This is a genomic window from Flavobacterium sp. UBA4197, from assembly GCF_002379575.1.
Classification (GTDB): domain Bacteria; phylum Bacteroidota; class Bacteroidia; order Flavobacteriales; family Flavobacteriaceae; genus Flavobacterium; species Flavobacterium inviolabile.
The window spans coordinates 115344-172042 of the sequence record NZ_DFUB01000022.1; the positions used below are offsets into that span (position 1 = coordinate 115344).

At 40.0% G+C, this 56699-nt stretch carries 51 protein-coding genes, 1 CRISPR repeat array and 1 riboswitch (1 of these 53 only partly in view); of the genes, 30 read left to right on the forward strand and 21 right to left on the reverse strand.

All coding sequences use genetic code 11. The features are described 5' to 3' along the window. Both bshC and B3394_RS13045 read right to left on the reverse strand, forming a co-directional pair. Nucleotides 1-991: the 5' portion of a bacillithiol biosynthesis cysteine-adding enzyme BshC gene (gene bshC / locus B3394_RS13040; protein WP_286925170.1), read on the reverse strand. The gene continues 599 nt to the left of window position 1, outside the view; only the first 991 of its 1590 coding nucleotides appear in the window; its start codon is at nt 989-991; its stop codon lies beyond the left edge, outside the window. A 156-nt stretch (nt 992-1147) separates the two neighbouring features. Next, nucleotides 1148-2242 (reverse strand): serine hydrolase domain-containing protein, encoded by a 1095-nt coding sequence (locus B3394_RS13045; RefSeq protein WP_286925188.1) that lies wholly within the window; start codon nt 2240-2242, stop codon nt 1148-1150. A 613-nt stretch (nt 2243-2855) separates the two neighbouring features. On the opposite strand from B3394_RS13045, the gene B3394_RS13050 reads away from it, so the two are divergent. From B3394_RS13050 to B3394_RS13065, 4 genes are read left to right on the forward strand one after another with little or no spacing between them, the layout of a single operon-like run. After that, the gene (locus tag B3394_RS13050) at nt 2856-4247 is read left to right on the forward strand and encodes an RtcB family protein (RefSeq protein WP_286925192.1); all 1392 of its coding nucleotides are present in this window, start codon (nt 2856-2858) and stop codon (nt 4245-4247) included. 48 nt (nt 4248-4295) lie between these two features. Next, nucleotides 4296-4910 carry a hypothetical protein gene (locus B3394_RS13055; RefSeq protein ID WP_286925199.1) on the forward strand — a complete coding sequence of 205 codons (615 nt, stop codon included), beginning with the start codon at nt 4296-4298 and terminating at the stop codon, nt 4908-4910. Next, entirely contained in the window at nt 4889-5578 is a 690-nt protein-coding gene (prfH, locus tag B3394_RS13060) for a peptide chain release factor H (protein WP_286925243.1), read from the forward strand. The genes B3394_RS13055 and prfH overlap by 22 nt, the downstream gene beginning before the upstream one ends. Then, on the forward strand, nt 5575-6129 hold the full coding sequence (locus B3394_RS13065) for a hypothetical protein (protein ID WP_286925244.1): 555 nt from the start codon (nt 5575-5577) through the stop codon (nt 6127-6129). Before prfH ends, B3394_RS13065 begins: the two co-directional genes overlap by 4 nt. Nucleotides 6130-6196: 67 nt before the next feature. Here B3394_RS13065 and B3394_RS13070 read toward each other — a convergent pair whose 3' ends face one another. Both B3394_RS13070 and B3394_RS13075 read right to left on the reverse strand, forming a co-directional pair. After that, on the reverse strand, nt 6197-6739 hold the full coding sequence (locus B3394_RS13070) for a YceI family protein (RefSeq protein WP_286925268.1): 543 nt from the start codon (nt 6737-6739) through the stop codon (nt 6197-6199). 13 nt (nt 6740-6752) lie between these two features. Further along, nucleotides 6753-7121 (reverse strand): c-type cytochrome, encoded by a 369-nt coding sequence (locus tag B3394_RS13075; protein ID WP_177733075.1) that lies wholly within the window; start codon nt 7119-7121, stop codon nt 6753-6755. A 90-nt stretch (nt 7122-7211) separates the two neighbouring features. On the opposite strand from B3394_RS13075, the gene B3394_RS13080 reads away from it, so the two are divergent. After that, nucleotides 7212-7607 carry an OB-fold protein gene (locus tag B3394_RS13080; RefSeq protein WP_177733077.1) on the forward strand — a complete coding sequence of 132 codons (396 nt, stop codon included), beginning with the start codon at nt 7212-7214 and terminating at the stop codon, nt 7605-7607. Nucleotides 7608-7685: 78 nt separating this feature from the next. Beyond that, nucleotides 7686-8564, forward strand: coding sequence for a DUF5777 family beta-barrel protein (locus B3394_RS13085; protein WP_286925327.1), 879 nt, complete (start codon nt 7686-7688; stop codon nt 8562-8564). A 36-nt stretch (nt 8565-8600) separates the two neighbouring features. Here B3394_RS13085 and B3394_RS13090 read toward each other — a convergent pair whose 3' ends face one another. The 4 genes from B3394_RS13090 to rmuC form a co-directional block, all read right to left on the reverse strand. Next, a complete protein-coding gene (locus B3394_RS13090; protein ID WP_286925332.1) occupies nt 8601-10613 on the reverse strand; it encodes an FG-GAP-like repeat-containing protein in 2013 nt (670 codons plus the stop codon). Nucleotides 10614-10645: 32 nt separating this feature from the next. Further along, nucleotides 10646-11764: a hypothetical protein gene (locus B3394_RS13095; RefSeq protein ID WP_177733084.1), complete on the reverse strand. Its 1119-nt coding sequence runs from the start codon at nt 11762-11764 to the stop codon at nt 10646-10648. 112 nt (nt 11765-11876) lie between these two features. Beyond that, nucleotides 11877-12422, reverse strand: a complete 546-nt coding sequence (locus B3394_RS13100) for an acyl-CoA thioesterase (RefSeq protein ID WP_177733085.1) — start codon at nt 12420-12422, stop codon at nt 11877-11879. A gap of 4 nt (nt 12423-12426) precedes the next feature. Beyond that, a complete protein-coding gene (gene rmuC, locus B3394_RS13105) occupies nt 12427-13794 on the reverse strand; it encodes a DNA recombination protein RmuC (RefSeq protein WP_286925344.1) in 1368 nt (455 codons plus the stop codon). 258 nt (nt 13795-14052) lie between these two features. Between rmuC and cas9 the strand changes: the two genes are divergently transcribed. Beyond that, a complete protein-coding gene (gene cas9, locus B3394_RS18185) occupies nt 14053-17454 on the forward strand; it encodes a type II CRISPR RNA-guided endonuclease Cas9 (protein ID WP_414654272.1) in 3402 nt (1133 codons plus the stop codon). A gap of 54 nt (nt 17455-17508) precedes the next feature. Next, nucleotides 17509-20122: a CRISPR direct-repeat array (repeat unit 36 nt; unit sequence GTTGTGGTTTGATTAAAGATTAGAAAGCACGATATT). A 112-nt stretch (nt 20123-20234) separates the two neighbouring features. Here the strand turns inward: cas9 and cas2 are convergent. The 3 genes from cas2 to B3394_RS13120 form a co-directional block, all read right to left on the reverse strand. After that, on the reverse strand, nt 20235-20564 hold the full coding sequence (gene cas2 / locus B3394_RS13110) for a CRISPR-associated endonuclease Cas2 (protein ID WP_177733092.1): 330 nt from the start codon (nt 20562-20564) through the stop codon (nt 20235-20237). Beyond that, complete coding sequence (cas1, locus tag B3394_RS13115) at nt 20540-21439, reverse strand: type II CRISPR-associated endonuclease Cas1 (RefSeq protein WP_177733095.1); 900 nt, start codon at nt 21437-21439, stop codon at nt 20540-20542. The genes cas2 and cas1 overlap by 25 nt, the downstream gene beginning before the upstream one ends. Before the next feature lie 106 nt (nt 21440-21545). After that, nucleotides 21546-21869: a helix-turn-helix domain-containing protein gene (locus tag B3394_RS13120; RefSeq protein ID WP_246297053.1), complete on the reverse strand. Its 324-nt coding sequence runs from the start codon at nt 21867-21869 to the stop codon at nt 21546-21548. Between the two features lie 218 nt (nt 21870-22087). Here B3394_RS13120 and B3394_RS13125 point away from each other — a divergent pair, with 218 nt between their 5' ends. The 8 genes from B3394_RS13125 (at nt 22088) to B3394_RS13160 (ending at nt 28803) form a co-directional block, all read left to right on the forward strand. Then, complete coding sequence (locus B3394_RS13125) at nt 22088-22303, forward strand: hypothetical protein (RefSeq protein WP_177733099.1); 216 nt, start codon at nt 22088-22090, stop codon at nt 22301-22303. A 30-nt stretch (nt 22304-22333) separates the two neighbouring features. Next, on the forward strand, nt 22334-22561 hold the full coding sequence (locus B3394_RS13130) for a hypothetical protein (RefSeq protein ID WP_177733101.1): 228 nt from the start codon (nt 22334-22336) through the stop codon (nt 22559-22561). Between the two features lie 210 nt (nt 22562-22771). Beyond that, nucleotides 22772-23989, forward strand: coding sequence for a lanthionine synthetase LanC family protein (locus B3394_RS13135; RefSeq protein ID WP_286925449.1), 1218 nt, complete (start codon nt 22772-22774; stop codon nt 23987-23989). 14 nt (nt 23990-24003) lie between these two features. Beyond that, nucleotides 24004-26229, forward strand: coding sequence for a lantibiotic dehydratase family protein (locus B3394_RS13140; protein ID WP_286925451.1), 2226 nt, complete (start codon nt 24004-24006; stop codon nt 26227-26229). A gap of 11 nt (nt 26230-26240) precedes the next feature. Next, complete coding sequence (locus tag B3394_RS13145; protein ID WP_177733107.1) at nt 26241-27137, forward strand: thiopeptide-type bacteriocin biosynthesis protein; 897 nt, start codon at nt 26241-26243, stop codon at nt 27135-27137. Nucleotides 27138-27203: 66 nt separating this feature from the next. Continuing rightward, nucleotides 27204-27785 carry a pseudouridine synthase gene (locus B3394_RS13150; RefSeq protein WP_286925459.1) on the forward strand — a complete coding sequence of 194 codons (582 nt, stop codon included), beginning with the start codon at nt 27204-27206 and terminating at the stop codon, nt 27783-27785. A 9-nt stretch (nt 27786-27794) separates the two neighbouring features. After that, entirely contained in the window at nt 27795-28244 is a 450-nt protein-coding gene (locus tag B3394_RS13155) for a tRNA (cytidine(34)-2'-O)-methyltransferase (RefSeq protein WP_177733111.1), read from the forward strand. A 124-nt stretch (nt 28245-28368) separates the two neighbouring features. After that, nucleotides 28369-28803: a VOC family protein gene (locus tag B3394_RS13160; RefSeq protein ID WP_286925462.1), complete on the forward strand. Its 435-nt coding sequence runs from the start codon at nt 28369-28371 to the stop codon at nt 28801-28803. Between the two features lie 45 nt (nt 28804-28848). Here B3394_RS13160 and B3394_RS13165 read toward each other — a convergent pair whose 3' ends face one another. The 4 genes from B3394_RS13165 to B3394_RS13180 are packed head-to-tail and all read right to left on the reverse strand — an operon-like array spanning nt 28849 to nt 32648. Further along, nucleotides 28849-29622: a dienelactone hydrolase family protein gene (locus B3394_RS13165; protein WP_286925469.1), complete on the reverse strand. Its 774-nt coding sequence runs from the start codon at nt 29620-29622 to the stop codon at nt 28849-28851. A gap of 44 nt (nt 29623-29666) precedes the next feature. Next, nucleotides 29667-30452 carry an ABC transporter ATP-binding protein gene (locus tag B3394_RS13170; protein ID WP_286925495.1) on the reverse strand — a complete coding sequence of 262 codons (786 nt, stop codon included), beginning with the start codon at nt 30450-30452 and terminating at the stop codon, nt 29667-29669. A gap of 17 nt (nt 30453-30469) precedes the next feature. Beyond that, complete coding sequence (locus tag B3394_RS13175; protein ID WP_177733119.1) at nt 30470-31501, reverse strand: iron ABC transporter permease; 1032 nt, start codon at nt 31499-31501, stop codon at nt 30470-30472. Between the two features lies 1 nt (nt 31502). Further along, a complete protein-coding gene (locus B3394_RS13180; protein ID WP_349677596.1) occupies nt 31503-32648 on the reverse strand; it encodes an ABC transporter substrate-binding protein in 1146 nt (381 codons plus the stop codon). Nucleotides 32649-32751: 103 nt separating this feature from the next. Then, nucleotides 32752-32991, forward strand: a riboswitch (cobalamin riboswitch). 32 nt (nt 32992-33023) lie between these two features. On the opposite strand from B3394_RS13180, the gene B3394_RS13185 reads away from it, so the two are divergent. The 9 genes from B3394_RS13185 to B3394_RS13225 all read left to right on the forward strand — a co-directional run bounded on the left by B3394_RS13185 (nt 33024) and on the right by B3394_RS13225 (nt 41724). Next, complete coding sequence (locus B3394_RS13185; protein WP_286925523.1) at nt 33024-34850, forward strand: TonB-dependent receptor plug domain-containing protein; 1827 nt, start codon at nt 33024-33026, stop codon at nt 34848-34850. 5 nt (nt 34851-34855) lie between these two features. Beyond that, on the forward strand, nt 34856-35938 hold the full coding sequence (locus B3394_RS13190; protein ID WP_177733123.1) for a YncE family protein: 1083 nt from the start codon (nt 34856-34858) through the stop codon (nt 35936-35938). Between the two features lie 12 nt (nt 35939-35950). Continuing rightward, nucleotides 35951-37003 (forward strand): YncE family protein, encoded by a 1053-nt coding sequence (locus tag B3394_RS13195; protein ID WP_286925529.1) that lies wholly within the window; start codon nt 35951-35953, stop codon nt 37001-37003. 67 nt (nt 37004-37070) lie between these two features. Continuing rightward, nucleotides 37071-38471: a T9SS type A sorting domain-containing protein gene (locus B3394_RS13200; RefSeq protein WP_286925540.1), complete on the forward strand. Its 1401-nt coding sequence runs from the start codon at nt 37071-37073 to the stop codon at nt 38469-38471. 11 nt (nt 38472-38482) lie between these two features. Then, nucleotides 38483-39448, forward strand: coding sequence for a T9SS type A sorting domain-containing protein (locus B3394_RS13205; protein ID WP_286925547.1), 966 nt, complete (start codon nt 38483-38485; stop codon nt 39446-39448). 150 nt (nt 39449-39598) lie between these two features. Then, entirely contained in the window at nt 39599-40114 is a 516-nt protein-coding gene (locus tag B3394_RS13210; RefSeq protein ID WP_177733131.1) for an RNA polymerase sigma factor, read from the forward strand. Next, nucleotides 40095-40538, forward strand: a complete 444-nt coding sequence (locus B3394_RS13215) for a hypothetical protein (RefSeq protein ID WP_273247019.1) — start codon at nt 40095-40097, stop codon at nt 40536-40538. Before B3394_RS13210 ends, B3394_RS13215 begins: the two co-directional genes overlap by 20 nt. A gap of 31 nt (nt 40539-40569) precedes the next feature. Beyond that, a complete protein-coding gene (locus B3394_RS13220) occupies nt 40570-41109 on the forward strand; it encodes a DUF4252 domain-containing protein (RefSeq protein WP_177733135.1) in 540 nt (179 codons plus the stop codon). A 69-nt stretch (nt 41110-41178) separates the two neighbouring features. Next, nucleotides 41179-41724: a DUF4252 domain-containing protein gene (locus B3394_RS13225; RefSeq protein ID WP_177733137.1), complete on the forward strand. Its 546-nt coding sequence runs from the start codon at nt 41179-41181 to the stop codon at nt 41722-41724. A gap of 25 nt (nt 41725-41749) precedes the next feature. Here B3394_RS13225 and B3394_RS13230 read toward each other — a convergent pair whose 3' ends face one another. From B3394_RS13230 to B3394_RS13250, 5 genes are all read right to left on the reverse strand, one after another. Then, nucleotides 41750-42910 carry a PepSY-associated TM helix domain-containing protein gene (locus tag B3394_RS13230; protein WP_286925557.1) on the reverse strand — a complete coding sequence of 387 codons (1161 nt, stop codon included), beginning with the start codon at nt 42908-42910 and terminating at the stop codon, nt 41750-41752. Nucleotides 42911-42966: 56 nt separating this feature from the next. Next, on the reverse strand, nt 42967-43698 hold the full coding sequence (locus B3394_RS13235; RefSeq protein ID WP_177733139.1) for a DUF4198 domain-containing protein: 732 nt from the start codon (nt 43696-43698) through the stop codon (nt 42967-42969). A gap of 72 nt (nt 43699-43770) precedes the next feature. Next, the gene (locus B3394_RS13240; protein ID WP_273247022.1) at nt 43771-46146 is read right to left on the reverse strand and encodes a TonB-dependent receptor; all 2376 of its coding nucleotides are present in this window, start codon (nt 46144-46146) and stop codon (nt 43771-43773) included. A 362-nt stretch (nt 46147-46508) separates the two neighbouring features. Next, a complete protein-coding gene (locus B3394_RS13245; RefSeq protein ID WP_177733143.1) occupies nt 46509-47408 on the reverse strand; it encodes a MerR family transcriptional regulator in 900 nt (299 codons plus the stop codon). A 156-nt stretch (nt 47409-47564) separates the two neighbouring features. Then, on the reverse strand, nt 47565-48638 hold the full coding sequence (locus B3394_RS13250) for a serine hydrolase domain-containing protein (RefSeq protein ID WP_286925570.1): 1074 nt from the start codon (nt 48636-48638) through the stop codon (nt 47565-47567). Nucleotides 48639-49089: 451 nt separating this feature from the next. Here B3394_RS13250 and B3394_RS13255 point away from each other — a divergent pair, with 451 nt between their 5' ends. From B3394_RS13255 to B3394_RS13270, 4 genes are all read left to right on the forward strand, one after another. Beyond that, entirely contained in the window at nt 49090-49905 is an 816-nt protein-coding gene (locus tag B3394_RS13255; RefSeq protein WP_286925573.1) for an oxidoreductase, read from the forward strand. Between the two features lie 40 nt (nt 49906-49945). Then, entirely contained in the window at nt 49946-50383 is a 438-nt protein-coding gene (locus B3394_RS13260) for a DUF2147 domain-containing protein (protein ID WP_177733150.1), read from the forward strand. Nucleotides 50384-50517: 134 nt separating this feature from the next. Continuing rightward, a complete protein-coding gene (locus tag B3394_RS13265) occupies nt 50518-51180 on the forward strand; it encodes an NAD(P)H-binding protein (RefSeq protein ID WP_286925575.1) in 663 nt (220 codons plus the stop codon). A 129-nt stretch (nt 51181-51309) separates the two neighbouring features. Next, complete coding sequence (locus B3394_RS13270) at nt 51310-52221, forward strand: helix-turn-helix domain-containing protein (protein ID WP_286925576.1); 912 nt, start codon at nt 51310-51312, stop codon at nt 52219-52221. 41 nt (nt 52222-52262) lie between these two features. Here B3394_RS13270 and B3394_RS13275 read toward each other — a convergent pair whose 3' ends face one another. Further along, nucleotides 52263-53552: a PAS domain-containing protein gene (locus tag B3394_RS13275; RefSeq protein ID WP_286925577.1), complete on the reverse strand. Its 1290-nt coding sequence runs from the start codon at nt 53550-53552 to the stop codon at nt 52263-52265. Nucleotides 53553-54223: 671 nt separating this feature from the next. Between B3394_RS13275 and B3394_RS13280 the strand changes: the two genes are divergently transcribed. Both B3394_RS13280 and B3394_RS13285 read left to right on the forward strand, forming a co-directional pair. Beyond that, entirely contained in the window at nt 54224-56104 is a 1881-nt protein-coding gene (locus B3394_RS13280) for a PAS domain S-box protein (protein ID WP_286925578.1), read from the forward strand. Nucleotides 56105-56127: 23 nt separating this feature from the next. Continuing rightward, entirely contained in the window at nt 56128-56559 is a 432-nt protein-coding gene (locus B3394_RS13285) for a response regulator (protein ID WP_177733160.1), read from the forward strand. The last annotated feature ends 140 nt before the right edge of the window (nt 56560-56699 follow it).

Genomic DNA, 56699 nt, shown 5'->3' on the forward strand with positions numbered 1-56699 from the left:
GATACAACGGTCGCATGATAACATTGGGACTGAATTTTTCGGGATGACTTTCCAGCTCGGTTAGCAGCTCGCTTTCCGTAAAAGTGCGGGAAGTGGTGTTCACGATATATTTCCCGTTTTCAAAAACAATACGTTCCCTTAAATTGTCCTCTATATAGAATAAGTTGATTTCGCGCGGATTTACCTGAACCGTATAGGATTTGAGTAACCCGGCAGTTTCGGTTACTTTCCCGAAAGCATATTGTTCCAGTAATTCCTTTTTGAGATACGGGACAAACAGTTTTTTTAAGGATGCGTTATCGGCATCAATAATCACCAATCCCTGTTCCCGGAACAATTCGTTGGCTAAAAAACGGGTGGCATCTGCCAGGTTATCCTGTTTCAGATAAGCGTTTTTAAATAGCTGGCGTAAATATTCTGCATGATCCCCGATACCCAGTTCTTTCGAAAAAACATCAAAAACATTTTCCAGTCCTTCCGTCGAAAGACGGCCTACAGGACCGTGGCTTTCTTTATTCCATTTGATCTTTTTGTTTTTGAAATTGAAATAATTGATTTCTTCAAAATCATGATCTTCGGTAGCCATCCAATATACCGGTACAAAATTATAATCGGGATAGGCTGCTTTTAATTCTTTGGCTAAATTGATGGTCGAAACAATCTTATAAAGAAAATACAGCGGACCGGTAAATAAATTTAACTGATGTCCTGTTGTTATGGTAAAAGTATTGACTTCTTTTAAAAGAGCAATATGCTGCCGGGTTGCTTCCGAAGTATTCACGGAACGATATTGTTCTTCAAGAACGGCCGCTAAAGTATTTCTGTGAGCCGGATTGAAATTATTTCCTTTTTCTTCGAGTTGTAATTTGAAATTTTCCAGAGAAGGAAAACGATGGTATAAGGACTGTGTTTCTGTTTTTTTATCTAAATAATCAACAATTAACTTCGAAAAATAATTGGATTCTTGATAGCTGATACAGTCAGTAGGCATAATAAATATGGTTATGTATATATGTGTTTTACAAAAAATAAAGGTAAATATTATGCCTCTTTAAAATCCCAAGTTATTGTTAATTTTTTTGAAGGAGCATCAGGGTATCAAAAGAACAGGATCTTCTTTTGCTAATAAATTCCGGTTATTTCCGGGTTACTTTTTTTCATTTTCCAGAACCACTTTGGCAATATTCCGGGTAATCTCCGTTGGAGAATGGCAGTCGCAATTGCTAAATCCTATCACATAAATATCCTCACCCGGGATATAAACGCCCATGCTTTTAAATCCGAAAAGACTTCCGCCATGTTCTCTTGTAGGCGTTCCGTCAATGTCTTTAAGGTGCCATCCGTATCCATAAGAGAAGGTTTCACCATTGTTTAACGGGTATTTCTGAAAAGCTTTTTTGGTCTCCGTCGAATTCAGTAAAACATTTTGGTTTAACGCATTTTGCCATTTCAGCATATCATCAACAGTAGACATTAATGCGCCTGATGCAAACGGAATGCTAAAGCTGATTACGGTTCTGTTCACATATCCGTGTTCTTTTTTATGGTATCCGTATGCCCTTTTAGGGATGATCTGACGATCGGTAGCATAATACGTATGCGTCATTCCGATTTTGTCAAAAATATTCTTTTTGAGGAAATTTTCATAGGTTTCCCCGGAAGCCTGCTCAATAATATAACCTAACAGGACATAGCCGGAATTGTTGTACTCAAACTTTTCACCCGGTGCAAAATCAACCGCTTCGTTTTTAAAAAAATCGACCACCATTTCCGGTTTCATCTCTTTTTGCGCAATTGATAAAAGGGATTTCATTTTAGTAAATTCCTTAATACCCGAAGTATGCGTGAGCAGGTGATGAATCGTTATTTTATCTCCCGATGGATAGTCTTTGCTATATTTTGAAACAGCATCGTTAACATTTAGTTTTCCCTGTTCTTCCAGCATCAAAATGGCTACAGCTGTAAATTGTTTGGTCATCGAACCTATCTGGAAAACATTTTCCGGTGTCATGTTCACATCCAGTTCAAGATTGGCTTTTCCAAAGGCTTTACGGTATAAACTTTTGCCTTTCTGGGTAACCACAAATACGCCTCCCGGACCATTTTGATCGTTAAATTCAGTACGGATAAGGCTGTCTATTTTGGTTTCGAGTTTTTTGGACAGACCCGGTTTTTTTTGAGAAAAGGCGAATTGAAAAGAGAGCAGTATTGCTAAAAATAAAGGAGCTGTAATTTGTTTCACGGGTACAGTATTGGGTTGCTGTTTTAAGGTACTAAAATAACTGTTTTAGAATTACATTTTTCTTTTTGACTACAAAAAAGACCGGATTCTTTCCGGATTATACGAATGGCATATCGGGCGGTGATGCTCCGGACAACATGAAATTTTCCGGCAGTATAAGCGATAATTTTTGTAATTAAGCTAAAATTGTGGTAATTATTTAATGGCACAACTATTTTTAAATCAGGTATTTGTATTTTTGTTTTAATGATTTTTTTTAAAAAATTAGGAAATGTCAAAAACATTTTACAAAATTTGCACAGTGAAATATTAATAACCTTTAAAAAACGAAGAAAAATGTTTGTAATCAAATCATTATCTATCAGTCAGGCATCAAAGCAAAATGATGTGGCTGTTCTTCGTGGCTCACAATCGTAGAAATTTTCTTTCCAGGATATGTAAAGCCCGAAGACAATTAGTTTCGGGCTTTTTTGTATACTTTTTATACTTCAAAGCTTCCGGTTTTTGAACCTTATTTATCCGTTTGGATAATAGTCCGCAAAATCATTTTTGCCATTCCCGATGAATGGCAGTATCGGATGATTTCGCACCAAAAAAATCAAAGTTTATAAAAATGGGAAATAAATTATCCGGGAAAGACCTTATAAAATTGGGTTTTCCTAAAAACAATAGTATCAATATAGCCTTAGGGCAAATCAACAGATATCGGAAAAGAGAAAAAAAAGAGAGCATTTTAACGGAAGCAAAAGCGGTATTGCTTGCTCCTGAAAAGTTCAAAAACCACGGCACCTGGGGAAAGGTTGCAGAAGGATTGGTAAATCCGGTAGCCGTCAGAATGCAGCAGCTGCGTACAACACGGGCACCGTTCACGATTTTTGGAGAAAATGAAATTGACGAACAGGCAAAGTTTCAGCTTTATGATGCTTTAAAATTGCCAATAGCCGTTGCAGGTGCTTTAATGCCGGATGCACATTCCGGTTACGGCCTGCCAATCGGCGGGGTGCTGGCAACAGAAAACGCCGTGATTCCTTATGGAGTGGGGGTCGATATTGGCTGCCGGATGAGTCTGTCCATCTTCGATCTGCCGGCTGCGTTTCTGAAAGGAAAAGAGTTGCAGCTACAGGCAATCCTGAAAGAACATACCAAATTCGGGATGTATGAAACCCATGCGATCAAAGCCGATCATGAGGTGTTTTCCAGACCGGAGTTTAAAGAAATTCCTTTTGTGAAAGCTCTGTTGGATAAGGCTTACAAACAGCTGGGAACTTCCGGCGGCGGGAATCACTTTGTAGAATTCGGGATTGTAAACATTGCCCATCCGCTACAGGAATGGAAAATAGAAGCCGGTGAGTATTTTGCCGTTTTATCCCACAGCGGTTCCCGCGGACTGGGCGCCAATATCGCCAAACAGTATACCTATCTGGCAGGCAAACAATGTCCGTTGCCTAAAAATGTACAGCATCTGGCATGGCTGGATCTGAATACCCATGACGGGCAGGAATACTGGAGTGCTATGAATTTAGCCGGTGATTATGCGAAAGCCTGCCATGACGATATCCATAGAAGAATCGCGAAAATATTAGGCAAAAGAGTAGTGGCGACAATAGAGAACCATCACAATTTTGCCTGGAAAGAAATGCATCAGGGAAAAGAGTGTATCGTTCACCGGAAAGGAGCGACACCGGCTGCCGAAGGACAATTGGGGATTATTCCCGGTTCGATGACAGCCCCCGGTTATATCGTGATGGGAAAAGGCAATGCAGCCAGTCTGAATTCGGCTTCACACGGCGCCGGAAGATTGTTTTCGAGAGCAAAGTGCAAAACCACTTTTACGCAGAGCGATATTAAAAAGGAGCTCCGGAAACATGATGTAGCGCTCATTGGCGGCGGAATAGACGAAGCGCCAATGGCTTATAAAGACATCATGAAAGTAATGGACAACCAGCAGGAACTGGTAACGGTTTTGGGCACATTTACGCCTAAAATTGTTAGAATGGACCGATAACAGAACTGGTCTGATTTCCGAATCAGACCGGTTTTAAAACCGAAAAACATGAAACGATTTCAAGACGAAAATAAGAGAAGCTATAATTTCACAGAAGCTATAGCTGTTAAATGTCCCAAATGCCATAAACAGGCAAGCGTTACAAAAAAACCTGACGGGAAAAAAGGTTACGGCTACACTAAAATTTTAGCATGCAGGCACTGCCACTTTTCACAGCAGGGCGGCATGATTAAATATAAGGCCGTTGTGGATCAGTATTGCTGTAACAATAGCAAAAAGGTTAACTATGAATCGCAGCTTTTAAATGAAAAACCGGAAACGGTACGCTTAAAATGCGGCAGCTGCAATGAGATAAAAGCCTTTAAACCCAAAATAGTGGAAGTGTATATGCAATTTGTGACCGATGAAAATAATTACAGGGAATGCTGCTTTAATACGGAATTATGGTTTCAGACCGCTGTGAAGGGAAATATATTCTGGGCGTATAACGAAGCGCATATCGGATATATGGAACGTTATATTGCTGCTGATTTAAGAGAAAGAAACAGCCAGTATAACGGTGGTAAAACAATGGTGGCCAGTCTGCCGGGATTTATTAAAGACGCAAAAAACAGAGAGAAGCTTTTAAAAGCGATACAACAATGGAAAGGATCATACAGATAACTTCCGGAAGAGGTCCGGAAGAATGTTCCTGGGTGGCCGCCCAGGTACTTAAAAAAGTACTGGAAGAGGCAAAAGAAAAGGGGATGGAAGCCAGAGTGCTGCAACGGGAATCCGGACAGGAAAACGGGACGGTCAATACGGCCACAGTGCTTGTAGAGGGATCCGGAAGTGCTGAATTTGCAGACTCATGGATTGGAACGATTCAATGGATCGGACAGAGCCAGTTCCGGAAAATGCACAAAAGAAAGAATTGGTTTATCGGAATTTTTGAAGTACGGCAATCCGCGAAAGCGCAGATTTCGTATACAGATATTAAGTACCAGGCCATGCGAAGCTCCGGAGCCGGAGGGCAGCATGTGAACAAAGTGAGCTCTGCCGTTCGTGCCGTTCATGTTCCTACGGGCATTGCGGCAGTGGCAATGGAAAGCCGTTCGCAGCATCAGAATAAAAAAACAGCGACCGAACGCTTGATCCAAAAACTGGAAGCGGCAACTCTGGAACAGCTAAAAGAAGAAGTGAACCAACAATGGGAAAACCAGCTCCAAATTGAAAGAGGAAATCCCAAACGGGTGTTTAGCGGAACCGATTTTAAAAAACAAAAAACGGATAAAAGCTATAAAACCACCCGGCAACAATTAAAAAATAATTTGCAAAACTATATCGAATGAAAACAGATAAATTAGATAAGTTTTTGTTTCAGGCTATGGATGCCTATCCTTCTTATCTGGAAGAAACAGTAGAATCATTAGGCTATGCCTTGTCATACGACGAAAAGAATACAATGGCATTGTGCCTTTTCGGCCGACTGCATGCAGAGCAGTTATATGATTATGAAAGCGCAAAAATGTACTTTGAACAGGCGCTGTCAGAAAACATTAACGCACTGGAGGTTTATCCGTATTTTATTGATACGCTTCTGATCAATGAAGATTACGAGCAGGCCGGGAAACTAATTGATTTCGCCTTAACAATTAAAGGCTGTAATAAAGCGGAAATTCTGTTAAAGAAAGTAATGTTTCTGGAAAGAAAAAGAGACTTCAAGCAAGCCAAAGCGGTTTTGAAAGAAGTAAAGCTGCATTCGTATAATTCCGATTTACATTATTTTATTTCCGATACGGAAAAGCGTATCAAAGAGAAAATGGAATTAACCGGTTTAAAAAAGGATAAAGAGAAAGCCAAAGGCAAGAAAAAAACGAAATCGAAAAAGAAGAATAAGTAATCGTTAAAAAGTGAAAGGCATCCCATAAACCGGGATGCCTTTTTTATTGGGAGCTATAACAAAGCTTTTATTTTAGCGTACTGTTGATCGTGATATTCACATTTTTAGAAACTTTTTTGCTCACAATGCTGGGAATGTCAATTCCGAAATCGTCTACATTCACATTAAATGCGGCATTGATAACGATGTCTTCACCGCTCTTCTGTATCTTGGCGGGTATGATCACATCCTTCGTTTTTCCGTGTAATTCCAGTTTTCCTCTGATGGCAAAGTCTTTCGCAGATTCCGATAGGGCGCTCAGCTTGAAATTATCGATTTTCCCTTTAAAAGTCGCTTTGGGATAACGGTCGCTTTCAATGTAATTTTCATTAAAATGTTCTTCCATAAGTGCAATCTTGAAACGAAAGCTTTTTACCAGAATAAGGCTGGCAATTTCGCCGGTGTCCGTATTCAATACAAAAGTGGCGTTGCGGCTGTTCGCTTTTACTTCTTCAAAGGCAGGAACAGAGGCTTCAAAAGTTATTTCCCCGGTTTTGGTCACTTTTTTAGATTGTGCGGATAAAGAACCAAAAGAGAGGAGTAGTGCGAAAACAAATAGTGCTCTTTTCATGATTTAGGGTGTTTTACTGTTCTACAAGACCGGTATTATTCCATTCTATAATTTTATTAATCGAAGTTTGCGGCAGCCGGGTTCCGCCATTCGGCATCATTCCCGGTGCTCCCTGCGCCCGTGTGATCCTGTCGATCAACCCTCTGTTCAGTACGGCATTTTTAACATCGGCATAGGTGGTTAACGACATTGGAGCGCCATTTGACGGCACGGTTCCATGGCAGGAAATACAATTATTGTCAATAATACTTTTAACGCTATTGGCGTAGGTTACAGGACCGGTATTGGTATCGGTTCCCACAAGATTGGAGTCGGTTTCATTGGTACAGCCGGCTAACAATACAAATAGAAATGAGATAAAAAGTATTTTTGTGAATTTCATTGTTATTGCAATTATTTAGTTAAAGTTATGATTAAAAATTTAAATTATAGAAAATAATATTGTTAATTTTGTGATATTAAAATAATTATTATGAGAAAAGGTAAAATAATAATAATCCTCGTTATTCTGGCTCTTTTGGGCTTTGGTGCTTATTCGTATTTGTATCAGGGACATCGTGATATTGCCTCTGAAAAACAAAGCTATCTGGTTACGGCAAATTCTATTTTTGAAGAATTTAAAACCAACGAAACCAAAGCCAACGAAAAATACCTGGACAAGGCTATAGAAGTATACGGGAAAGTAACGGGTATGGATTTGGAAACCAATTCTGTTATTATTGATGAAAAGCTTTTTATTGTTTTTAAGGATAAAATTAAAGAAGGTGAAATGATGCTGTTATCCAATGTAAATGTGAAAGGGAGATTTATCGGCTATGATGACCTGCTGGGTGAATTGAAAATGGATGAAGGTTCTGTTGTAAAATAAAATACAGACCATTGCCGTCCGAAACACCAAAATCATCGTATAGATAAGTATAACCATTATACCCAAAAAAGTAATTATATGAAAAAAACCTTACTCACCTTATGCTTATTGCCTTTCTGCTCCTTTGCGCAAGATGATTTACTTTCTCAGATTGATACCGTAAAAACGGATAATAAAGTTGAAGCTGTTTTTAAGTCTTTGAAAATTGTCAATCTGGAATCTACAAAATTAGCCTCGAAAGGCGACTTTTATTTTATAGTGGCGCACCGTTTTTCGTATGTTAAAAACGGGTTTTCCGACTTTTTTGGAATGGACGATGCAAACACCCAGATTAAGTTTGTATATGGAATCAATAACTGGCTAACGGCACATGTGTCCAGAAGCGGTTTTGAAAAAACCTATGAAATGGCGCTGAAATACAGACTGATGTCACAGGAAAAAAATGGCTTCCCGGTAACTCTGGTTGGGTTTAACAGCCTGGCGATCAATTCGGAATTAAAGAAAGACGATTTTCCGAATCTGAAATTTGAGAACCGACTCAGTTATGTGACCCAGTTATTAGTGTCCCGAAAGTTTACGGAAAGATTATCGCTGGAACTGGCACCCTCCTATTTTCATCAAAATACCCTGCGGGATTTTCTGGATGCCGATAATAATGTGGTATTGCCCAATCCGCAGTCCAACGATCAGTTTGCATTGGGAATGGGAGGACGATACAAGCTTACCAAACGCTGGTCCATTAATATGGATTATGCGGCACACCTGAACCGTGCCAAACATTCTATCTACACCAATCCGTTGTCAATAGGGGTCGATCTTGAAACCGGAGGGCATGTTTTTCAGATGCACTTTACCAATTCGAGAGCCATGCATGAGGCAGGATTCCTGGGAGCAACCACCGGGGATTGGTCCAAAGGAGAAATCGCATTCGGCTTTAATTTAGTCCGCGTGTTTTAATAAAAAAAGTCCCGAAGATTCGGGACTTTTTTATGATTAATTCTTGATGAATTTTGTTGAGTATTTCTGACCGTTGGTGCTTTCTATATTCAGGATATAGGTTCCTTTGGAAAGTGTACGGATGTCAATCTGTTCCGACTGGATCGCTGCTTTCAGTACTAAACGACCGGTTGTGTCATAGAAAAGTGCTTTTTTCGCACTGCTGTCAAGGTTGTTAAAATGTACTTTAACAAAGTCCTGTGCCGGGTTCGGATAAATCATAAATGTATCCAGGGCAACTTCAGGATTGTTAAGTGCTGTACCTTCAACCACCATAAGGCTTTGATTTACGGCTGGATTGTTAATAACATCTACCGTTCCGGAAGGCCATTTAACGATTACCTGGTAAATTTCGGTAGCTGTTCCCAGACCAAAATGAACATTTAAAGAGCTCATGTTTCTAAAACCGTCGCCACTTCTTACATCTCTGATTTGTTTGCCCCACGGACCGAATATTTCAATTCTTGCCCCGATACCGTTAATGTTGCTCTGCACGCCTTTCAGTAATATTTTTAACCATTTGTTGCTGTTGCCGTTATTCATATAAACGTTGTCGTTGTTCTGGATATCCAGGAAGCCATCGTTGTTTAAATCGCCGATAGGACCGTTTGTAACACCAATAGGCTGTGGTGTAAAGGTCATGTTGCCGTTGTTGATCATGATGATGTTTCCTGCTCCGAATACATCCACAAAACCGTCGTTGTTAAAATCATGGGCAACATTTTCCTGTCCTAAGTTGGTTAGCTGCGGGTATCCGGAACCGGCTGTAACATCGGTAAAAGTTCCGTCGCCGTTGTTGCGCATTAATTTGTGCATCCCGTTTGCATTCGAGCTTGCTCCGACTAAAACATCCATATCACCGTCATTGTCAAAATCGGCCCATGCTGACGACCAGGTCTGGATAGGGTCGGCAAGACCGGCCTGAACGCTCACATTGGTAAAAACACCATTACCATCGTTACGGTGCAGTTCATTGATATTGGCGGTAGTGTTCCCGCCTCGGCATTTGGCTATAAACAAATCCGGATCTCCGTCGTTGTCATAATCCACCCAGATAGAGCCGTAATTTCCGCCTTCGGGATGATCTCCCATACCGCCCTGATGGAACGTAAAGTTATTATTACCGTCGTTCAGGAAATAAACATTGGGATCCACATCATGGCATACAAAGGCATCCAGGTTACCATCGTTATTAATGTCCACAAAGTTGGTTCGCTGGCAGAAGATATAATTAGGATACGAAGTAGCGGTATAAGCTGTTCCGTTGCTGTTGGCTTTCATAAAGGTTGCCCCGCTGCCGCCTCCGTAGATCAAATCGTTATATCCGTTTTTGTCGTAATCTGCTGCGGCAATACTCCAGGAAGGTACGTTGTTAACCATCGTTGTCGGATAGGTAGCGGTGGTAAACCCACCAGTAGCATTCTGGTATAAAATTTTAATCTGGGAACCGCTCACGCCAACAATGTCGTCCAGGTAATCCCCATTCATATCCACCACACAGTTCTTATAGGAAGAACCGGCAAGCGAAGCGGAAACCGGAGAGAAACTAACAAGCGTTGGCGGTGGAACTACCGGTGCCTGTTCGGTGATTTTAAAGTCAAATCCCACAGGACTCCAGCGGTTATCAAAAGCAATATAATAGGTAGTGCCCGGAGTACCGTTAATCGTAGCGATGGATAAATATCCGGTACCGCTATCGTCATCACCGCCCACGCATTCCAGGGAACCGCAAAGTCCTTTGTAAATGTGTACACGGGTATCTTTACCGGTATTTACGGCAAGATCGGTAGATACGGTAATGCTGTTGTTTGTGGTCGCGTTGTATTTGTACCATTTGCCGGCAGTAGCAGTATTGCTGTTTGGGGGGCAAATAGGGGATGGTGCTTCCGATCCGTCAATAGCATTAACGGTGTAGGTGCCGATGCTTACCAGTTGCGCCGTCTGACAGTTGCTTTGGGAAAAGGCACTGACGGCACACGTTAAAAATAGTAAAAGTGTAATTTTTTTCATGTTGTTTTGTTTTTTGGTAGGTGGTTACTAAATCATGGACAGTTGGGATTTAAAGAGTTTATCCATTGCTCTATCATTTGTACACCTTCTTCGTGTACAATTGTTCTTCCGAGAAGCGGCATTCTGTTTGCTTCGTCTGTAGAATTCATTCTGAAATGTAACATGGAACGTTGAAAACTTCCTCTGGTTACAATATGGGTAAGCGAATTGTCGATATATTCCTGAGGGGAAACACAAATACCCAGATTTACGGGATTACCGGTTTCGCTGAATGCAAAGCGCATCGGGCGGTAATCGCAATGGCTGTTTTCGGCATGACAATGCGCGCAGTTAATATCAATATAGGAGCGTACTCTCAGTTCCAAAGGTTTGGAAGTATCCTGCCAGTTTACCGTACTGGCAATGTTGGATGGGTATCCGGATTGCAGCATACCGTTTTCCATCCATTTGGTAAGCTGGTTTTTGGCGCCGTCCGTATAGTTGTAGGTAATATTCAGGTTTTGTGGTTTCGGACCAATTGGAATTGCTTTTTCATTCTTTTTATGACAGGTCAGGCATTCCGTTGCGGAAGGTATTCTGTAGTTGGTCGATTTTGTTACATTGTTTTCTTTCCAGGTGAGTGGTTTATAGCTGCCGTTCATATCCAGCGTTGCTTCCGTCTGGTTTTCATTCCAGATATAATTGGCAAAGATCCAGATGTCATTGCCGCTGCCGTCAACTCCTTTTTTAACCATCAAACGGGTTTCGATAATCCGGGTGTCATTGGACGGCTGTACATTGTCGTAGTAAAAAGTTTTAACCAGTGCTGTTCCCACCGGAAATTTAAGGACTTTACCGTCGCCGTCATAAACGGCTTTGGTGCCTTCGGGCATCCATACAAAACGTTTTTTATGGGCATAATCGGTAAACAGTCCGCTGGCAATTTCATAAGGCAGCACCCGGGCATTGGGTGTGTTATTTTTTAAAATACCGGTAAAGAAATGGTAGTCCGATAATTTTTGATAGGGAATCTGATTGAGATCCAGGGAGACCGGAGTAGTAGTTGGAGTGGGCGTAATCGTTTCATATTCGTCACTGTCGGACTGACAGGAGAATAAGGTGAAAACCCCCAGAAATGCAATAATTGTAAGGGATAAGTAGCTTTTCTTCATATACTTGTTATTCAAATGTTTATGTTTTTGTATAACAAATATATAGTATTTGTGGATTTGTTTTTAAATTAACAATTATTTTAAACAATATTAATTAATTTGTTTAAAAAAGTTATATATCTAACTGTACGCCGTAATTTGATAATCCTTCCAATGCTTCTTTAGTGGTATGGTCAAAGCGGTTTAAATGGTCATTATGTTCTTTCCTGATATTGTTGCGGCGTATGGAGTCGTAAAAGCGGCGCACTTCATCCAGGCTGGTCAGTATCGGTTTCGGAGCGGTTACATTTTTACCGGTATCATCTTTGGCAACCATCGTAAAATAAGAAGAATTGCAATGTTTGACCTTTCCGGTCTGAATGTTTTGGGAAACCACACGGATACCGACAACCATCGAACTTCTGCCCACATAGTTCACACAGGCTTTCAGGGTAACCAATTCCCCGACTTCTATAGGATTCAGGAAGTCCACTGTATCTACAGACGCGGTTACACAGTAACGGCCGGAATATTTGGAAGCACAGGCAAAAGCAATCTGATCCATTAGGGAAAGAATATAGCCACCGTGAATTTTTCCGCTGAAATTGGAATGGGAAGGGAGCATCAATTCTGAGATAGTGATTCTCGAAGAATTTATTTTTTTGTAGTCGGTTTCCATAGTGCTATTCGTTTTGTTCGTGATTAGTATTGGCTCTGTTCAGGATATTTTCGGGCAGCGATTTTTTCGCCTTGGCACCCATTTTCTTTAATTTTTCCACACTGCTGATGAGGTTGCCTTTACCGTCTGTAAGCTTATTCATAGCGCCCTGATATTCCGTTTTGGCTTCGTCCATTTTTTTGCCGATTTTAACCAGGTCGGTTACAAAACCATCGAATTTATCGTATAAAGCGCCGGCCTGACGGGCAATCTCATAGGCGTTCTCCTGCTGTTTTTGGTTTGTCCACATACTGTCAATAGTGCGCAGGGTGGCCAGTAAAGTAGACGGTGTTACGATTACAATATTCTTTTCGAAAGCTTTATTGTAAAGTGTGTTGTCCTCGTTAAGCGCTATTGCAAAAGCCGGTTCCATCGGGATAAAAAGCAATACGAAATCCGGGCTTTCCATCTGGTACAGATCGTGGTAATTTTTGCTGCTCAATTGTTCTACGTGACGTCTGATTGAATGCAGGTGTTCTTTCAGGTGGGCTGTTTTTGCCGGTTCGTCTTCTTCATTTACAAAACGCTCGTAGGCGGTTAGCGATACTTTTGAATCCACCACCATTTTTTTGCCATCCGGTAAATTGATGACTACATCCGGTTGTACGCGGCTGCCGGCTGCCGTTACAAAACTTTGCTGTACTTCATATTCACGTCCTTTTTCAAGACCCGATTTTTCCAGTACTTTTTCCAGGATCAATTCGCCCCAGTTCCCCTGCATTTTGCTGTCGCCTTTTAGTGCTTTTGTCAGGTTGAGCGTTTCTTTGCTCATCTGTTCGTTCATTTCCCGTAATCCTAAAATCTGCTGGCGTAAAGCCGCATGGTAATCAATGCTTTCCTTATGGGTGTCTTCTACCTTTTTTTCAAACAAATGAATTTTTTCCTGTAAAGGAGACAGTATGTTTTTCAGGTTTTCTTTATTCTGTTCGGTAAACTTAGTCGATTTTTCTTCCAGGATTTTGTTGGCAAGATTTTCGAATTCTTTCGCAAACTTTTCCTGCAGCTGGTTAACCTCTTCTTTTTGTTCTTTATTGCGTTCCCAGAGATTGTCAAAATCCACTTCTTTTTTAGAAAGTTGTATGGCCAGGGCATCTTTTTCCGTACGGATCTGTTCTTTCTCCATATTCGATTGAGTAAGCTGCCTGTCAAACTGGTTGCGCTCCTGCAGGAATTGCTGTTTGAGCTGTTCCGCCTGAGCCAGTAAGCCATTGATGCGTTCGTCCCGTCCGGATTGCTCCGATTTGGAAGCAGCGGCAGCCAGTATTTTTCCTATCCATATCCCGATAAGCAGGGCAATGATAAATGCGGCGGGTAGTATTACGTTTTGTGACATCGTATAATTAAAATTTGCGTGTTATGTAAAAATAGGAATTTGTTTTTATTGAATAATAAAAAAAAGAAAGTCCCACCGAAGCAGGACTAAAGGTTTTCACCTACGGCATATAGCCTTATTGTGATAAGATTAAAGATTAGAATAATTTTTTCACATTTCAAATGTAATAAAAAAATGCTTGACTTTTATTATGGAAATCCGTAAACAAACAATACTAATTTTTTAGTAGCTTTAAAATTCTTAAAATTTTAGAATGTCATGACGAAAATATTAGGATTAGATTTAGGAACAAACAGTATCGGCTGGGCGGTTGTGGATGATCAGCAAAATGAAATTGCAGATATCGGGACAAGAATATTCCCTATGGGAGTAGAAAATTTGGGAGATGGTGACAGGGAGATGTCGAAAAATGCTGCAAGAACCGGAGCCAGAGGAATCCGAAGACAGTTTTTCAGAAGAAGATTGCGAAAAAAAATACTGCTAAAAGCACTTTCCGAAAACAGGATGTGTCCTATGACCGATGCTGACTTTGAAGACTGGAAAAAAACAAAACAATTTCCTTCAGAAAAGCTAACAGACTGGTTTGTTCTGAATCCTTATGAGCTTCGTCAGAAAGCAGTAAACGAAAAAATTTCCCTTGAAGAATTAGGACGAATATTGTATCATCTGATACAGCGCAGAGGGTTTTTAAGCAATAGCAGAAAAGGAGGCAGTGACGATGGTGCTATTTTTAAAGGTAATGTTAAAGAAGGTAAAATAGGAATAGAGGATACCTTGGAAAGTATTGAAGGAAAAACATTAGGGGGGTATCTATATGAAATTTATCCGAAAGAAAACCAACCGTTTCAATACGGATTGGAAAGAATACGCAATCGGTATACCACCCGTAAAATGTATGTGGATGAATTTGAATTGATCTGGAACAAGCAGGCACAATTTCATACGGATCTGAATGAAGACTTAAAAACATTATTTGGAGGAAGAAAACAAGAAGGCTATAAAGAGGACGGGATATTATTCCATCAGCGACCATTGCGTTCACAAAAACATCTGGTTGGGAATTGTTCGTTTGAACCGGCAAAAACCAAATGCCCGCTTAGTGCTGTTCCCGTTGAACAATTTAGAGTCTGGCAATGGGTTAATACGATTGAATATAACGGAAAAAAAATAACGCAACAGGAAAAAGAAAAAATAGTAACTTTTCTATATGCAAATGAGAAACCGGAGTTTAAAAAAATTAGAAAAGTAATTGAAAAAGAAAGTGCCGAATTTAAGTTTAATTACAAAGACGACGATAAAATTGCAGGAACTCATACAATTTCTAATTTATCCAATAAAAAATTCTTTGGCAAAAAATGGTTTGAATTTTCAGATAAAGAACAGGAAGATATCTGGCATGTATTGTATTTTTTTGACAGTAAGTCCAATCTGAAAGAATATGCCATTAAAAACTGGAAGTTTACCGAAGAACAGGCCAATAACATTTCCAGATTTAATGTAAAAGACGGTTATGCCAGTTTAAGCAGGAAAGCGATTAATAATATATTGCCATTTCTGCAGCAGGGATATACGTATGATGTAGCCGTAGTTATGGCGGGAATTAAAAATGTGTTTGGAGCAAAATGGCAAAATGATACACCCGAAAACAATGTAAAACAGTTAACACTAATTGATAATATTGAAGGCATCATCAGAGCTAAGATTTCCGGAGGCTTTATCGATACTGTTAAGGACTTATTGCGTAAAGATTTTGGATTGGGTGATAACGAATTAAAGAAACTATACCATCATTCGGCAGCTATAACAGTAACGCAAATACTTGAAAAATTGCCTGTTGGTAAAGCAGCGGATAAAGCAATTCAGGCGGTTAGAAATCCAATTGTTATTACGGCTCTTTTTGAATTGCGCAAGCTGGTCAATGAACTTATTGATAAGCATGGAGCAATTGATGCGATTAAAATAGAGATGGCCCGTGATTTGAAAATATCAAAATCACAACGCAATAAAATCAGGAGGGAGCAAAAACGGTTAGAAAGAGAAAACGACCGGATCAGGCAGGAAGTGGAGAAGTATACCCGGGTAACTCAGGATAATATTTTAAAGTTTAAACTTTGGGAAGAATGCAAAAAAACCTGTCCGTATACCGGAGTTACTATTCCAGTAAACAAACTGTTTACAGGCGAAATCCAAATTGAACATATCCACCCGTGGAGCCGTTCTTTAAACGATAGTTTTAATAACAAGACATTGTGTTGGGCGGATGAGAACAGAAAAAAAGGAGATAGATCCCCTTATGAGTTTTACGGGAATGATGAAGCAAATTGGTCGGCAATAAAAGAGAGGGCTTTAAAGCTGTTTTCTGATACAAAAGAATATCCCAATGCCTACCAGAAATTCAAACGATTTGTACAGCAGAAATTTGATGATGATTTTACATCAAGACAACTGAATGATACCCGTTATATCAGTAAAGAAGCAAAAAATTACTTAGCCCAGATATGTAAAAATGTAATGGTGTCGCCAGGGCAGATGACTGCGAATTTACGCCAAAAATGGGGACTGAACACAGTTTTAAACGATGCAAATGCCAAAACAAGGGAAGATCACCGGCATCATGCGATAGATGCTTTGGTGATGGCGTGCAGTAAAATCAGTTATTTGCAGGAATTATCCAAGTGGAATCGTCATAACAGAAATTATGACTTAAAAGATTTTCCGCTGCCGTGGGAAACATTTCGATATGATGCAGAAAAAGCAATAGAAAAAATCCTGGTTTCTCATAAAAAGACCTCTAATGCTATTACTGTCAGAACACACAAAGTAGAGAAAAACGGAAAAACCTATAAGAATGTAGGTGTTGCCGCACGAGGGCAGTTGCATAAGGAAACTGTTTTCGGAAAGCGAAAATTTAACGGAGAAGAAGCTTTTCATGTTAGAAAACCTATCGATAATCTGGAGACGGCAAAGCAGATCGATAAAGTAGTTGACGAAACGATCAGATCGCTAATCTTAAAGCGAATCAACGAATTAGGAGGCTTTGTCAAAGATAAAATCCCGGCTAATACTTTTTTTATCGCAGATGAAAAAGGAGTAAAGCAGCCGCAAATCTTTTTGCCCAATAAAAACGGTAATCCTGTTCCTGTGTTAAAGGTGAGAATGAAGGAAACTATAAATAAAGCGAAACAATTAAAAAAAGATGAAAACCAATATGTTAATCCTCGAAATAACGACCATGTTTTAATATATGAAAACTATGAAGGAAAATTAGATAAAGATGTTATCAGTTTTTGGGAAGTCGTTGAAAGAAAAAGACAAGGCACAAATCATATACAACTCCCATTTGATGGAAAACGAATCGTTCAAACTTTTAAAGAGAACGAAATGTTTATATTGTTCAAAAATGAAAAAGATATAGATTGGAATAATGTGGAAATAAATGATCTTGCGGATTATATTTATAAAGTTCAAAAAATTGCTGGAGCAGATTATTTTATGGAGATATGTTTCAGAAAGCATAATGACTCAAGAGAAGATAAATATGCCAAATCAGATTATACATACTTAAAAGGATTTGGTGAGGGTAAAACAGGATGGCATACTCTAAATCCAATCAAAATAGTAATATCAGTTACTGGAAATATAAAAAGGTATAATTATTAGTTTACGATTATAAAACACGATATTCCTCTGCCTATTTAATCATGTACTTAACCCGTTGTGGTTTGATTAAAGATTAGAAAACACGATATTCAGCTCACACAAGGTCTTCAACTTACCGTTGTTGTGGTTTGATTAAAGATTAGAAAGCACGATATTGCGCAAACGCAAACGCAAACGTTTAATACGCAGTTAGTTGTGGTTTGATTAAAGATTAGAAAGCACGATATTTATATCCGGTGGTAGACGTGCCATTTTTGCGTTGTGGTTTGATTAAAGATTAGAAAGCACGATATTTTTAGCAAACCAATTTGCCCAACATGGGAAGTTGTGGTTTGATTAAAGATTAGAAAGCACGATATTAAAGCTCATATTTAGATATTTAATTTATACGTTGTGGTTTGATTAAAGATTAGAAAGCACGATATTTTGAACTTTCACCCTTAGCTTTTCTTAGTTGTTGTGGTTTGATTAAAGATTAGAAAGCACGATATTAACGAGATTAAACAGACACAAGCGCGACTAGTTGTGGTTTGATTAAAGATTAGAAAGCACGATATTAAAATAGAGGATAAACAAAGTTTATGTAAGGTTGTGGTTTGATTAAAGATTAGAAAGCACGATATTGTCGCGACACCATTTAAACCAGTGTGATTAGTTGTGGTTTGATTAAAGATTAGAAAGCACGATATTCCTGTACGCAATGGTAAACTACTATCGCTGTTGTGGTTTGATTAAAGATTAGAAAGCACGATATTCGTACCCTTGTTATCAGCGAACTTTACAGGGTTGTGGTTTGATTAAAGATTAGAAAGCACGATATTTACACGACCGGAATACCAAGAATGTATAGCGTTGTGGTTTGATTAAAGATTAGAAAGCACGATATTATACATATCACCAATGATTGTAGCAGCTTAGTTGTGGTTTGATTAAAGATTAGAAAGCACGATATTTATACGACTGGAATTCCACGCATGTACAGTGTTGTGGTTTGATTAAAGATTAGAAAGCACGATATTATTATTATGGGACGGTTGGGAAGACTTCATGTTGTGGTTTGATTAAAGATTAGAAAGCACGATATTTGAGGGAATGGATTTGGAAGAAATCCAACAGTTGTGGTTTGATTAAAGATTAGAAAGCACGATATTGCTAATGCTGAACACTCAATTACAGGCAACGTTGTGGTTTGATTAAAGATTAGAAAGCACGATATTCTTTTCGATGTGTTTACATTAATTGCTGATGTTGTGGTTTGATTAAAGATTAGAAAGCACGATATTCCGTACGGAAAAACCGTTCAGGATAAACAAGTTGTGGTTTGATTAAAGATTAGAAAGCACGATATTCCGGGTAACGTCTTTTTACCTCAATAGCTAGTTGTGGTTTGATTAAAGATTAGAAAGCACGATATTTTTATGCATTAATCGACTTTTTAAAAGAAGTTGTGGTTTGATTAAAGATTAGAAAGCACGATATTAAGAAATAAATGATACTGCAGACGCTACTAGTTGTGGTTTGATTAAAGATTAGAAAGCACGATATTTTTACGGTGTTTTTTATTGTTGGTTTGTCCGTTGTGGTTTGATTAAAGATTAGAAAGCACGATATTTTTCAGCAATAAATTACACATTGCTTCTTTGTTGTGGTTTGATTAAAGATTAGAAAGCACGATATTATTGCGTCTGTATATCAGTTCTTTCTTTTTGTTGTGGTTTGATTAAAGATTAGAAAGCACGATATTAAATTCAACTTTGAAGATTACTACTGGCCAGTTGTGGTTTGATTAAAGATTAGAAAGCACGATATTAGGACAAAATGCATTCTTAGACAATAGCGGGTTGTGGTTTGATTAAAGATTAGAAAGCACGATATTAAATTCAATTTCGAAGATTATTATTGGCCAGTTGTGGTTTGATTAAAGATTAGAAAGCACGATATTATTAGAATTATGGGATAAAATGTTCGAATAGTTGTGGTTTGATTAAAGATTAGAAAGCACGATATTCTGCGATTCCTTGTACTTTGCTGGCAGCTTGTTGTGGTTTGATTAAAGATTAGAAAGCACGATATTGATTTGCCAGAAGTAAAAAAAAAATCTTCGGTTGTGGTTTGATTAAAGATTAGAAAGCACGATATTATGCGGCTACTATTGGAGCGCGTGCAGATGGTTGTGGTTTGATTAAAGATTAGAAAGCACGATATTTTCTTCCGGAGTCGTACAGAATCAGATCGGGTTGTGGTTTGATTAAAGATTAGAAAGCACGATATTTATTGTTAAAAAATGGCTTGTGGAACTGTGGTTGTGGTTTGATTAAAGATTAGAAAGCACGATATTATAGCAACAGGACTCGAATCGGAGTCGATGGTTGTGGTTTGATTAAAGATTAGAAAGCACGATATTCTTTTGCAAAGAGTTTTGAACGTCTGTTTCGTTGTGGTTTGATTAAAGATTAGAAAGCACGATATTGGATTCGGAAACAATAATTTATCAGAAGAAGTTGTGGTTTGATTAAAGATTAGAAAGCACGATATTCAATTTATTTTGTATTTTTCTGTCTGTATTGTTGTGGTTTGATTAAAGATTAGAAAGCACGATATTTTAGTAAACATAGTAGAATTGATGTCACAAGTTGTGGTTTGATTAAAGATTAGAAAGCACGATATTAGTTGCGTTTTTAGCTTCTGATTATTAAGTGTTTAAAAGTAAATATCGTGATAAAAAATGCTTCTTTTTTAGAGTGATAAGCTAAGCTTGAAGCATTTTTTTATTTCTAAGGTTAAAACAATTCCAGTTGTGTGGGTTGCGGCGCTTTGGGGACTTCTGCTTTACCCCAGAAATTAATGATATTTCCAAACTGTTTGTCGGTAATCCTTAAAACACTCACTTTTCCTAAAGGCGGGAGCAGCTTATAAATCCGTTTTTCATGAACGTCAGCACTTTCACTACTCGCACAATGCCGTATGTAAACAGAATACTGCATCATCGAAAAACCGTCCTTTAACAGGCTGTTTCGAAAACCGGAAGCATTTTTCCGGTCTTTTCTGGTATCAGTTGGTAAATCAAAAAATACAAACAGCCACATTACTCGGTATCCGTTAAGTTCCATAACGAAGGATATTTGATCTTTTTGCGGCTTCCTGTAAAACATTGCTGCAGTGAGCTTGCCGTTTTTTGCAAACCCACCATCAGCGGACTTTTTTCCTCTTTAAAATAAACCGTTCGGGTTAACACCTGCAGGAGTTCCGACTTTATTAGCGTATTTAATTCCTCTTCATCATATTGCTGTATGACTTGATAAACCAGCTCATCTACAGCCGGGCGAAAAGGTTCCATGATATCATCGGCAAGTGCAAAAGCATTGTATTTGCTTTTATGATGAATGCCCAAAGTGTTCAGCAGGCCGCTTCCGGATAAAGCCCTGGCAGTAGCGGCTCTTAATATGGCGTAGCCGTAGTTAAAAAAGTTATTCGGATATTCGCCAAAACGTTCCCTTTTAAAACTGTGCTCAAAAAAGGACTTCCAGTATTGCGATGCTGCGACACCTTCCATATTGCTGGAATCGCCGCTGAGTACCTTACCGGCCAAAAACGGAAACGTATTTTTTTGCCTGGTGATTTTTTCCAGAAGTAATCCCTGATTCTTAATTTTCTCGACAACGGTTTGCTGCCATAATTGCTTTTTTAGCGGTAAAGAAGCCTCAATCTGGTTTCGGAATATTTCCTGTTGGATATGATGGCTGTTAAGATTCAGAAACATCCCGTTGGGCAGATGACTTTTGCCGCAAACAATAATCGCAGTATTATTTTCGATAAGCAGGTTCATGGCAGGAATGCTTAAATAAACCTCGGGATTATCAATAACAAGAAAACCGATATCTTCAACAGGAATAAAACTTTCCCGGATCTCGGATTGTAAAACCAGCTGGAGATTTTTTGTAGTAATACGGGTTTTGTTTTCTACAAGAACGGTACGTTTAATCATAGTTTTAATTTTTTAAGGTGCAATACCTTATAAAAAGAGCTAAAAAAAACGAAAAAGCATTACGGAAAACCGTACCCTGTTTGTTGGGCAATGCATATTAAACCGCTCACCGTTCTTTCTTCAGCAAAGCAATCAGTTCATCTTTTTCCTGCAGCCGTTTTTCATACTGCTCGATCAGTTTTTTATAAACGTCATTCAAGGCTTTAATACTATCCAGGATAATCTCCTTATCTTTTCTTTTTTTAGGATCGGTTCCGTTTTTCTGTTTGGCTAAAAAGCTTTTGGGTTTCACTTCAAAAATCAAACTCAACTGTTCGATATGGGAAGCCCACGACTGACTTTCACCATTTTCAATACGGGCATAGGCAGATTGCGATATACTGAGTTTTTCGGCTACTTCTTCCTGCGAAAAGCCTTTTAATTTTCTCATATGGCGAATTTTTTCCCCGACTGTTCTGTTCATGTATACTGTTGTTTTCTGCTTCTAAAAATAAAAAAAATAAAGGTTATCTTATAAAAAAAGGGTAGAATTACCCTTAAATCGCATAAGAGAGTGCTTTTTAAGTCGTTAAATTTGGAATTATTAAGGCTTATTTCAGAAAAGGAAACACAAATTAGAACAATAATAATCATTCAAAATGTACCATTATGAAGAAACTTAATCTTAAGAAAAAAATTGTTTCCGTATTAACGGATAAGGAAAAAGCAACCATCCAGGGTGGTGGAACAAACGTAACCTGTGCCAGCTTTGCAACAGAAATAAGATGGACCGAAGACCCTTGTGTAGTGCCGCCGCCGCCAACAAAAAGATGTCCGAATGACGGGATCACACCGCCAACCAGCGATCCGATATTCGTGCCTTAAAACTACCGTAACCAATCAAACTATTATACAATGAAACGATTAAACCTAAAAAAGAAAGTGGTTTCCGTATTAACGGATAAAGAAAAAGCAAACATCCAGGGTGGAGGAACAAACGAAACCTGTGCGAGCTTCGCAACAGAGATAAGATGGACAGAACAGCCTTGTGGTGTACCTGTTACCAGATTAGAGTGCCCAAGTATTAAAGTGGCTTGTGTAACACATTTAGTGTGCCCTACAACTACTCTTGAAGAGATGTAGTAAACAGACAAAATAAAATAGCAGTAATGTATTTTACTATAATCTTTTAAAGATAGCAGTACAGGTGTTGAACCAAAAGAGAAGATTGTTCTCTTCTGCCCAAACCGGTTAAAAATACAATTACTTCATAATGAACGCTATTTTAAACCGTTGAAGAGTTGCTGTTCTTCAACGGTTTTGTATTTAAATAAATAATCTCACAACACCACTATGGAACTGGAAGGCTATAAAGAACTAAAAGAAATTACCGACTACTTACAAAATCCGGAACAGGTTTTTAAAGAAGAAAAAGCCGCCAATATTGCATTGCATTCCGGTTTGTCTGGCGTTATCATAACATTGGTAAACATTCGTAAAAAATTCCCGGAACTGGTTGATCCGGATATCATCCGGCAATATATCGCCAAAACCTACGATATTCTTTCCGAAAGTGAAGCCTTCTATCCGTCATTTTGCGGTGGTCTTGCCGGATATGCCTATCTGCTGCACCTGCTCAAAGAAGAACAGATCCTGGAAGGCGACTACAGTGAGATACTCGCTGAAATTGATGAAATCCTTGACGAACATTTTGAAATAAACCTCGAAGAAGAAGATATCGATATCCTTCACGGTGCGATGGGACTTGGCTTGTATTTTATAGAAACGGGCAAAAAACAACAGGTTGAAGCATTGGTCGACAGACTTGCGGGGATAGCCCAAAGAGAAGGCGATCAGTGTTATTGGAAAACATTCGATCACTATAAAACCCGGAAATACAAAATTGATTTCGGACTGGCACACGGCAACGCCGGAGTACAATATTTTCTGGGAAAATGCATTTACCACAACATTAAAGCCGATGCCTGTAAAGAGCTGCTCCAAGCCAGCCTTAATTTTTACAAAAACAACACCCAGAACCACAATGCGATACAATCGTATTTTCCGGTACACATACCGGAAGAAAACTATCTCGATAAAACCTATACGCCCGAAACATCCCGAATGGCCTGGTGCTACGGCGATTTAGGCATCTTATATACCCAATTGTTTGCAGCCGATATTATGGAAATGCCGGATTTGAAATCGGAAATAATCGGACAATTGAAGCAAACAGCCCAACGAAGAACCAAAGAAAACACAATGCACAACGATGCCGGATTTTGCCATGGCACCAGCGGACTGTCCATTATGTTTCAAAACATATACCAGCTGACGAAAGAACCTGAATTTCTGGAAACAGCCCAATACTGGCTGCAACAAACGCATGCTTATAAAAACAGCACGGCAGCCTATGATGTGGTTGCCTACAGACTGTTTGAAGGAAGCCGGAAAAATGAGATTGATGTTACACTGCTGGAAGGAATTTCCGGTGTGGCAGCGGCCTATCTGGCCAATCTTACAACCGGAGGAACAACCTTATTGGACAAAACACTATTCTTAAGGTATTAAGCGACAACACCATTATGAAAAAGAAGAACATACGCTATAACAGGTTTGATAAATATGTTTTGAGAACACCGTTAATGCCGATCAATTTCCTGATGGAACTCACCCGGCAGGCAGATACTCCTGACGAAACAATACAGCAGCAGTTCCGGGATCCGGTAGTCCGGGAAGCCATCTTCCTGGCATCACCGGTACTGTATAAGGAAATTGAAAAATGGACGGAAGGAAAAGTAGAAGACCCTAAAGAATGCAAAAAAATAAAGCTTTCCTTCCTGAAATATTTAACCCGGATGGCGTTCCGTCCGACACCTTTCGGACTTTTTGCCGGTTGCAAACTGGGAAGTATTACAGAAAATACCCGTATTGAAAACAGTGATTTTTCTAAAAACAAGCGCCATACAAGGCTGGATATGAATTTTGTCGGGGCTTTAAACCAATCCCTTACCGCAAATAAGAACATTCGGGAACAGCTGCAGTATTATCCCAATTCGAGCCTTTATTTTATTGGGAATAACATCCGTTATGTGGAATGTATCTACCAGAATACAAATCGTTCGCATCATCTTATCGAAATAGAAACCTCCGATTACCTGAATGACTGCCTGCAACTGGCCAAAAACGGTGCCGATAAAGCGGCATTGGTAAAGTTGCTGGCAAAAGAAGACATCACTGTGGAGGAAGCAGCCGGATTTGTAGATGACTTAATTGACAATCAGATCCTGGTTAGTGAAATGGAACTTTCCGTTTCCGGCGAAGAATTCATCCGGCAGACCATCAAAACGTTAAAAAGACTAAAGGACACGGAAAACCTTATTGCCATTCTGGAAGAAACGGCACAAAAAATAGCAGCACTGGATCATTCCATTGGAAATGATCCGAAGGAATATGAAGCGCTGCTGGCAATCCTGAAAAAATTTGACATTCCGTTTGATGAAAAATACATCTTTCAAACCGACATGATTCTCAATACCAGCCATAACACACTGGGAGAAGCCACTACTGCACAGCTTCAAAAAGGAATTGCACTGTTAAACAGAATGACCTCGCGCATGCCCAATCTGCAGCTGCAAAAATTTATAGACAAATTTCAGGAACGCTATGAAGACCGGGAGGTGCCGCTTGCTTTGGCACTTGATAACGAGCTCGGTATCGGCTATCCGGTAAACAGCTATAAAGGCAGCCTGAATCCGTTGTTAAACAAAATTTATATTCCGTCCGGCCAGCAGACCAACCGGCAGCGGGAAATGAAATGGTCGGCAGTAGACAGTATTCTTTTTGGTAAAATGAGAACGGCTCAAGCCAATAAAGAATATACCATTCAGCTACAGGATGAAGATTTTAGCAGCTTTGAACCAATATGGGACGATTTACCGGATACGATTTCGTCCATGACAGAAATTGTAACCAGTGGTGACGAACAGAAAATTGTCATTAAAACGGTAGGTGGTTCCGGTGCGGCCAATTTGTTCGGCAGGTTCTGTCTGGGCGATCAGGAACTTCATGAATATGCCAAAACAATCATCGAAAAAGAAGAGGCGCTAAACAGCGATAAATTACTGCCCGAAATCATACACCTTCCGGAAAACAGAGTAGGGAATGTGCTGATGCGCCCTGCCTTCCGGAAATTTGAAATACCGTATCTGGCTTCTTCCGGAAAAACGGCAGACCATCAGCTCCCGATTGAAGATCTGGTTGTTTCCATAAGAGATAACACAGTTGTACTCCGTTCGCTGAAACACAATAAAGAAATCATTCCCCGTTTAACCAACGCCCATAATTATTCCCATAACGCCTTGCCTATTTATCACTTTTTGTGTGATTTACAGGCGCAGGGAAAAAGAGGCGGTTTGTACTTTACCTGGGGAGGACTGCGTGATGAATATCCTTTTCTGCCAAGGGTCGAATATGAAAACATCATCCTTTCCAGAGCCAAATGGAAAATAACCCATAAAGAAGTGGAAAAACTGTTAGCCATCGATGCGGTATCGGAGATCGGTACCATTACCGAATGGCGCAATGAAAGGAATATTCCGCAATATGCCATTTTGGTGGAAGGCGACAACAAGCTGCTGATCAATTTTGAAAACCTGACCTCTTTTCAGATGCTTGCCACGGCAGTAGCGAAAAGAAACGTTTTTGAAATAGAAGAATTCCTGTTTTTTGAAGATGCCGTGACCAGAGGTAGTAAAGAGGACTATTTTGCCAACGAGGTGGTCTTTTCATTTTATAAAGAATTAAATTAAAAGAAGTGAATATGGATACGACTATAAAACAATCATTTCTTATTGGTGACGAATGGCTGTACTATAAAATATATACCGGCTTTTCCACGACCGACACTATTCTGACCCATCATCTTCATGCGGTCATTACCGGTTTGCAGGAGGAAGGAATACTCGATAAATGGTTTTTTATCCGCTATACCGATCCGGACCATCACATTCGGCTGCGGGTGCATTTGGTCAATACGGAACAGCTGGGAAAAGTAATGCTTGCCTTTCAGGAATGCCTGCGCAATTTATGGGAACAGAACAGCATCTGGAAACTGCAGACGGATACCTACAGCAGGGAGATGAAACGTTACGGAGCTACGCTGATAACGGAAGCCGAAACAATTTTTTTTCACGACAGCCATTGTATCACGGCCGTTTTAACTGTTTTGGAAGAACCGGAAAGTGAAAATACCAGGTGGATTTTCGGAATGGCTTCCATTGATACTTTTTTAGATACTTTTGGTTATCCGATCCATGAAAAACGGGCAGTAATGGAAAGCCTGAGAGAAGGTTTTTTTAAAGAGTTTAAAGTGGATACGCCTACTAAAAAAGGCTTGAGCGCCAAATACAGGGAACACAAAAATGAGATTGCTGCTTTTATGAAAACCGAAACCGGCGCACTAAAACAGCTGTTAACGGAAAGGAATACCCGATTAGCAGAACCGGTAGTAGCCATTCGGGAAAAAATACACCACAGCGGTAAAACGCTGAATGATTTGCTGGGCAGTTATATCCACATGAACATGAACCGTTTGTTCCCGTCCAATAACCGCCAATGTGAAATGATCATCTATGACCTGCTTTGCAGCTACTATACCACTGAAATGGCAATTGCCAAAAAACAGCAGCTCCAAAAGGAAGCGGCTGCACCGGTATAGCATTCCTCCGGATTGCAGTAACCGGCACCAGCCAAAAAAGTGTATTTTTGCCGCAAATTAATTGTTATGCAGCACCGCCACTTTCTGATCCACAAACCGCATGGTTATTTAAGTCAGTTTATTTATGAAAAGAAAAGACATAAAAAACTACTGGGGGAACTTTATGATTTTCCGGAAGGAACCATGGCTATCGGAAGGCTGGATGAAGATTCGGAAGGATTGCTTTTGCTCACTACCGATGGTATGATGAGTGAAATTGTGCGCAGTAAAACCGTAGAAAAAGAATACTACGCCCAGGTGGACGGTGTGATTACGGCGGAAGCTATTGCCCGGTTGCAAACCGGCGTTGAAATAGGCTTTAAAGGCATCCGCTACACGACAAAACACTGTGAAGCCGGCATTCTAAATGAATTACCCGATTATATAGGTGAAGGAAGACGAATCCGGGATGAACGCCATGGCCCTACAAGCTGGCTATCCATTACCTTAACCGAAGGCAAATTCCGGCAGGTGCGCAAAATGACAGCAGCTGTAGGATTTCCCACCCTGCGGTTGGTCCGCGTTAGGGTAGGAACTATATCTTTGCAAAATCTTAAAGCCAGTGCGGTGCGGGAAGTAGAACACTTTTCGCTACCCGGGGCATTATAAAATACCGTTATGTTAAATATTGTTTTAGTAGAACCTGAAATCCCGAACAATACGGGCAATATAGGTCGTTTGTGTGTGGGCACCGGAAGCCGGCTGCATTTAATCCATCCGTTCGGATTTGAAATTACCGATAAGAACCTCAAACGTTCCGGATTGGATTACTGGGTACATCTTGACTGGTTCGAATACCAGTCGGTTGACGAATGGAAAGCGGCTGTTCCCGATTTATCCCGCGTTTTTCTGTTTAGTTCCCATAGCACTGTTTCGTATCTGGATGCCGAATTTCAGGATGGTGACTGGCTGGTTTTCGGAAAAGAGAGCGTAGGACTCAGTAAAGAAGTGCTGGCACTTTTTGAAAAGCAACTGACTATTCCGATTTCGCCATTGGTAAGAAGCTATAACCTGGCCAATTCGGTAGCTTTCGCTGTTGGCGAAGCAAAAAGACAATTGCGAAAATAATACGGAATAACCGGATATTTGTCATAATTGTTTAAAAAATAACAATAATTTTTGCTAAAAGATTTGAACATTGGTTACATTTGGTATTGCAAAAATGAACCAAACAAACAAAAACAAACAAATTATGGCAAATGTAAATCCTTATCTGACATTCAACGGTACGTGTGAAGCGGCCTTTGATTTTTATCAATCCGTATTTGGAGGAGAATTTCCGTATAAAGGGAAATATAAAGATATGCCGCCCGGAGAATATCCGCTTCCGGATGCTGAAAAAGAAAAAATCATGCATATATGTCTGCCAATTGGCGGCGGAAGCATGTTAATGGGAAGTGATTCTTCCGAAGCTTTTGGAAAAGCCACCACTATGGGTGACAATATTGCTATTTCCATCAATACTGATTCCGAAGAAGAAGCGACGCGTCTTTTTAACGGACTTTCGGCAGGAGGAAGAATAACAATGCCTTTGGACAAAACATTCTGGGGAGCATTTTTTGGCATGTTTGTAGATAAATTCGGAATTCACTGGATGGTCAATTACGATTACGAACAAGCAGAATAAAACAGCGAAAAAATATAAAAGCCAGTGCAATCGCACTGGCTTTTTTTATTTAAAGATCTCATCAAAAAAGCCCAGCATGGCTTTCCAGGAGCGTTGTGCCGCTTTTTCATTGTAGGCAACACCTTTGCTGTTATCGGTTCCGGCATCTTTATGGGTAAAGCCGTGAACGGAATTGGCATAATACACCATTTGCCAGTCGGCTTTGGCATCGCGCATTTCCTTTTGAAAAGCTTTGATCTCGTTCTCAGAAACATACGGATCGTCAGCACCGTGAAGTACCAGTACTTTAGGCGTAATCGGTTCTGTTTTTCGGGAAGCATCTTTGCCCAGACCGCCGTGAAAAGAAACAACTCCTTTTACCGGAAAATTGGCCCGTGCTGCTTCAAGTACTCCCGTACCGCCGAAGCAATAGCCGATTATCGCAATTTCATTCGGATTTGCTCCTTGTTTTACCAGTTGTTCCAAAGCCAGACGAATGCGCTTCTGGTATTCGGAATAATTATTTTTGTAAAATCCGGCACGTTCACCTGCCTGTTTTGCATTTTCAGGTTTATTCCCAACGCCGTAAATATCGGCAACAAAAGCATAATAACCCTGTTGTTCCAGCGTAACGGCACTTTCTTTGGCGTTGTTGTCTATGCCCATCCAGGCCGGTAAAATCAAGACACCGGCTTTGTTGACTTTTGCCTTTTTAGGAGTGGCAGACAGCCCTTGTAGTTTTTGATTTCCATCTGAATAATCGACGGTTTTTAGCTGTGCTTGTGTTGCAATGGTTGTTAAGATAAGCACAACAGAAGCGGTTGAGGTTTTCCAGTTCATAGCATGTTTTTTAAACAAGCTTAAAATTACGAAACCTTTGGAATTTAACGGATAATAAATTTCCCTTTTTCTTTGTCAAAAAAGATATTTTCATCTTTAAACAACGTGTCGAACAAACCGTTTGCAATGTGGTTGCAGGGTTGGTCCTGGGTGATGTGTTCCGGTGTCATAATAATCATTTCATCACTCAGCTGTATGGCAAGATCGATATCATGTGTTGAAAAAAGAATACACTTTCCGGTTTCATGCGTGAGTTTCCGCAGCAGTTTGAATAAAGCCACTTTGTGCAGCAAATCCAGATGGGTTGTGGGTTCATCCAGAATGATCAGCGGCGTATCCTGGGCAAGAGCGCGCGCAACCAAAACTTTCTGCAATTGGCCGTCGCTGATTTCATAATGCCTTTTATTGGCCAGAGCGGTAATTTGCGTCAGCTCCAGAGCGGTATCCACTTTTGCAATATCTTCGTCAGACAATGTTCCGATCCAGTTGGTATAGGGCTGGCGGCCTAAAGCGACCAATTCGAAAACGGTAAGATTGCTTGGCGGCAGTTTTTCGGTAAGAACAATGCTCAGGTTCTGGGCAAGCTCCGTAGGCTGATAGGCCGTAACTTTTTTATTGTTCAGTAAAACCGCACCTTTCAGCGGTGCCTGTATGCCGGTAATGGTTCGTAACAGGGTCGATTTTCCAATACCGTTAGCACCGATAAGCGTGACTAATTTGCCTGCCTGCAAGTTCAGGTTTAAGCTTTCGGCAATGACCGTTACCGAAGTTTTGGTCTTATAACCAATACTCAGACCGGTAGTAACTAATATGTCGTTCGTTGTACTCATGGCTATCTTTTACACCGTTAATTCATCATTTTTCGTTTTCGAAGCAGCAGCCATATTACTATCGGAGCTCCGATAATAGAAGTAATTGCATTTATCGGTAAGGTCATGTCGCTTCCCGGCAACTGCGAAATACAATCGCACAACAGCATGATGGAAGCTCCTAAAAGCAGCGTTGCCCAAAACAAAACAGCATGATTACTGGTTTGGAACAACAGTTTTGCGATGTGCGGAACGGTCAGGCCGATAAAGGCAATTGGTCCGGCAAAGGCTGTAATACTTCCGGAGAGTAAACTGGTGGCAAGGATAATGATAAGCCGGGCTTTTTTAAAATTCAATCCCAGGCTCCGGGCATAATTTTCTCCCAGCAATAAGGCATTTAAAGCTTTAATGCTGCCAAGGCTGAGCAGTAAACCTATAAGAACCGTTATTAAAAGGATGATAATGGAAGTCCAAGACAGGTTTCCTAAGCTTCCCAAAGACCAGAAAGTGAATTTCTGTAACTGTTCGGCCGTACTGAAATAGGTTAGTACGCCCACAATGGCACCGGTAAAGCTGCTAAACATCAAACCAACGATTAAAATCCCCATGGTATCGCGCAAATAGCGGGATACTAAGAGTACAGCCAGAAGCACCGCCAGGCTGCCTAAAGTGGAAGCGAATACGATACTATAAGGCGATACGGCAATTTCCCTTAAAAAAGGCGGTAAAAATGCAGCGCCTAATATCACCAGGGCTACACCCAGGCTGGCACCCGAACTGACGCCTAAAACATCCGGTCCGGCTAACGGGTTGCGGAACAAAGTTTGCATGAGCAAACCGCTGGCAGACAGTCCCATTCCGGCGAGGATAGCCGTAATGGCTTTGGGCAGTCGGTAACTGCTAATAATATAATCCCATGAGGTTTTGCTAACGGGATTCCCGGTAAGACTATTGACAATTTCTTTTAAAGGAATTGCAATGGAACCGGTACTGATATTGATAAAAAACAGCAACACCAGGCTTATGCCCAGCAGGATAAAAAGAATACTGTTTCGGTTATTTGTTGTCAACTTATTCTAATTTTTGAAAAAAGTGTAATTGATAATCCGGTAAAGCTTCAGGATGGAGTATGCGGATCATGTCTTTAAGAACCAGATCCGGTCGGGTTGGTGCCAGTTCAAAATAAATAATACCGCCTTTTTTACCTTTCTTTACCGCAAATGAATATACGTTTTTATTCTTTACGGCATCAAATTGTCCATAATGCGGATTTACCGCCAGCATTTCCTGTATGGAAGTAAACTGTCCGGGACCGATCCAGAAATCGGCTTTTTGTGCTTTATCGAAAACAGCTTCAAACGAAAGGGATATGCTTCCGGTTCCTTTGCTGTCTTTCCATAAATAATCGGCATTGGCGTCTTTTAAAAAGAGTGCAGCCCAACTGTCGCCTTGCGGCAGATACCAGGTGTCCTGATACATCGCACCGCTAAAAACGGTTGGTTTTTTTGTGGTGTTTTGGGCTATTGCCAGTGTTTTGGTATAATTCTGTTCAATGGAACTGAAAAGAGCATCAGCTTCTTTCTTTTTGCCGAATAAAGCCCCAAAGAATTTGATCCATTCGGCTTTTCCAAGCGGTGTCTGTTCTGTCCAGTCGCCGTTATACACTATTTTTAAACCTGCTTTTTCAAGAGTAGCGTAGGTTTTATTGTTGTTGTCAATGCTGAAACCTACGATCACTTCCGGAGCCAGATCGATCAGTACTTCGGTGTTGAGGTTTTCGTTTTTGCCAACTTCTTTTACTTTTTTAGCCTCTATCAGCGCTCTGGTTTTTTCGGAAGAGATATAATCGGTATTCGGGAAACCTATTAATTTGCTTTCCACACCAAGCAATTCCAGTGAAGGAACGTGAGTGGTGGAAGTTACCACAACCGATTGAACGGGAACTGAAATGGTTGTATATTTTTGCAGGCTATCCGGAACCTTACCGTTTTTTTCCTGTAGAATATAGGTAAAACCTTCTTTGGCTTCCGGCCACGGATTCGTCACTTTTACAACACTGTAACCGTCGTAGTTGTAAATGGAAAGTCCTTTGGCATGTTTGATGGTATTCTCACCTGGGGTAGTATTTACGGCAGTTTTTTCCGTTTCTTTTTTACAGCTCACGGTTGTAAATACCATAGCCGAAAGCAGTAATAAAAGTGCTATTTTTCTCATCATTTGATAGTTGCGGTTTCTGCAAAATTAAATTTATTTTCATTGTATTTTTGTCATATATGTAAAAAAAATCGAATTCGGATTAGATAATTTCAATCTTACGAGTATCTTTGCGTTGTATTGTGGTTATACTTAAGTAGTTTACTGAGTATATTAAAAGGGAATCAAGTGTTCACGGGGAAATTTTTCCGGTGTTTTAATCTTGAGCTGTACCCGCAACTGTGAGCTTTGTTTCTTTAATATAGAAATGCCTGTTATTATGCTTCAACCACTGCAATTGTAACGATTGCGGGAAGGTGAATAACAGGACGCAAGCCAGGAGACCTGCCATAGTAATTAATCATTAAAAGCTTTCGGGAAAAAAGGCTTATTAAGACTATGAAATTAAAATTACTTTTTGCTTTTCTTTTTTTGGGCCAGTGTTTGTTCGCCCAAAACGATACTATTAAATTAAATGAAGTAGTAGTATCCGATGTTCAACTGCGTGACAATACGGTTTCCCAAACGGTATTGCAGCTAAATGACTCCATTATTCACCAAAACCAGCCCGCACTGACGTCATTGTTAAATTACAATTCGGTGATCTATTTTAAGGAAAACGGATACGGTATGGTTTCTTCTGCTTCCTTCAGAGGTACTACGGCACAGCAAACCGCTGTTTTGTGGAACGGGATCAACATCAATTCACAATTGCTCGGGCAAACGGATTTCAATACGGTTACGACCCGTGATTTCAACTCCATTTCGGTAAAATCGGGTGGGGGAAGTGTGATTTACGGCAGCGGAGCGATTGGCGGAACTGTCCACCTTAACAATGAATTTCAGTTTAAAGACCAGTTCAGAAATGAATTGTACCTGGGTTACGGAAGTTTTAATACGATCAACACACAATACCGCCTGAATGCCGGTTCTGAAAAATGGAATACCCAGATCAGTTTTAGCCGTAACAGTTCGGATAACGATTATCCGTTTGTGGGTACTGATGAAAAAAACACCAATGGGCAGTATTTCAATACCACCGTTAATGCGAATATCGGCTATAAAATAAATGCGAAGAACGTTCTTAAACTATACAGCCAGTTTTATGAAGACGAGCGTCATTTTGCGTTGACATCGGCGAATGCCATCAAAACAAAGTACCGCAACTACAATACCCGTAATTTATTGGTCTGGACCAATTATTCCGGGGCCTTTACCTCAAATGTTAAAGCGGCAATTTTAAAAGAGCGTTACCAGTATTATGACAATATTGAAAATGATAATTTTTCTTTTGGTGAGGTCAAGACATTTATCGGAAAGTATGATGTAGTGTATTCGATTTCCAAAAAAATGAAACTGAATGCGATTTTCGATTATACGATAAACGAGGGGGAAGGTGAAGGAATTGGCGAAGCCACCCGGAAAATAGGTTCGGGAGTTTTATTGTTCAAACACCAGGTATCCGATTCGTTCATGTATGAAATAAGCGGAAGAAAAGAAATCACGGATGCTTATCAGAGCCCGTTCTTATTCTCTGCCGGTGCCACTTATGCCGTCACAAAATGGTATAAGCTAAAATTAAACGGTTCCCACAATTTCCGGATACCCACTTTTAACGATTTGTACTGGAAACCGGGAGGAAACCTGAACCTGCGTCCGGAAAGTGCTTACCAGGCCGATTTTGGTCAGGAGTTTACCTTTAACGGTTTAAAACTAACGGCTACGGCTTATTATATGAAAATTAAGGATATGCTGCGCTGGCTGCCTACAAGTGAAGGGTATTGGGCTCCGGTGAATACCGACAAAGTGCAATCCTACGGAGCGGAAGTTCTGCTGGATTATACCAAAAAAATAGGCGCTCATGAACTGGGATTAAAAGGTACCTATGCCTATACTGTTTCGGAAGACGAGACAACCAAAAAACAACTGATTTACGTACCGTATCACAAACTAACCGGTGCGGTTTCCTATAGCTATAAAAACATGGCAGCCTATTATCAGACGCTGTACAACGGTGAGGTGTTTACCTTATCGGACAATGATCCTAAATATATGGTAAAGGATTACCTGGTTTCCAATTTCGGAATCGATTACAGTATCGGTAAAAAAAGCCAATACCGTTTGGGAGCCCAGGTTCGTAACCTGACCAATGAAAAATATGAAAGCGTAGTCAGCCGATTAATGCCTGGCAGAAATTATAACATTACCCTAACTTTAATTTTTTAATAAAAATGAAAATCAACAAACTACTTGGACTAAGTCTTCTATCGGCAGTCTTTTTTGCCTCTTGTACAGATGAAGAGATTATTTATAAAGAAAATCCGGCACCGGTTTCTAAAGGAGCGTATGAGAACGGGATTTTAGTAATGAACGAAGGGAACTTCGGACAGCCGAATGCAGAGGTTTCTTTTATTTCCGCACAATACCCAACGTTATTCCAAAACAATATCTTCAATGTGGTGAACCCTACAAAAGTATTGGGGAATACTGGTCAGAGCATCGGATTCAATGGTGATAACGCTTATATCGTTTTAAACGGAGACAATAAAATTGAAGTAGTAAACCGTTATACTTTTGTAAGTGTAGCGACGATTCAGACCGGACTTCAGAATCCTCGTTATATTTCATTTGCTAACGGAAAAGGATATGTAACCAACTGGGGTGATGCTGGTGTGGCTACAGACGATTATGTAGCGGTACTTAACCTGACAACAAACCAGATTACCGGTAATATTGCTGTAGTGGAAGGACCGGAGCAAATTATTACTTACAACAATAATTTATATGTAGCACACAAAGGTGGTTACGGATTTAACGATAAAATATCGGTAATTAACAGTACTTCAAACACGGTACAAACAACAATCACTGTTGGCGATGTACCTTCTGTAATTGAAGTAAGCCAGGATAACCTGTATGTTTTATGTTCCGGAAAACCAAGCTGGGCTGGAGCTGAAACCGGAGGAAAACTGGTAAAAGTGAACTTAGCAAACAATACCGTTGCACAAACACTTGATTTCGGCGCTACAGAACACCCTGGATTTATGGATATCGAAAACGGAACTATTTATTATATGAAAGGTAAAGGAGTGTATCAAAAAGATGTGGCCACTGCAACGTTGCCAACAACACCAACTTTTACTTCGACTGCTACAACTGTTTATGGTTTTGCAGCACATAACAATAAAATTTATGTAGGGGATGCCCTTAACTATGTTGATAATGGTAAAGTTTTCGTAACCACGATGACCGGAGCTGCATTAAACACTTATACAGTTGGTGTAATGCCAAACGGGTTTTATTTTAATAACTAAAAAAGAACAACCATGAAAACTAACATGATGAAATGGAGTAAGCTTTTTGCTTTAGCGGTTTTATATTTTTCTTTTGCTGCCTGTAATCAGAGCGATGATTCGGTAGTATATGAAAATCCGTTACAGGCTTATGATAATGGTATTTTTATGTTGAATGAAGGAAATTTTGGAACGCCAAATGCTTCCGTATCATTCATTTCAAATGACCTTTTGACCTTTCAGGACAATATCTTTTTTGTGGTTAACCCGACAAAAGTGCTTGGAGATGTAGCACAAAGCATGGGATTCTATAATGAGAAAGCCTATATTGTTGTGAATACTTCAAACAAAATAGAAATAGTAAACAGACACTCGTTTGCAACATTGGGAACAATTACAGACGGTTTGGCACTGCCTCGCTATGTGGTGGCACTAAACGGAAAAATATATGTAACCAATTCTTCGAACAATACGGTGACGGTTTATGATGCCGATACATTTGCCAAACTGGCAACTATCGCGATCAATAAAACCGTTGAAAAGATTGTTGCGGTAAACGGGAAAATATATGTGATGAATGCTTCTTTCGGTACAGGATCGGAAATTACCGTTATTAATCCTGCAACAAATACCGTAACGGCAACCCTTCAGGTGGGTGATGGATTAAATTCCATTGAAGCTAAAGGAAACACTTTATATGCGCTTAGCGGTGCAGACAGCGCCAGCAAGCTGGTTAAAATAAATACGCAAAACGACCAGATTACCGGTACAGTAACGTTCCCTGCAACATTGGTTAATGCCCGAAATATGGACATTGACGGGGAAGTGGTTTACTTTACAAAAGGTAACGGCGTGTACCGTATGGGAATTAACGATACAACGGTTAGTGATACTTCTATCTTTACAGTACCGGATAATGATTTTTCTACGTTTTATGGCTTTGCAGCTATAAACGGAAGAATATACGTGTCTGATGCAAAAGGATTTGTCAACAAAAGTGCTGTAACGATTTACTCCAGTGCCGGTACCGTTCTGAGTCAGAAAACAACAGGAATAGGAACCAACGGGTTCTATCCCAATAACTAAAACTTTTAGGCTATCTGATTCAGATAGCCTAATTTTTAAAACAGTATATTCAATACCTTAAGGATTAATGAAGAAGAAAATTACAATTTTAAGAATTTTATTTACACTGTGCCTTACAGCACTTTCAGGATTTACCCAGACACTTTCTGCACAATGCAAACAGCAAATCAGTGCCGGATCCAACCACTCTTTAGTGGTGGAAAGTGATGGCGGATTATGGCTGAGTGGTAAAAACACTTTCGGGCAGTTGGGCGACGGAACAAAGAATAACAAAAAGCAACTACAAAAAATAGGTAATCAGGTTTGGAACATTGTTTCCGGCGGGTTAAACCACACGTTAGCAATAAAGGCAGACGGTACTTTATGGGCGTGGGGAAACAACAGAAGAGGACAGCTTGGTGACGGAACGATACTGGACAGGGTAGACCCGGTTCAGGTGGGTACTGATACCGACTGGCAGGCGGTGAGTGCCGGCGGAAACCATACGTTAGCCTTAAAAACGAACGGTACCCTATGGGTATGGGGATACAATACTTCCGGCCAGTTAGGGAATGGAACAGAAACCGGAAATGCCAGTACGCCGGTTCAGGTAGGAACAGATTCGGACTGGAAGCAGATTGCTGCCGGCGGTAGTCACAACCTGGCACTGAAAGCGGATGGATCACTATGGGCATGGGGACTTAACCTGAGCGGACAATTGGGCGACGACACGGTAATCACTAAAAGTGTGCTTACAAGAATAGGAACGGCGAACGACTGGAAAACAATCAGTACCGGTTACAGCCATTCTTTAGCAATTAAAGAAAATGGTACGTTGTGGAGCTGGGGCAGAAATGCCGAAGGCGCTCTGGGAGACGGAACGACAATACAAAAAAACAGCCCGGTACAGGTGGGCAGCGAAAACAGCTGGTCGGCCATCAGCGGAGGCTGGGATTTCAGTTTAGCCTTAAAAAACGACAAGACATTATGGAGTTTCGGTTATAATTCCAGCGGACAGATTGGCGACGGAACAACGGTGAACAGAACACTGCCATTACAGGTTGGTACTGCTTCGAACTGGGAAAAGATCAGTGCCGGATCAAACCATGCGATGGCTTTAAACAATGACAATAAATTATTTACCTGGGGAAAAAACAATGAAGGACAGCTGGCCGACAATACTTTGGTTGACAAACGCAATCCGATTGGTATCGGGGAGAACTGTTCGTTAACCGCTCCGGAATTTGACTGGAAAAACATCACATTATATCCCAATCCGACAACTTCGGAATTTACCATTCATTTTAGCGGAGTAATCCCGGAAGCTAAAATAACGGTCCTGAATACCTACGGACAGGTAATTGCCCGGAAAAATGCTGCTGCTGTTGAAACGGTAACCATGAACATTGCTGCCGCTACCGGTATTTACCTGGTTACAATAGAATTGGGGAACACTAAAACACTAACCTACAAGATTATAAAAAAATAACACAAACGAACATGAAAAGAATATTACTTATCGCTTCTTTAAGCCTTACGACTCTTCTTAACGCACAATCCTATGCACCGGCAGCGGGTGTAGCCGGAACGACTGCTATTCCGGGCAACAGCTCCCAGTTTGTTGGCTGGGCTACCGGAGCTACGGTAGTTCGCGGACCGCAGAATATTACCAATCCTACCGGGCCTTTGGCTACTGTGGGAACTGCTGACGATGCTACCGGACCGGCTAACGGCAGTGCTATTGTCAGTCTGGGGGATGGCGGTAGTGCCGTGATGACTTTTGCTACGCCAATTGCAAACGGACCGGGATTTGATTTTGCTGTTTTTGAAAATAGTTTTTCCGATACCTTTTTAGAATTGGCTTTTGTAGAGGTAAGTTCAGACGGAATTAATTTTTTCAGATTCCCGTCGCATAGTGAAACGCAAACCACCACACAGATCGGCGGTTTCGGAAACCTGGATTGCCGTTACATTAACAACCTGGCAGGAAAGTACCGTGCAAACTTCGGGACACCTTTCGATTTATCCGATATTCCAAATGACCCGTTATTGAATAAAGACAGAATTACCCATGTAAAAGTGATCGATGTGATCGGTACGATCGATCCGGTATATGCAACACACGACAGCCATGGGAATATTATCAACGAACCGTATGCAACGCCGTTTGCATCCGGAGGATTTGACCTGGATGCTGTGGGGGTAATCAATCAGAGTACTTTAGGAATCCATGATTTTGATACCACGGCATTCCGTATGTATCCTAATCCGGCAAGTGATGTTGTCTATCTGGAATCGGATGAAGCAACTACGGTAGTGATTTACGATCTTTACGGACGTGTTGTTAAAAGCCTGAACAAAGGAAACCACAACCAGATACCGGTATCCGGTTTAGCTTCCGGAACATATATGATTGAAGTGGCAACAACCGGCAAAAAAGAAATAAAAAAGCTGATAATCAGATAAACATTAGCAGCATTCCACAGTTGAAGCGGTCAGGAGATACTATTCCTGACCGCTTTTTTTATTATTTTTAATAAAATTTACGAACGGATGTAACAAAAAGAAATACTGTTCGTCTTGCTATTATAAACCAAAACTAACCAACAGCGAATTATGAACCAACAGGAGTTTATAAAATTGATTTCTCCTTTTAAAGACAAATTGTTTCGGATGGCGAAACGTTTGCTTGTGAGTACTGAAGAAGCCGAAGATGCTACTCAGGAAGTTTTGGTGAAATTATGGAAAAATAACAATGTACTGTCGAGCTATTCCAGTGTTGAAGCTTTTGCAATGACGATGACCAAAAACTACTGTCTTGACCAGTTAAAGTCAAAAAGGGCCTCAAATTTGCAAATCGTACATAGCAATTACTCGGACGGAACGGCAAATGTTCAAAAACAACTTGAAGATAAAGACAGCTGGGACTGGGTGGAAAAAATAATGGAAACATTACCCGAGCAGCAGCGGCTTATTCTTCAAATGAGAGAAGTAGAGGAATATGAATTCTCGGAAATCGCCAAAATCATGGATATGAATGAAACAGCAGTGCGGGTGGCATTATCGAGAGCAAGGAAAATAATAAGAGAACAATTGGTTAAAAAACACAATTATGGAATTCAATTCAATTAATAAACTAGTCGAAAAATACTTTTCAGGAGAAACCAGTATTGCTGAAGAAAAGCAGTTGAAAGATTACTTTTCACAGCCGGATGTGGCGCCCCATCTGGAACAATACCGGGCAATGTTTGGTTACTTCACTCAGGCAAAACAAGAACAGTTTACCAAAACAGTTCCACTACAACCCAGAAAACGAAACTATGTAGCGTGGATATCTGTTGCGGCAAGTGTTGCCCTTTTGTTTGGACTGTTTACCTTTTTGAACCAGCATCCGCAAACACAGGAACACGATCTGGGAACTTTTGAAGATCCGGAAGTCGCTTACAGAGAAACTCAAAAAGCGCTGGAACTTGTTTCTGAAAATGTTAATGTAGGTGTGAAAGGTATGAGTTATATGAAAGAGTATGAAAAAACAACAAAAACAATTTTTAGATAGTAAACCACAACAATTTTAAAACCCCTTTATTATGAAAGCAATTATAAAGAAAATAGTATTCACTTTAGTTTTAGCAGTATTACCAAGCATGATTTTTGCCCAATCGGCTTTTGAAAAATTTGCCGATCAGGATGATGTTACTTCGGTAGTTGTCAACAAAAAGATGTTTGAAATGATGAGTAAAGTGAAAGTAGATACTTCCGACAAGCAAACACAGGGATATATCAGTTTACTTAAAAAACTGGATAACCTGAAAGTGTACACAACAACAAGCGCAAAACCGGCTTCGGAAATGAGAGCCAGTGTAGCGTCCTATTTGAAATCCAATCCTCTTGAAGAATTAATGAGAGTGAATGATAATGGTAAAAATGTTAAGATCTACGTAAAATCAGGAGCAACCAGCAGCCAGATAAAAGAGCTTTTAATGTACATTGAAGGCGGAAACGGAAAAGGAAACGAAACCGTATTGATGTCACTGACCGGTAACTTTGATTTAGACGAAATATCAGCTTTAACAGAAAAGATGAAACTTCCCGGAGGAGAATCTTTAAAGAAAGCGTCACAGAAATAAAACCATTCCAGATGCAAACGGATAATCATTTATCCGTTTGCATTTTACAACCCCATAACATTATAAAAGATGAAAAAATTAGGACTAATAGCAGGAATGCTTGCGCTTGTACTGACAAGTTGTGACAGTCATCCATCTTTACAGAAGTATTTTGTAGAGAACTCCAACAATAAAGAGTTTATCGCTGTTGATATTGCTCCCAGTTTTATAAATGTTGATAAGGTTGCCTTGTCCGATGAGGAAAAAGCAGCTTTAAAGTCGTTTAAAAAAATGAATGTACTGGCTTTTAAAGCAGATGGCAAAAACCAGAAAGAATTTGAAACGGAGCGTGCTAAAGTGAATACCCTTTTAAAGGATGAAAGCTATCAGGAGCTGATTAAAATGGGTTCCGGAAAAGAAGGAGGCGCTATTTATTTCGTAGGGGATACAGACCACGTTAGTGAGTTTGTACTGTACGGAAATAAAAGCGATCAGGGATTTGCAGTGGTTCGCATTTTAGGTGACGATATGAATCCTAATCATGTTATGTCGCTGGTAGGTCTTCTTAAAAAAGGAAATTTAGATCTGGATCAGTTAGCGCCATTAAAAGAATTAATGCCCAAAGAACAAAAATAAAAAAAGCCCCGTTTCGGGGCTTTTTTTATTTCTTTTTAAAATTCCTGCCGTACCAGATCAGGAATCCTGTTACGGGCAGCATGCCACAAATAAAACAGGCAATAAAGGCGATTATCTTTCCGGGTATTCCCAGTATAGCGCCCACATGAATGTCATAGTTGGCAGTAATGAGTTTCTCTCCGAAGTTTTTTTCATCGTGTTTTCTTTCCAGCAGCAGTTTGCCGGTATATTGATCAAACTGCAAACTGTGGTTGATGTAATAAGCACCATCCACTACCTGAACATACACATTTACCGCACCGGTACTGTCGGCCGGTTTGCTGATGCTGTAGGCGCTTGCGGCCGGATATTTGCTTTTGGTCACCATGTAAACACTGTCTATAGCGGCATCGGTATTTCCTTTTACCACTTTTGAGGTGGCTGTTTTAACATCCGGTGGCGTTGTTGTGCCGGATCCGGCTACATAAACAATGGCCTGAAACCAGGTGAATGCCCAGACCATTCCGGTAAAAGCAATGATAATGGCTATTGAGGCAATGTAAAAACCGAGAATGTTGTGCAGGTCATAATTCTTGCGCTTCCATTGTGTTGTGGCTTTCCATTGGAACCAGACACGCTGCTTCCGGGCGGCTTTGTTTTTGGGCCACCACAAAATAATACCGGTTATCAGCATGATCACGAAAATAAAGGTTCCCCACCCGATAACGGGCTGACCGATTTCGGTTTCAAACAACAGGCTCCAGTGAAGAAACTTTACAATATTGAAAAAGTCGGTTGTTTCATCATAAACACCCAAAATCTTCCCGGTATAAGGGTTGACATAGATGGACTGATAATAATCGATATTCCCGAAATAAAAAACAGAATCCGGTTTGTCACTTCTTTTAAACGTACGGAAAACCCAGGCTTTGTCCGGATCGGTATAAGTAATTATTGAAGCCGACCGGATGCGTTCTCCCATTTGTTTTGCCGTTGATTCCCATAATTGACTAACGGGGATGGTTTTTTCCGCTTTGTCCGTTACATAAATAGCCTCTTTTCGGATAAGCGTGGTTATCTCATCATTAAAAACATAAATGCAGCCGGTAACGGAAAGTAAAAGAACGATAATGCCGGAAGCCAGTCCCAGCCATAAATGGACTTTTCCAATCCACTGTTTAAAAGTATTTTTCTTTTTTTTAGTCATCAGGGTATTTTCAAATAGGGCTTTTACCGTTTGGCAGTAAAATAAATTAAGGATTGTTAAAACGGAATGGCGTAGGTAGCACTGTGCCAGATAAACTGATACTCTTTGTTGTTGTATGTGCCCGGAGTTTCCTCTTTATGGGTCGCTTCAACAAGGTATTGGGTTTTGTAAGGCGCTTTAAAAGTGATGATCCCTTCTTTATTGGTCTTTACTTTTCTCGACCATTGGTTCGGAATAAACAAATCGATTTCCTTTTCTGCAAAAGGCTCATTTTTATAGGTTATTTTCAATGTGATTTCCCCGTTTAAACCTACTTGTTTTTTAGAAATATCACTGATGGATAATCCGTTCGGATTTGCTGAAGCCGAAGCGGTATAACCGGAACCAACTTCTGTTTTTGCCGTAGCATGGTAATGGGTTTTAAAAATCCCGAAGTTGTATTTCGTAAAGTCAATCACCTCAATTTTGTCGTTATCCAGTACAAAAGTGTAGGTACCGTTTGTTTTAGGGGTAAAAGCCGCTTTGTAATACAGATCGGCAGGTGTAACGGTCAGTTTTGTTTTTTCGCCATTCGGAGCGATTGCCCAAAGTGTGAAAGCCTGCATTTTGTTAAAAGTATCGCTTCCTACTTTTTCACGGACATCATGGCCGTATTCGCCAAAGTAAACCCGTACTTCCTGGGAAGTATTGATTTTTCCGGTGGCATTGGTTTCAATCCACATAAAATGAGCAAAGCTTTTGCTAAGTCCCATCACTAAAAGGGCGGTAATCAGGAATAAATTTTTCATATTGGTATGATTAAGTTTTTAAGACAAAAACTCCCCGTTTAATAGGGGAGTTTACTAACTAACTGGAATAAATTAAAATTTATAGGTTAATCCGGCTGTAATGGAACGCAATGCCTGCGGACTAACCGTTGACCATCCTGAATAATATTTTTCGTTGGTAATATTATTCATCTTTAAAATGATGTGGAATTTCTCGGTGCTATATGATAAAGAGGAATTTACGATCGTGTAGCTTGGTAAGCTGAAAGTACCAATGTTGGATCTGTTCAGGGTTTTCTGCTCACTCGCATAGTTTCCTCCGAAACCGAAGCCGAAGCCTTTGATGCTGCCTTCGTTAAACGTATAGTTTGCCCAGAAGTTAACCAGTGTTTCCGGACCGGCACTTTCCGGACGCATTCCGATATAACCTGCTGTATCCAAATCTTTGGTTACTTCCGAATCGTTTTTACTGAAACCGGCAATAAGGTTCAATCCTTCAACCGGGTTGGCTACAACGCTCACTTCAACACCTTTGCTGGTTACCTCACCACCTTGTGTATAGGTAGCAGGACCGTTACCAACATTCATCACGATATTGCTTACTTTAATATCATAGTAACTTACGGTAGCGCTCAATTTGTTGTTGAAGAAGCTTGATTTTACACCAAATTCCATCTGGTTGGCTTTTTCCGGATCAAACGTTCTGTAACCTTCTCTTTCCTGAGTTGTCTGGTTGGTGATTGCCTGTGGCAAAATGTTTTTGAAACCATTCATATAGTTTGCAAAAACGGATAATTTATCTTTTAACGGCTGGTATAATAAACCGAATTTAGGTGATAAAGCCGTTTGTCCTTTCTTTTCATTGTCTACCTGACCTACAAAATGATCCACACGTAAACTACCCATAGCCGATAATGTAGGGGTAATGTTGATAACATCGGAAATATAGGCAGCATAGGTTTCTGTTTCTGCTGTCGATTTCGTAACCGGTGAGGCAGCCAAAGCATTGTCTACAGACGGACGGGTGGTGTTTCCGGTATCGCTGCCATCTGCTAACGATACAAAACCTAATCCTACCCAGCCGGTACTGTTGTCTTTCATAATGCTGTTATAGTAATCCAGACCAACAACCATTCTGTTTCGTAAACCTGCAATTTTGAAGTCTCCAATAAAGTTTTGCTGAATATCCGTACCAAATGATTCTGCATTTAGCTTGGTAATATAACGATCAAATTCATTTCCATTACCTCTGTCAAATAAATACGAGTAATATCCGTCCGATTTTGAAGTACTTCTGGATAAAGCAGTCTGTGAAGTCCATGAATCGGATATTTTGTACAGCATTTGTGCCTGTAAGCTAAAATTCGGATTTTTGATAGAAAGGTCATTTGACGTAAATGAATTTTTATAATTCTTGTCAAATAGATCGATACTGTTGAATGATAACGGTAAATTACGGTTTAAGAACAACATAGGCGCATAAGAACCTTCAGAACTGAAGAACTCTGTGTTGATCATAAACGTTAGTCTGTCTGACGCTTTATACGTTATTGAAGGGGCTACGAATAATGATTTCGAAAAACCGGCATCCTGAAAACTGTCGTTAGTCGTATAAGCGGCATTGACTCTGAAAAATACATCGTTGTTTTTGCCAAGCGGCGTATTAACATCGGCTGTAATTCTGTTTAATCCGTAAGTACCGGCATTGTAGGCCAATTCTCCGCCAAAAGTTTCATACGGTTTTTTGGTAACCACATTGATCAAACCGCCGTAAGAGATCAGGCTGCTTCCGTATAATGTTCCGGATGGGCCTTTGATTACTTCAATACTTTCGGTGTTTGCCAGATCCAGAGTACCGTTGTTGATATACGGCAAACCGTTTAACATACTCGGCTGTACAGAGAAACCTCTCATCGAGAAGTATTGTGCTCCGTCACCGCCACGACCTGTAGATTCCCATAAACGGGTAACACCGGTTGCATTTTTTAAAGCATCGTTAAAGTTGGTAACCACCTGTTCTTTTAACAATTCTGCCGGAACCGATACATAAACCTGCGGGTTCTCAATATCTTTTAAAGGCATTTTCGAAACGGTTGCACTCACTCTTTTTGTGAACTTGTTCGTTTTCTTTTCATTAATAACCACATCATCCAGTTCATTAACGGTTTCTTTAATTACCCATACAGGTACTGTCGTTACTTCTGAATTGACCGTGATTTTTGTTTCTGATTTTTGGTAACCTACCATTGAGAATCGTAGTGTGTAGTTACCGTAGGGAAGATTGGGGATGGAGTATTCTCCGAGATTGTTGGTGGAAGTGCCGTTAGTGGTTTTTAAAACGGTTATACTTGCATTTGGAATGGGAACTCCGGATTCATTAACGATATTTCCTTTAACGGTTCCCCTGTTTTGAGCAAATGAAATCATTGAGAAGAAACTCAACAAAAACACGACTAATTGTCTGTTCATTTTACTGTGATATTTAAGTTCATTTAGTTTGCTTCAAAATTAAATTCAACGGATTGAATAGACAAATTAATTTAGAATAAATATAAATAAATTATTTAACTGTTTGTTTTTTAGTAATTTGTGTGTTTTTTTAACGGTCGGACGGAATGTTTTTATAAGAATTTTATTTCTGAAAATACTTCAGCGGGACAATCGGCATTCCGGAAGATTTCCGTTTTTCCGCGAATAAATGCTTACAGGGCATCGCAATGAGATTATTTGTATTTTGAAAAAAGGAATGCCAACGGAAAAATCCGGACGCTGTTTTTTACGGTTTACTGTGGTCTTTTTTGCAGCATACGGAACAGGTATGCTAAAAAAAATTACAGGTAAAGTTCCAGTTTTTGCAGCGAATTGATTAAGACGACTTTTGAAGAGATATTTTTGGGGTTAATAAAGGCCGTAGCAGAACCCAGCAACCATAATTTGCTGTTTGCTTTCTGCAATAATTCATTTTCCAGTGAAGCTATATAATCGTTTAATTGTTCCTTTTTGGGTTCTACAGTGGAATAGCACACAAAGGTGACGTTTTCAAAGTGTTTGAATATTTCGGACAGGTTTTCTTTGGGAATGCTTTCGCCCAAATATAGGGTTTGGTATCCGTGTCGTAAAAGTTCATAATTCACATAGAGCAATCCCAATTCATGAATTTCATTCAATGGTAAAAAGAGGATAAAAACACGATCCTTTCGGGTCGGTTCATTGGCCTGTATCAGTTCGGTATTGCGAAGCAGTTTCAGCCGGATCAAATGACTGATAAAATGTTCATGAGCCGGCGTAATGGTTTCGGTTTGCCATAGCAGGCCCAGTTCACTCAATAGCGGGAGGAAAGCTTCATAGAAGATTTCTTTAAAGGTTTTGTGCGTAATCAGGTTGTTGTAGGTTTCGATGAATAATTGCTGATTAAAGCTCATCATCGCCATTTTAAAGGCATTCACTGCATGGTTTTGAGCACTTTTATCCGATGCGGTTTCTTTAACCAGAGTGTTTAAGGCGTTGTCGGAAAGTACCGCTATTTCCGAAATTTTATAACCGTGATGGTGCAGTAAAGAAATGTTTAACAGTTTTTGAAGATGGACAGTGTCGTAATAGCGGATATTGGTATCGGTTCTCATGGGTTGTAAGATATCGTATCTTTTTTCCCATATTCTGATTGTGTGGGCTTTTACTCCTGAAAGATTTTCAAGGTCTTTAATACTGAACAGGTTTTTAATAATGTTCATCTTTTAGTCTGTTTTGTTAAACAAAGTTAGGAGATTAATCAATACCCGTTTGATAATTTCCTCTTAAATCCTTCATGCCCGCTAGTAATTTGAAGCGTTACCGGTTTGGAAGGATCCGGTCGTATTGACTAAAAGGAAAAGGCATAAGCAGCAGCCTTATTCTACATATTTTTTACCGCCCATTATTGCTAATACAGCATTGGTAACCGGCCACATTTGAAGAGCATCACCATTATTGGTCAGCAGGATGATCGTGATTTTTTTATCCAGATCTCTCCAGATCATCGTTCGGTAGCCGTTTAGTCCGCCGGTATGAAAAACCACTTTTTTAGTATCGTCTTCAATAATATTCCAGCCAAATCCGTAATCGGAATAAGTACCGTTGTTTAGTCTGGGTTTTGTAAACGCTTCTTCCAGTACCGTATCTTTTAGTAACCGATTGCTGGATAAGGCCTGATCCCAGATAAATAAATCGTGTGTGGTCGCGAAAATTCCGCCGTCGCCGGTAGTCAGGATGTTGTAATCGTCCGGTTTGCTGTTTTTGTCAAAGCCGGCAGCCCTGTTTTTAATTGCTGTGGTATTAGCTTCAAATACCTGTGTGTGTTCCATTTTTAGCGGATCGAAGATGGATTCTTTCATAAACAGGGCGAATGGTTTGGAGCTCACTTTTTCTATTATTAACGATAATAACAGGTAGCCGGTATTGCTGTATTCGTATTTTTCACCGGGAGCAAAATTCAGCTTTTTTTCATTTTGCAGCCAATGGAATACCTGCTGATTGGTCAGTCCCGGTTTGATTAAACTCGGGGATTCGAAATAATCCTTTAATCCGGATGTGTGATTCAGCAGATTCCGGATGGTTATCGATTTTGCATACTCCGGCAGTTCCGGCAGGTATTTTGAAACGGGATCGTCATAGTTTAACAGTTGTTTTTGCGCTAACAGCATAATGCCCATGGCAGTAAATTGTTTGGATAAGGATGCCAGGTAAAAAGGACTGTCCGGCTGTAAGTCTTTTTTGGTGGTAAAGTCGGCCAATCCGATAACGGTATCGTAAACAACCGTACCGTTCTGGGCAACCAGTATAGCACCGTTAAAAGCACCCTGAGTATGGAAATCTTTTATAACCGCATCAATCTGCCGGTGTTTGTCTTGCTGTTGGCAGGAAAAAAAGCACACGATTAACAGTAGGGATGGTAATAATGCGTATTTGGTTTGTTTGAAAATCATGACAGGTGTTTTTTATCGTTATGGTTCCTGTGAATTGTTTAACAATGTGTCTGCTTATAAAGTAATCTGTTACAAAAGTGTTGGCTGTTTTAGGATTGTTTCCAAAGTTAAATTTATTAAAAAGTAATATATAAATATAATGTGGCGTCAGTAGATTCAAAATGGCGATCGACGGCTTTATTTATCAATATAGCGGAATTGTTGCTGTAGCGGATGCAGTCTGAAATCCCTTTTCTCGTTGCGTATTGCTATTTCATAAAAATATTTTCCTGTTGCCGGTTCATAAACGGGATAGTTGATCTTCGCTTCAATGTAGTTTCCGTAATACTAAATTGATTTGCCAGCTGTTTTCGGTCCTAACGGTAAAAAGTATACAATAATCGTGGATTTGTCTTAAAGGTATGGCTCCTGGCCGCCAGATATTTGCAGTATAAAATAAAACATCAGGAAAATGGGAAAAGTAATCTTAATTACCGGAGCAAGTTCCGGAATGGGAAAAGAAACTGCAAAGAAACTTATCAGCGAAGGCCATACGGTTTATACAGTAGCCCGAAGAATCGACCAGATGCAGGACATCGGACAAATTGGCGGCCATCCGATAATGATGGATGTAACCGATGAAGCGGACATTGACAATGTGGTCAATACAATTATCCGAAAAGAAGGAAAAATAGATGTGCTTTGGAACAATGCGGGTTTTGGTTTGTATGGTTCGGTTGAAGATGTTTCCATAGACGAAGCCCGAAAACAATTTGAGGTCAATGTTTTTGGTATGGCTGCAATGACACAGAAAGTGGTTCCTTATATGCGTAAAGCCGGGCAGGGGACTATTATCAACACGTCTTCAATGGGCGGGAAAATGTATTTCCCAATGGGAGCCTGGTACCATGCAAGCAAACATGCAGTAGAAGGTTTGAGCGATTGTTTGCGGTTAGAGCTGAAACAGTTCAATATTAACGTCGTGGTGCTGGAACCCGGTTTTATAGCGACGGAATTTGGATCGGTATTGCTGGATGGGTTTGCAAAGATTAGAAAGGACAGTGCTTACAGGCAGATGATGAACAAGATTGAAGACGGTACCCGTAAAGCGGCGGAAGGGAACGGTTCTTCCAAACCGGCAGTTATTGCTAATGCGGTAACCAAAATAATAAACAGTAAAAAGCCCAAAACAAGATACAGGGTTGGGAAATTTGCCAAACCTATGGTGTGGATGAGGACATATCTGGGAGATAAGCTGTTCGATAAAATCGTAATGAGTCAGTTATAACCGCATTGCGAACGTAATAAACAACCATTAAATTTTTAAAATGAAAACAATAAAAATCATATTTATACTAGTACTGGCATTTGCCGGGAAAACATTTGCACAGACCGGAGCGGACGCTATTTTGGGAAAATGGGAATCGGATAAGAAAGATGTAAAACTGGAAATCTTTAAACAGGGAGATCAATATTATGGAAAATACCTGTGGGGTAACCAGATTGTAGAAAATGATGGAGTTACCTCAAAGAAAGATAGCCGGAATCCTGATCCGAAACTTCGGACAAGGGATGTAATCGGGATTACCAGTCTGACGAATCTCAAATGGGACGGGGAAGCGTATGTGGACGGGAAAATATACAATGCACCAAGTGGCGATACCTATAGCTGTAAAGCCTGGATTAAAAATGAAAAAATGTACCTGCGTGGCTTTATGGGAGTTTCCTTTTTAGGGAAGACCGCTACATTTCACAGAATAAAATAACCTTTTTACCTCAAAACATACCGGCTAATGATTAGCTTAAAAAGTAGTGGAACAATTCGTAGCCAGAATAAAGCCCGGCATCAAAAAATATATCGTATTTTGTATGAGTAATATCCGGAAACAAATATTTTAATATGAAAGCTGTTATAATAGGCGCTACAGGCGCTACGGGAAAAGAGTTACTGGAACTGCTGATGGCAAGTCCGGAAGTGACAGAAATTGTGGCGCTGGTTCGGAAACCGCTCCCTGTAAAACATACAAAACTAAAAGAACAGGTAGTCGATTTTGACAGGATAGGCGAGTGGGACGAAGCCATTACTGCCGATGTGGCCTTCTCCTGTATGGGAACAACATTGAAAGCGGCGGGAAGCAAGGAAGCCCAGTATAAAGTTGATTATGGCTATCAGTATGAATTTGCCAGAATAGCGAAATCGAAACAGATTCCCACTTTTATACTGGTATCTTCAACCTCGGCTAATCCGGAATCGTCATTATTCTATTCGAGAATGAAAGGAGAACTGGAGCAGGCTGTTGAAGCGCTAAACTTTAAGAACCTGATTGTTTTTCGTCCCGGACCGTTGTTAAGACCTGATTCCGACAGATCCGGAGAAAAAATTAGTGTTGCCATTATTTCTTTTCTGAATAAACTCGGACTACTCCGGAAAATAGCACCATTACCGGTAAAAGCTCTTGCGGCATTACTGTTTCAGTATGCTGTGCGTTCACCTGCGGGGCATACCATAGTAGAATCGGCACAGCTATTGAAAGAAGCAGGAGCATTAGCAAAAACAAAATAAGACCCTAAGGGGATAAAATACCGTTTTACAGTATGCGGTAAAGCATTAAAGAGAATTACGGATTAGCCAAAAATCAGGAATACCCGGTTACAGTAGTAACTGCAATAGGAAAACGAACACAGTATAGCAATGAAGCAGATTATACATCTGGAGACCATCTCCGAGATCAACAGGTTTGTACAGCAGGGAGGCGCAAAGCATCCTCTGGTTGCTGTAATTGATTTTAGTAAAGTAGATGAATATATTGAGGCGGGTACGCGGATATCCTGCGGTTTTTATTCGGTTATGTTTAAGAACTACTGCATCAATAATATGAAATATGGCAGACAGCAATATGATTTTCAGGAAGGAAGTCTGATCTGTATCGCTCCCAAACAGGTTGTGGAACTGGACAGTGAGATCGAAAAACGGGAAGACATGATGGGATGGGGACTGTTTTTTCATCCGGATCTGGTACGGGGAACAGCATTGGGTTCCAGGATGAAAGACTATTCCTTTTTCTCTTATGAGGCATCTGAAGCCCTGCATTTATCAGAAAAAGAGAAACAGGTATTACATGATTGTATTGTAAATATTGAGAATGAATTAAATGAGAATATTGATAGTCACAGTCAGAACCTGATAGTTTCCAATATAGAGCTGTTTTTAAACTATTGTGCAAGATATTATGGCAGGCAGTTCATTACAAGAAAACATACAAACAGGGATGTCGTAGGGCAGGTTGAAAAAGCCCTGAAAGACTATTTCTATTCGGACAAACTGGAAAAGAAAGGACTGCCTACGGTTAGCTATCTGGCAGCGATTGTCAATTTTTCACCCAACTATTTAAGCGACCTGTTAAAAAAAGAAACAGGCATGAATGCAAAGGATCATATCCATCATTTTGTTATTGAAGAAGCGAAGAACATATTATTGGGCAGCAGCAAAAGTATAAGTGAAATAGCATATCAGTTAGGTTTTGAATATCCGCAGTACTTCAGCAGATTATTCAAACAGAAAACAGGTAATACACCTCAGGAATTCAGGAATTTGACGACATAAGAACAGCCAAAATTATCTGAAAAGAGTCGTTTTATTAGGCTTTAATCCTCTTTCATCTCTTCTTCTGTCCGTTTTACAATGCTTGCGACTACTGTATCCAGCTCTTGCGCGGACTGCATCAGGTAAGAAAGCAGCTGATCCAGTTCTTCTGCTGCAACAGGATCCGACTGTAACAACTCGATGATTCCCATTATCCTGGATAAGGGATTTCGTATAACATGTGATTGCAGATGGGCTATTTCCTTCATCTTTTTATTCTTTTTCTCAATAGCAGCAATATAGGCTGCTTCTGACGTAATGTCCCTGATGATGGCTAACCGTACCCATGATCCGTTTAACCGTATATTACTGGCATTGATATCTACCAGTATGGGATTTCCGTTTTTACAATAATGCCGGTCTCTTTGATGAACATAATCTCTGCGTACCTTGTTCCTGAATGCTTCTTCATCACACTGCAGAAGCCGGTTTACTTTCATATCCAGAAACTCTTTCTTGTTGTATCCGTAGCAGTGTATGGCACTTTTGTTTACATATAATAAACGTAAAGTAGTGGGATGATAAATGATCATCGGCAGCGGATTAAAAAAAAACAAACTTTTATAATGGGTCACAGCTTCCTGTAGCAGATTTTCCTTGACAACCTTTTCCTGTACTTCCTGGCGGAGTTTAATATAAAGATTCTCAGATTTTAGAATGGTCTTTTCAAAACCGCTGATAACATATATAATAATGGAGACCATTACCAGATTTGAAAATATAAAGTTGAACGAGTAGAGTATCCATCTGTAGGGTATGTTATCATGTACCAGTTCCAGTTCGTGTACCGGAAAACCCTCAAATAAAGCGATGCCAAACAAAATACAGATCATCGCATTGACAGCAACCGACAGGTAAGCCAGTTTTTTAGAAAACAGAAGCGTAACAAACACACTGAGCAGCAGCAGAAAAACCGTTCCGCACATCAGGGAATGTAAGGTTACTATTTTGATAATGGAGAAGAGCATCATTACGGTCACTCCAAAAAACTTCTTAAATCGGATCGTAAGCTTTTTATGCAGCACTACGATAATAATCGATACGAATGCAAGTAAATCGGTTATGGCTGTTATATAACTACTGTGAGAACATTCTATTACAATATTAACGATAAGAGAGACTATTCCTGTTGGTATTGCAAATTTTATGATTTGTGTGAAAAACCGGTCCTTCCACATTTCGTTCCTGTTCAGGTACTTTTTTCCCGTTCGCGTTCTCTTGTTGATAAAGAGGGAGTATCTTCTCCATATATACTTAAAATCATCAATTGATGGACAAGAGCTTGTTTTCATATAGGGGCTTACTTAAAGAACTCAATTTTACGAATAAATTCTGTATTTGTTAAGGATTAAAAGCCTTTTTAACGGCTATTGCCGGTTTGGAAAATAACAGCTAATTCCGGTCAGATTGAAAAAGGTGAAATTTCGGGCAGGCAGCTAAAAAACAAATCCTGAAACCTGATTAGAGAATCCCTTTCTTATGTATTCTCGCAGGATACCCCTTAGCGCTATAAAAATGACAGAAGCGATAACTGCAGTCTGTTTTTACAGGGAAAAACAGGGTCGGCGGCAACAAAAGTGATTGGAATGATACTGAAAGTTTCCTAAATAGTTAGCAGGAGCGAACATTTTTAGCAATTAAAACGTATCTTTCGCCAATTAAGGAATTGCTTAGACGGGAGTTAGGAGTTTGAAACAGGAAGGTCATTTCGGCCGGTTTGGCTGAATCTGACAAAAGTCATTGGTTTTTTCTGAAAGAATAATTTGCTAAACGGTCCCCCCACTAAGTATATAGAACTATATATTTAAGCATATTAAAAAAGCGACAGTGCTTTAAACGATTATTTTTGATTGTCTTCTTTTCTTGTCTTCAAGAGCATTAATAGAAGATAATCCTTGTTTTCTAGTGATACCAATCTCTATTTAGAATTTTATTATTTTAGTTTATCAATAAAAAAAAAGATATGCATTCAGCGGAACTTCAGAACATGTTGAGCGATGAAATATTTGGCATTACGCAAAATATTAGTAAAGAATGTTTGATTCTTGCAGACTTTGAAGGAAACATCGTTTTGGCTAACAAAAAAGCCAAAGCAGTTTTATGTCTGGACGAGCAGAATTATCAGGGCAGCAGCTGCTTTGAATTGTTTAGTTTCTCCTATGCGGAAGACCTGACTCCGCTGGATCGGAACGGATTGCCGTTTATTGCAACACTGGAAACGGACAAAACGGTAGAGGACAGTGTGATTGGAATAGAAATCGGTGAAAAGCCGCTGATCTGGATATCCGTTAGTTCCAGGATGATCGAAATTTCGGGAACAAAATATGCAATTATCGGTTTTTTTGATGTTACAGAAACGATCCGGAAAAGTCAAAAACTACAAACCAGAAAAAACCAGCTGGATCAGCTTTTGGCTTCAATAGACGATATGGTATTTGAGGTCAGTATTACCGGTGAGATCCTTAATTGCTGGACGAATGACGAAGACCAGCTTTTTTATGATCCGACAATGTTTCTGGGGAAGAATCTGGAAGTTATTTTTCCAAACAAGCTTGGGAGATCTTTTGTTTCCCTTATCAGGGATTCCTTAAGAGAGAACAAATCCCTAAGCATGGAATACCAATCTCCTTTGGAGGATAACAGTGAACGATGGTACAGGATGCAGGTGAGACCTGTTTATTATTCAAAACAAAAAGCGGCCGTTATTATTACGGATATCAGTAACAGGATGAAAATTGAGGATGAGGTCAGGGTTAACGAACAAAAGTTCAACCAGGCTTTTCTGCATTCAGGATTGGGAATGGCTTTAGTGGGTACCGACGGGCGCTGTATTGAAGTAAACAATACCCTTACAAAAATACTGGGTTATGATGTGTCGGAAATGTCCAGGATGAAATGTAGCGACTATACGCATCCGGACGACCTGCCGTATATTGAAGAGAATATGAATAAGCTTAAGACGCTTGAAACCGAAAGTTACACTATAAAAAAGCGGTATATCCATAAAGACGGACGTTTTATCTGGTGCCTTCAGACCATGTCGGCCGTCTTTGATCAGCATGGAACGCCCATTTTCTATATCGCGCAGATACAGGATATTACACAGTATAGAAAGTATGTGGAGGAACTGCAGCGGAATAACCGACAGCTGGAGATTGCAACGATCGACCTGGAAACCAAGGTGCGGCAACTGGAAGAATTTAACCAGATTGTTGCACACAATCTGAGAGGACCGGCCGGAAATATCCAGATGCTGGTTGCCGAGATTGAACATGCAGATAATGAAACAGACAGAAAAGAATATCTGGAGCTCCTGCAGTGTTCAAGTGACGGACTTATCGAAATTATGCAGGAACTTATCGAGATACTGGAAGTCAGAGGCAGTAAATCGCTGCCTATGGAAAGATGTGGTTTCGAACAGATATACAGGAAGACCATCCAGCAATTTTCGGCAGAGATCCATACTAAGGGCGCTGTAATAGAAGCTGATTTTGAAGTTCCGGCTATTTCCTATTCAAGAATCTATCTGGAGAGCATCATGTATAACCTGATAGGGAATGCTTTAAAGTACACAGTACCGGGCAGAAAACCGCAGATTACGATCAGATCCTATGCTTCAGAAGGAAAATGCGGCTTTAGCGTTAAGGATAATGGAATAGGGATTGATCTGGACAGGTATGGGATGCATGTATTCAAATTCAGGAAAACCTTTCATAGCGGATATGACAGCAAGGGGATTGGACTTTTTATGACCAGACATCAGATAGAATCATTGGGAGGGAGGATTTATGTAGTTAGTGAGCCTGATAAAGGAAGTACTTTTTATGTCCAGTTTGATAAATAAGTAAGCCCTAAATACCCAATTATATGACAAAACTACGTATTGCTATTATCGACGACGATTCGATATTCCGGTTCATATTCGGAAAGATGGTGATGAAGTTTCCCGAGGCAGCTACCGAGGTAATCGGTTTTGAGGATGCCGTTTCGGCTATAAAGCATTTCCAGTCTGTTAAGGACAGGAGAGAAGACTGGCCGGACATGTTATTTGTGGATATTAATATGCCGCAGATGACCGGATGGGAATTCATGGATGAGGTTTGCAGGATGGAAATGGATTTTGTAAGTAACATTCCCGTTTTTATCTTAAGCTCCTCTACTAGCCTTGCTGATATGGAAAAAATAAACGAATATGAGTTTATTGACGATTATCTGATTAAACCGTTGAAAAAGATAGAATTTATGGAGTTGCTGCGTGAATATTATCATAAAACCGTCGGCTCCGATGGAGAAGGCTGATTCAAACCTGTTGCGTAAGCCGCAGTAACGAATTTTAGCCTTGTGCTTATGAAAGTATTTAAAACAAAAAAAGACGCAGCAATTGCGTCTTTTTTTATGACTCCGGTGGAACCATTTTGTGACCCGGCTGGGATTCGAAC

What these genes read in the sequence shown, in the direction of transcription:
- B3394_RS13265 (WP_286925575.1), top strand. Translation starts at nt 50,518, where the DNA reads ATGAAAGCTGTTATAATAGGCGCTACAGGCGCTACGGGAAAAGAGTTA.
- B3394_RS13170 (WP_286925495.1), bottom strand. Translation starts at nt 30,452, where the DNA reads ATGAGTACAACGAACGACATATTAGTTACTACCGGTCTGAGTATTGGT.
- B3394_RS13130 (WP_177733101.1), top strand. Translation starts at nt 22,334, where the DNA reads ATGAAACGATTAAACCTAAAAAAGAAAGTGGTTTCCGTATTAACGGAT.
- B3394_RS13200 (WP_286925540.1), top strand. Translation starts at nt 37,071, where the DNA reads ATGAAGAAGAAAATTACAATTTTAAGAATTTTATTTACACTGTGCCTT.
- B3394_RS13180 (WP_349677596.1), bottom strand. Translation starts at nt 32,648, where the DNA reads ATGATGAGAAAAATAGCACTTTTATTACTGCTTTCGGCTATGGTATTT.
- B3394_RS13100 (WP_177733085.1), bottom strand. Translation starts at nt 12,422, where the DNA reads ATGGAAACCGACTACAAAAAAATAAATTCTTCGAGAATCACTATCTCA.
- B3394_RS13250 (WP_286925570.1), bottom strand. Translation starts at nt 48,638, where the DNA reads ATGATTTTCAAACAAACCAAATACGCATTATTACCATCCCTACTGTTA.
- cas9 (WP_414654272.1), top strand. Translation starts at nt 14,053, where the DNA reads ATGACGAAAATATTAGGATTAGATTTAGGAACAAACAGTATCGGCTGG.
- B3394_RS13195 (WP_286925529.1), top strand. Translation starts at nt 35,951, where the DNA reads ATGAAAACTAACATGATGAAATGGAGTAAGCTTTTTGCTTTAGCGGTT.
- B3394_RS13215 (WP_273247019.1), top strand. Translation starts at nt 40,095, where the DNA reads ATGGAATTCAATTCAATTAATAAACTAGTCGAAAAATACTTTTCAGGA.
- B3394_RS13245 (WP_177733143.1), bottom strand. Translation starts at nt 47,408, where the DNA reads ATGAACATTATTAAAAACCTGTTCAGTATTAAAGACCTTGAAAATCTT.
- B3394_RS13090 (WP_286925332.1), bottom strand. Translation starts at nt 10,613, where the DNA reads ATGAAAAAAATTACACTTTTACTATTTTTAACGTGTGCCGTCAGTGCC.
- B3394_RS13165 (WP_286925469.1), bottom strand. Translation starts at nt 29,622, where the DNA reads ATGAACTGGAAAACCTCAACCGCTTCTGTTGTGCTTATCTTAACAACC.
- B3394_RS13140 (WP_286925451.1), top strand. Translation starts at nt 24,004, where the DNA reads ATGAAAAAGAAGAACATACGCTATAACAGGTTTGATAAATATGTTTTG.
- B3394_RS13285 (WP_177733160.1), top strand. Translation starts at nt 56,128, where the DNA reads ATGACAAAACTACGTATTGCTATTATCGACGACGATTCGATATTCCGG.
- cas1 (WP_177733095.1), bottom strand. Translation starts at nt 21,439, where the DNA reads ATGATTAAACGTACCGTTCTTGTAGAAAACAAAACCCGTATTACTACA.
- B3394_RS13145 (WP_177733107.1), top strand. Translation starts at nt 26,241, where the DNA reads ATGGATACGACTATAAAACAATCATTTCTTATTGGTGACGAATGGCTG.
- B3394_RS13095 (WP_177733084.1), bottom strand. Translation starts at nt 11,764, where the DNA reads ATGAAGAAAAGCTACTTATCCCTTACAATTATTGCATTTCTGGGGGTT.
- B3394_RS13210 (WP_177733131.1), top strand. Translation starts at nt 39,599, where the DNA reads ATGAACCAACAGGAGTTTATAAAATTGATTTCTCCTTTTAAAGACAAA.
- B3394_RS13185 (WP_286925523.1), top strand. Translation starts at nt 33,024, where the DNA reads ATGAAATTAAAATTACTTTTTGCTTTTCTTTTTTTGGGCCAGTGTTTG.
- B3394_RS13125 (WP_177733099.1), top strand. Translation starts at nt 22,088, where the DNA reads ATGAAGAAACTTAATCTTAAGAAAAAAATTGTTTCCGTATTAACGGAT.
- B3394_RS13080 (WP_177733077.1), top strand. Translation starts at nt 7,212, where the DNA reads ATGAGAAAAGGTAAAATAATAATAATCCTCGTTATTCTGGCTCTTTTG.
- B3394_RS13230 (WP_286925557.1), bottom strand. Translation starts at nt 42,910, where the DNA reads ATGACTAAAAAAAAGAAAAATACTTTTAAACAGTGGATTGGAAAAGTC.
- prfH (WP_286925243.1), top strand. Translation starts at nt 4,889, where the DNA reads ATGGAAAGGATCATACAGATAACTTCCGGAAGAGGTCCGGAAGAATGT.
- B3394_RS13155 (WP_177733111.1), top strand. Translation starts at nt 27,795, where the DNA reads ATGTTAAATATTGTTTTAGTAGAACCTGAAATCCCGAACAATACGGGC.
- B3394_RS13065 (WP_286925244.1), top strand. Translation starts at nt 5,575, where the DNA reads ATGAAAACAGATAAATTAGATAAGTTTTTGTTTCAGGCTATGGATGCC.
- B3394_RS13240 (WP_273247022.1), bottom strand. Translation starts at nt 46,146, where the DNA reads ATGAACAGACAATTAGTCGTGTTTTTGTTGAGTTTCTTCTCAATGATT.
- B3394_RS13050 (WP_286925192.1), top strand. Translation starts at nt 2,856, where the DNA reads ATGGGAAATAAATTATCCGGGAAAGACCTTATAAAATTGGGTTTTCCT.
- B3394_RS13280 (WP_286925578.1), top strand. Translation starts at nt 54,224, where the DNA reads ATGCATTCAGCGGAACTTCAGAACATGTTGAGCGATGAAATATTTGGC.
- rmuC (WP_286925344.1), bottom strand. Translation starts at nt 13,794, where the DNA reads ATGTCACAAAACGTAATACTACCCGCCGCATTTATCATTGCCCTGCTT.
- B3394_RS13190 (WP_177733123.1), top strand. Translation starts at nt 34,856, where the DNA reads ATGAAAATCAACAAACTACTTGGACTAAGTCTTCTATCGGCAGTCTTT.
- B3394_RS13075 (WP_177733075.1), bottom strand. Translation starts at nt 7,121, where the DNA reads ATGAAATTCACAAAAATACTTTTTATCTCATTTCTATTTGTATTGTTA.
- B3394_RS13275 (WP_286925577.1), bottom strand. Translation starts at nt 53,552, where the DNA reads ATGAAAACAAGCTCTTGTCCATCAATTGATGATTTTAAGTATATATGG.
- B3394_RS13160 (WP_286925462.1), top strand. Translation starts at nt 28,369, where the DNA reads ATGGCAAATGTAAATCCTTATCTGACATTCAACGGTACGTGTGAAGCG.
- B3394_RS13220 (WP_177733135.1), top strand. Translation starts at nt 40,570, where the DNA reads ATGAAAGCAATTATAAAGAAAATAGTATTCACTTTAGTTTTAGCAGTA.
- B3394_RS13225 (WP_177733137.1), top strand. Translation starts at nt 41,179, where the DNA reads ATGAAAAAATTAGGACTAATAGCAGGAATGCTTGCGCTTGTACTGACA.
- B3394_RS13260 (WP_177733150.1), top strand. Translation starts at nt 49,946, where the DNA reads ATGAAAACAATAAAAATCATATTTATACTAGTACTGGCATTTGCCGGG.
- B3394_RS13205 (WP_286925547.1), top strand. Translation starts at nt 38,483, where the DNA reads ATGAAAAGAATATTACTTATCGCTTCTTTAAGCCTTACGACTCTTCTT.
- B3394_RS13150 (WP_286925459.1), top strand. Translation starts at nt 27,204, where the DNA reads ATGCAGCACCGCCACTTTCTGATCCACAAACCGCATGGTTATTTAAGT.
- B3394_RS13270 (WP_286925576.1), top strand. Translation starts at nt 51,310, where the DNA reads ATGAAGCAGATTATACATCTGGAGACCATCTCCGAGATCAACAGGTTT.
- B3394_RS13120 (WP_246297053.1), bottom strand. Translation starts at nt 21,869, where the DNA reads ATGAGAAAATTAAAAGGCTTTTCGCAGGAAGAAGTAGCCGAAAAACTC.
- B3394_RS13255 (WP_286925573.1), top strand. Translation starts at nt 49,090, where the DNA reads ATGGGAAAAGTAATCTTAATTACCGGAGCAAGTTCCGGAATGGGAAAA.
- B3394_RS13135 (WP_286925449.1), top strand. Translation starts at nt 22,772, where the DNA reads ATGGAACTGGAAGGCTATAAAGAACTAAAAGAAATTACCGACTACTTA.
- B3394_RS13055 (WP_286925199.1), top strand. Translation starts at nt 4,296, where the DNA reads ATGAAACGATTTCAAGACGAAAATAAGAGAAGCTATAATTTCACAGAA.
- B3394_RS13235 (WP_177733139.1), bottom strand. Translation starts at nt 43,698, where the DNA reads ATGAAAAATTTATTCCTGATTACCGCCCTTTTAGTGATGGGACTTAGC.
- B3394_RS13070 (WP_286925268.1), bottom strand. Translation starts at nt 6,739, where the DNA reads ATGAAAAGAGCACTATTTGTTTTCGCACTACTCCTCTCTTTTGGTTCT.
- B3394_RS13085 (WP_286925327.1), top strand. Translation starts at nt 7,686, where the DNA reads ATGAAAAAAACCTTACTCACCTTATGCTTATTGCCTTTCTGCTCCTTT.
- cas2 (WP_177733092.1), bottom strand. Translation starts at nt 20,564, where the DNA reads ATGGAACTTAACGGATACCGAGTAATGTGGCTGTTTGTATTTTTTGAT.